Origin of the sequence: Kyrpidia sp. (assembly GCF_023512215.1) — a bacterium.
Lineage (GTDB): Bacteria > Bacillota > Bacilli > Kyrpidiales > Kyrpidiaceae > Kyrpidia > Kyrpidia spormannii.
The window spans coordinates 1-57,671 of the sequence record NZ_JAILZZ010000014.1 but is presented as its reverse complement, the minus strand read 5'-3'; the positions used below and the strand labels follow the sequence as shown (position 1 = coordinate 57,671).

57 protein-coding genes (1 of these 57 running past the window's edge) are annotated in these 57,671 nt (G+C 60.7%); 10 read left to right on the top strand and 47 right to left on the bottom strand.

Going from position 1 to position 57,671, the window contains the following annotated elements:
* Nucleotides 1-350, top strand: the 3' portion of a protein-coding gene (locus tag K6T64_RS07445) for a hypothetical protein (protein ID WP_288009329.1). Its footprint begins 109 nt before the window's first position; 350 of the gene's 459 nt are visible here — the last part of the coding sequence; the start codon falls outside the window, past its left edge; its stop codon occupies nt 348-350.
* Here the strand turns inward: K6T64_RS07445 and K6T64_RS07440 are convergent.
* From K6T64_RS07440 to K6T64_RS07360, 17 genes are all read right to left on the bottom strand, one after another.
* Nucleotides 326-649 carry a hypothetical protein gene (locus K6T64_RS07440; protein WP_288009327.1) on the bottom strand — a complete coding sequence of 108 codons (324 nt, stop codon included), beginning with the start codon at nt 647-649 and terminating at the stop codon, nt 326-328. The genes K6T64_RS07445 and K6T64_RS07440 overlap by 25 nt on opposite strands.
* A gap of 99 nt (nt 650-748) precedes the next feature.
* A complete protein-coding gene (gene rnc / locus K6T64_RS07435) occupies nt 749-1,444 on the bottom strand; it encodes a ribonuclease III (protein WP_100667871.1) in 696 nt (231 codons plus the stop codon).
* A gap of 25 nt (nt 1,445-1,469) precedes the next feature.
* Entirely contained in the window at nt 1,470-2,714 is a 1,245-nt protein-coding gene (gene fabF, locus K6T64_RS07430) for a beta-ketoacyl-ACP synthase II (RefSeq protein WP_288009323.1), read from the bottom strand.
* Between the two features lie 62 nt (nt 2,715-2,776).
* A complete protein-coding gene (locus K6T64_RS07425; RefSeq protein ID WP_100667873.1) occupies nt 2,777-3,013 on the bottom strand; it encodes an acyl carrier protein in 237 nt (78 codons plus the stop codon).
* A 26-nt stretch (nt 3,014-3,039) separates the two neighbouring features.
* Nucleotides 3,040-3,792, bottom strand: a complete 753-nt coding sequence (gene fabG, locus K6T64_RS07420; protein ID WP_170085714.1) for a 3-oxoacyl-[acyl-carrier-protein] reductase — start codon at nt 3,790-3,792, stop codon at nt 3,040-3,042.
* Complete coding sequence (gene fabD, locus K6T64_RS07415) at nt 3,789-4,733, bottom strand: ACP S-malonyltransferase (RefSeq protein WP_483306133.1); 945 nt, start codon at nt 4,731-4,733, stop codon at nt 3,789-3,791. Before fabD ends, fabG begins: the two co-directional genes overlap by 4 nt.
* A gap of 2 nt (nt 4,734-4,735) precedes the next feature.
* Entirely contained in the window at nt 4,736-5,773 is a 1,038-nt protein-coding gene (gene plsX / locus K6T64_RS07410; RefSeq protein WP_170085716.1) for a phosphate acyltransferase PlsX, read from the bottom strand.
* Nucleotides 5,757-6,353: a transcription factor FapR gene (gene fapR, locus K6T64_RS07405; RefSeq protein WP_100669354.1), complete on the bottom strand. Its 597-nt coding sequence runs from the start codon at nt 6,351-6,353 to the stop codon at nt 5,757-5,759. The genes plsX and fapR overlap by 17 nt, the downstream gene beginning before the upstream one ends.
* A gap of 266 nt (nt 6,354-6,619) precedes the next feature.
* A complete protein-coding gene (gene rpmF / locus K6T64_RS07400) occupies nt 6,620-6,796 on the bottom strand; it encodes a 50S ribosomal protein L32 (RefSeq protein ID WP_100667877.1) in 177 nt (58 codons plus the stop codon).
* A gap of 12 nt (nt 6,797-6,808) precedes the next feature.
* Complete coding sequence (locus K6T64_RS07395; RefSeq protein ID WP_288009318.1) at nt 6,809-7,348, bottom strand: YceD family protein; 540 nt, start codon at nt 7,346-7,348, stop codon at nt 6,809-6,811.
* Between the two features lie 54 nt (nt 7,349-7,402).
* Nucleotides 7,403-8,467 (bottom strand): SepM family pheromone-processing serine protease, encoded by a 1,065-nt coding sequence (locus tag K6T64_RS07390; protein WP_288009317.1) that lies wholly within the window; start codon nt 8,465-8,467, stop codon nt 7,403-7,405.
* A gap of 4 nt (nt 8,468-8,471) precedes the next feature.
* On the bottom strand, nt 8,472-9,275 hold the full coding sequence (locus tag K6T64_RS07385) for a patatin-like phospholipase family protein (protein WP_288009316.1): 804 nt from the start codon (nt 9,273-9,275) through the stop codon (nt 8,472-8,474).
* 89 nt (nt 9,276-9,364) lie between these two features.
* On the bottom strand, nt 9,365-9,844 hold the full coding sequence (coaD, locus tag K6T64_RS07380) for a pantetheine-phosphate adenylyltransferase (RefSeq protein WP_170085719.1): 480 nt from the start codon (nt 9,842-9,844) through the stop codon (nt 9,365-9,367).
* Nucleotides 9,841-10,428, bottom strand: coding sequence for a 16S rRNA (guanine(966)-N(2))-methyltransferase RsmD (gene rsmD, locus K6T64_RS07375; RefSeq protein ID WP_288009313.1), 588 nt, complete (start codon nt 10,426-10,428; stop codon nt 9,841-9,843). Before rsmD ends, coaD begins: the two co-directional genes overlap by 4 nt.
* Nucleotides 10,429-10,888: 460 nt before the next feature.
* Complete coding sequence (locus K6T64_RS07370) at nt 10,889-12,964, bottom strand: ATP-dependent DNA helicase RecG (RefSeq protein ID WP_288009312.1); 2,076 nt, start codon at nt 12,962-12,964, stop codon at nt 10,889-10,891.
* The gene (locus tag K6T64_RS07365; protein ID WP_288009311.1) at nt 12,964-14,646 is read right to left on the bottom strand and encodes a DAK2 domain-containing protein; all 1,683 of its coding nucleotides are present in this window, start codon (nt 14,644-14,646) and stop codon (nt 12,964-12,966) included. Before K6T64_RS07365 ends, K6T64_RS07370 begins: the two co-directional genes overlap by 1 nt.
* A gap of 12 nt (nt 14,647-14,658) precedes the next feature.
* Nucleotides 14,659-15,024 carry an Asp23/Gls24 family envelope stress response protein gene (locus K6T64_RS07360; protein ID WP_100667884.1) on the bottom strand — a complete coding sequence of 122 codons (366 nt, stop codon included), beginning with the start codon at nt 15,022-15,024 and terminating at the stop codon, nt 14,659-14,661.
* Nucleotides 15,025-15,272: 248 nt separating this feature from the next.
* On the opposite strand from K6T64_RS07360, the gene rpmB reads away from it, so the two are divergent.
* Complete coding sequence (gene rpmB / locus K6T64_RS07355) at nt 15,273-15,464, top strand: 50S ribosomal protein L28 (RefSeq protein WP_100669356.1); 192 nt, start codon at nt 15,273-15,275, stop codon at nt 15,462-15,464.
* 32 nt (nt 15,465-15,496) lie between these two features.
* Here the strand turns inward: rpmB and spoVM are convergent, their stop codons facing one another.
* From spoVM to K6T64_RS07270, 17 genes are all read right to left on the bottom strand, one after another.
* A complete protein-coding gene (gene spoVM / locus K6T64_RS07350) occupies nt 15,497-15,577 on the bottom strand; it encodes a stage V sporulation protein SpoVM (RefSeq protein ID WP_041303890.1) in 81 nt (26 codons plus the stop codon).
* Nucleotides 15,578-15,675: 98 nt separating this feature from the next.
* The gene (gene rpe, locus K6T64_RS07345; RefSeq protein ID WP_100667885.1) at nt 15,676-16,341 is read right to left on the bottom strand and encodes a ribulose-phosphate 3-epimerase; all 666 of its coding nucleotides are present in this window, start codon (nt 16,339-16,341) and stop codon (nt 15,676-15,678) included.
* Between the two features lie 45 nt (nt 16,342-16,386).
* Nucleotides 16,387-17,283: a ribosome small subunit-dependent GTPase A gene (rsgA, locus tag K6T64_RS07340; protein WP_100667886.1), complete on the bottom strand. Its 897-nt coding sequence runs from the start codon at nt 17,281-17,283 to the stop codon at nt 16,387-16,389.
* 22 nt (nt 17,284-17,305) lie between these two features.
* Nucleotides 17,306-19,240 carry a Stk1 family PASTA domain-containing Ser/Thr kinase gene (gene pknB, locus K6T64_RS07335; protein WP_288009309.1) on the bottom strand — a complete coding sequence of 645 codons (1,935 nt, stop codon included), beginning with the start codon at nt 19,238-19,240 and terminating at the stop codon, nt 17,306-17,308.
* Nucleotides 19,237-19,995, bottom strand: a complete 759-nt coding sequence (locus tag K6T64_RS07330) for a Stp1/IreP family PP2C-type Ser/Thr phosphatase (protein ID WP_013075427.1) — start codon at nt 19,993-19,995, stop codon at nt 19,237-19,239. Before K6T64_RS07330 ends, pknB begins: the two co-directional genes overlap by 4 nt.
* A 24-nt stretch (nt 19,996-20,019) precedes the next feature.
* Complete coding sequence (rlmN, locus tag K6T64_RS07325) at nt 20,020-21,102, bottom strand: dual-specificity RNA methyltransferase RlmN (RefSeq protein WP_100667888.1); 1,083 nt, start codon at nt 21,100-21,102, stop codon at nt 20,020-20,022.
* Entirely contained in the window at nt 21,095-22,600 is a 1,506-nt protein-coding gene (rsmB, locus tag K6T64_RS07320) for a 16S rRNA (cytosine(967)-C(5))-methyltransferase RsmB (RefSeq protein WP_288009308.1), read from the bottom strand. The genes rlmN and rsmB overlap by 8 nt, the downstream gene beginning before the upstream one ends.
* Nucleotides 22,552-23,490 carry a methionyl-tRNA formyltransferase gene (fmt, locus tag K6T64_RS07315; RefSeq protein ID WP_288009306.1) on the bottom strand — a complete coding sequence of 313 codons (939 nt, stop codon included), beginning with the start codon at nt 23,488-23,490 and terminating at the stop codon, nt 22,552-22,554. Before fmt ends, rsmB begins: the two co-directional genes overlap by 49 nt.
* Nucleotides 23,487-23,954, bottom strand: a complete 468-nt coding sequence (gene def / locus K6T64_RS07310) for a peptide deformylase (RefSeq protein WP_100667890.1) — start codon at nt 23,952-23,954, stop codon at nt 23,487-23,489. The genes fmt and def overlap by 4 nt, the downstream gene beginning before the upstream one ends.
* Before the next feature lie 59 nt (nt 23,955-24,013).
* Nucleotides 24,014-26,458, bottom strand: coding sequence for a primosomal protein N' (gene priA / locus K6T64_RS07305; RefSeq protein ID WP_288009304.1), 2,445 nt, complete (start codon nt 26,456-26,458; stop codon nt 24,014-24,016).
* Nucleotides 26,455-27,666, bottom strand: coding sequence for a bifunctional phosphopantothenoylcysteine decarboxylase/phosphopantothenate--cysteine ligase CoaBC (gene coaBC, locus K6T64_RS07300; RefSeq protein ID WP_170085727.1), 1,212 nt, complete (start codon nt 27,664-27,666; stop codon nt 26,455-26,457). The genes priA and coaBC overlap by 4 nt, the downstream gene beginning before the upstream one ends.
* Before the next feature lie 54 nt (nt 27,667-27,720).
* Nucleotides 27,721-27,915: a DNA-directed RNA polymerase subunit omega gene (gene rpoZ / locus K6T64_RS07295; protein WP_013075420.1), complete on the bottom strand. Its 195-nt coding sequence runs from the start codon at nt 27,913-27,915 to the stop codon at nt 27,721-27,723.
* Nucleotides 27,869-28,552 (bottom strand): guanylate kinase, encoded by a 684-nt coding sequence (gene gmk, locus K6T64_RS07290; RefSeq protein ID WP_100667893.1) that lies wholly within the window; start codon nt 28,550-28,552, stop codon nt 27,869-27,871. Before gmk ends, rpoZ begins: the two co-directional genes overlap by 47 nt.
* Before the next feature lie 10 nt (nt 28,553-28,562).
* Entirely contained in the window at nt 28,563-28,829 is a 267-nt protein-coding gene (gene remA, locus K6T64_RS07285) for an extracellular matrix/biofilm regulator RemA (RefSeq protein ID WP_100667894.1), read from the bottom strand.
* A gap of 31 nt (nt 28,830-28,860) precedes the next feature.
* On the bottom strand, nt 28,861-29,739 hold the full coding sequence (locus tag K6T64_RS07280) for a YicC/YloC family endoribonuclease (RefSeq protein WP_288009299.1): 879 nt from the start codon (nt 29,737-29,739) through the stop codon (nt 28,861-28,863).
* A 272-nt stretch (nt 29,740-30,011) separates the two neighbouring features.
* Nucleotides 30,012-30,845, bottom strand: a complete 834-nt coding sequence (gene dapF, locus K6T64_RS07275; RefSeq protein ID WP_288009298.1) for a diaminopimelate epimerase — start codon at nt 30,843-30,845, stop codon at nt 30,012-30,014.
* 12 nt (nt 30,846-30,857) lie between these two features.
* Nucleotides 30,858-33,584: a calcium-translocating P-type ATPase, SERCA-type gene (locus K6T64_RS07270; RefSeq protein ID WP_288009297.1), complete on the bottom strand. Its 2,727-nt coding sequence runs from the start codon at nt 33,582-33,584 to the stop codon at nt 30,858-30,860.
* A 143-nt stretch (nt 33,585-33,727) separates the two neighbouring features.
* Here K6T64_RS07270 and K6T64_RS07265 point away from each other — a divergent pair, with 143 nt between their 5' ends.
* Genes K6T64_RS07265 through K6T64_RS07250 form a run of 4 tightly spaced genes read left to right on the top strand, consistent with a single transcriptional unit; the run spans nt 33,728 to nt 38,352 of the window.
* Nucleotides 33,728-35,527, top strand: a complete 1,800-nt coding sequence (locus tag K6T64_RS07265) for an Rqc2 family fibronectin-binding protein (protein ID WP_288009295.1) — start codon at nt 33,728-33,730, stop codon at nt 35,525-35,527.
* Nucleotides 35,528-35,546: 19 nt separating this feature from the next.
* Entirely contained in the window at nt 35,547-36,695 is a 1,149-nt protein-coding gene (locus K6T64_RS07260; RefSeq protein WP_288009293.1) for an ABC transporter ATP-binding protein, read from the top strand.
* A gap of 5 nt (nt 36,696-36,700) precedes the next feature.
* Nucleotides 36,701-37,516, top strand: a complete 816-nt coding sequence (locus K6T64_RS07255) for an ABC transporter permease (protein ID WP_288009291.1) — start codon at nt 36,701-36,703, stop codon at nt 37,514-37,516.
* Nucleotides 37,517-37,521: 5 nt separating this feature from the next.
* The gene (locus tag K6T64_RS07250; protein WP_288009290.1) at nt 37,522-38,352 is read left to right on the top strand and encodes an ABC transporter permease; all 831 of its coding nucleotides are present in this window, start codon (nt 37,522-37,524) and stop codon (nt 38,350-38,352) included.
* A 46-nt stretch (nt 38,353-38,398) separates the two neighbouring features.
* Here K6T64_RS07250 and K6T64_RS07245 read toward each other — a convergent pair whose 3' ends face one another.
* The 7 genes from K6T64_RS07245 to K6T64_RS07215 form a co-directional block, all read right to left on the bottom strand.
* Nucleotides 38,399-39,424, bottom strand: coding sequence for a hypothetical protein (locus K6T64_RS07245; protein WP_288009288.1), 1,026 nt, complete (start codon nt 39,422-39,424; stop codon nt 38,399-38,401).
* Between the two features lie 95 nt (nt 39,425-39,519).
* Entirely contained in the window at nt 39,520-40,836 is a 1,317-nt protein-coding gene (locus K6T64_RS07240) for a thymidine phosphorylase (protein WP_288009287.1), read from the bottom strand.
* A gap of 55 nt (nt 40,837-40,891) precedes the next feature.
* Entirely contained in the window at nt 40,892-41,302 is a 411-nt protein-coding gene (gene cdd, locus K6T64_RS07235; protein ID WP_288009286.1) for a cytidine deaminase, read from the bottom strand.
* Nucleotides 41,303-41,372: 70 nt separating this feature from the next.
* Complete coding sequence (locus K6T64_RS07230) at nt 41,373-41,717, bottom strand: hypothetical protein (RefSeq protein WP_288009284.1); 345 nt, start codon at nt 41,715-41,717, stop codon at nt 41,373-41,375.
* A 195-nt stretch (nt 41,718-41,912) separates the two neighbouring features.
* Nucleotides 41,913-42,878 (bottom strand): DMT family transporter, encoded by a 966-nt coding sequence (locus K6T64_RS07225; protein ID WP_288009282.1) that lies wholly within the window; start codon nt 42,876-42,878, stop codon nt 41,913-41,915.
* A 148-nt stretch (nt 42,879-43,026) separates the two neighbouring features.
* Entirely contained in the window at nt 43,027-43,869 is an 843-nt protein-coding gene (locus K6T64_RS07220; RefSeq protein WP_288009281.1) for a DUF134 domain-containing protein, read from the bottom strand.
* Between the two features lie 356 nt (nt 43,870-44,225).
* Nucleotides 44,226-44,660, bottom strand: coding sequence for an OsmC family protein (locus K6T64_RS07215; protein ID WP_288009279.1), 435 nt, complete (start codon nt 44,658-44,660; stop codon nt 44,226-44,228).
* A 208-nt stretch (nt 44,661-44,868) separates the two neighbouring features.
* Between K6T64_RS07215 and K6T64_RS07210 the strand changes: the two genes are divergently transcribed.
* Entirely contained in the window at nt 44,869-45,753 is an 885-nt protein-coding gene (locus K6T64_RS07210; protein ID WP_288009277.1) for an ROK family protein, read from the top strand.
* 12 nt (nt 45,754-45,765) lie between these two features.
* Nucleotides 45,766-46,917 carry a radical SAM protein gene (locus K6T64_RS07205; RefSeq protein WP_288009276.1) on the top strand — a complete coding sequence of 384 codons (1,152 nt, stop codon included), beginning with the start codon at nt 45,766-45,768 and terminating at the stop codon, nt 46,915-46,917.
* A gap of 302 nt (nt 46,918-47,219) precedes the next feature.
* On the opposite strand, the gene K6T64_RS07200 is transcribed toward K6T64_RS07205, so the two are convergent.
* The 4 genes from K6T64_RS07200 to K6T64_RS07185 form a co-directional block, all read right to left on the bottom strand.
* Nucleotides 47,220-48,131, bottom strand: coding sequence for a glycine betaine ABC transporter substrate-binding protein (locus tag K6T64_RS07200; protein ID WP_288009275.1), 912 nt, complete (start codon nt 48,129-48,131; stop codon nt 47,220-47,222).
* 86 nt (nt 48,132-48,217) lie between these two features.
* Nucleotides 48,218-49,069, bottom strand: coding sequence for an ABC transporter permease (locus K6T64_RS07195; protein ID WP_288009273.1), 852 nt, complete (start codon nt 49,067-49,069; stop codon nt 48,218-48,220).
* The gene (locus tag K6T64_RS07190) at nt 49,038-50,198 is read right to left on the bottom strand and encodes a quaternary amine ABC transporter ATP-binding protein (RefSeq protein WP_288009271.1); all 1,161 of its coding nucleotides are present in this window, start codon (nt 50,196-50,198) and stop codon (nt 49,038-49,040) included. The genes K6T64_RS07195 and K6T64_RS07190 overlap by 32 nt, the downstream gene beginning before the upstream one ends.
* A gap of 318 nt (nt 50,199-50,516) precedes the next feature.
* Nucleotides 50,517-51,080, bottom strand: coding sequence for a beta-class carbonic anhydrase (locus K6T64_RS07185; protein WP_288009270.1), 564 nt, complete (start codon nt 51,078-51,080; stop codon nt 50,517-50,519).
* A 166-nt stretch (nt 51,081-51,246) separates the two neighbouring features.
* On the opposite strand from K6T64_RS07185, the gene K6T64_RS07180 reads away from it, so the two are divergent.
* Both K6T64_RS07180 and odhB read left to right on the top strand, forming a co-directional pair.
* Nucleotides 51,247-54,072, top strand: coding sequence for a 2-oxoglutarate dehydrogenase E1 component (locus K6T64_RS07180; protein WP_288009268.1), 2,826 nt, complete (start codon nt 51,247-51,249; stop codon nt 54,070-54,072).
* Between the two features lie 21 nt (nt 54,073-54,093).
* Nucleotides 54,094-55,401 carry a 2-oxoglutarate dehydrogenase complex dihydrolipoyllysine-residue succinyltransferase gene (gene odhB / locus K6T64_RS07175; RefSeq protein ID WP_288009266.1) on the top strand — a complete coding sequence of 436 codons (1,308 nt, stop codon included), beginning with the start codon at nt 54,094-54,096 and terminating at the stop codon, nt 55,399-55,401.
* Between the two features lie 19 nt (nt 55,402-55,420).
* On the opposite strand, the gene K6T64_RS07170 is transcribed toward odhB, so the two are convergent.
* On the bottom strand, nt 55,421-56,644 hold the full coding sequence (locus tag K6T64_RS07170; RefSeq protein ID WP_232796574.1) for a sugar ABC transporter permease: 1,224 nt from the start codon (nt 56,642-56,644) through the stop codon (nt 55,421-55,423).
* Nucleotides 56,641-57,671, bottom strand: a 1,031-nt coding sequence (locus K6T64_RS07165; RefSeq protein WP_288009265.1) for an ATP-binding cassette domain-containing protein, incomplete at its 5' end; no start/stop codon positions are given. The genes K6T64_RS07170 and K6T64_RS07165, both read right to left, overlap by 4 nt.

The window sequence follows — 57,671 nt, the reverse complement described above, 5'->3', positions numbered from 1 at the left end:
AAATCCTCGGCCACGCCCCGTGGAACGCGGAGGTTGCCGAGTTGGTCAGCCGAATCGCCCACTCCTGTCACAAGATTGATCCGGCGGCCCAGATTCGCTTCCCGCCTGGATACATTGTCCGAATCGTCTTTGATGGAGCGGTTGAAATAGGCATGCCACACCCGGTCAGAGAATTGTGGATCGTCGTGCCGAGGGCGGAACCGGGAGCCGGCCGGGTGATCGCCTTCGACCCGGATCATCGAATGACCGTTTACCGGCCGGAGTCTGCTCTAGAGCCATTTCGCCGGTGGATCCACCGCCACACGGGGCGGAGTGGGGAGCCGGTTCACCGGTCGGGATCCCCGCCCTGAACCGGGACTCGCCGATAAGCCGAGGACAAAAAACGTTCGTGAAGGGCATACTCGGCCATCCCCAACACGATGACCGCAGGAATTGCCCGCCAGATCGGAGTTCGTCCGCCGGCGCGGATCGCTCGATACATGAAAGGCAAGCCCATGGAAAGACTCGGGGCATTGCCGAACCGGGTCAGGAGTATGCGGTCCGCCGCCACTCCGATCACCGAGAGAAACAATCCCACGGCCACGGGCCGCGCCGTCCCCCAAAACCGCAGCACAGCCGGAAAAAGAAACATTTTTAAGAGACCGTTCATCCGCCCACCTCCTGTCGCCGACACCCATAGTGTGAGACGGCAGCAGTTCGCCCATACTGGCGGGCGGGGCAACCGGGGGCTCTCCGGCCCGGGTGAGGATTAAGACGGAAGGACGGTCAATTTCATGAGCGCCTCCCGGGCAGCGTGCTGTTCGGCTTCTTTCTTGGAGCGTCCAGACCCCTCCCCGTAGGCTTGTCCACCGATCCACACCTGCGCCACAAACTCCCGGTGATGGGCAGGGCCCCGTTCATCCGTGATCCGGTACGTCAGTGGCCCCAAACCCACTTTTTGCACGTGCTCCTGTAGCATCGTTTTGTAATCATCCAGAATCGGGGCCTGCTCACGCTGCAAGGCCGGGAACATCATGCGCAGCAAAAACTCCCGGGCAGCCTCCAACCCTTGGTCGAGGAAAATCGCCCCGATCAGCGCCTCGTAGACGTCTGCCAATAAAGACGGTCTGCGCCGCCCCCCGGACATCTCCTCCCCCCGGCCGAGGCGGATATATTGATCCAGCCCCAGGGCCGTGGCAAACCGCACCAAGGAGGGCTCACAGACGATGGCGGCCCGCATCCGTGTCAGTTCTCCTTCCGGAAACCGAGGGTAAGCCCGGAAAAGAAACTCGCTGACCAGCAGTTCCAAAACGGCGTCCCCGAGAAACTCCAATCGCTCGTTGTCTTCCACATCGCCCCGGTGTTCGTTTCGGTAACTGGAGTGCGTGAACGCTTGACGGAGGAGTGATGCGTTGCGGAAAGTGATCCCGAGGCGCGCCTCCAACTCATCCCATTTTGTCGCCACAGTATCCCACCTGTTCCGAGCAAAGCTAGGCCTCTGGCATCCTCCGCACCACAATGCACGCGTTGTGGCCGCCGAAACCGAATGAATTGGAGAGAACCACATTCACCTTGGCCTCTCGATATACATTCGGGACATAATCCAGATCGCACTCAGGATCAGGGGTCTCATAGTTGATCGTCGGCGGGATTTTGCCCTCCTGAAGGGTTAACAAGGAGGCAATGGCTTCCACCGCCCCGGCCGCTCCCAACATGTGGCCAACCATCGATTTGATCGAGCTGACAGCGACCCGATAGGCATGATCACCGAACACCCGCTTAATGGCGATGGTCTCGAATTTGTCGTTCAAATCAGTACCCGTACCGTGGGCATTGATATAATCGACATCCTCGGGCTGAAGCCCCGCATCTTTCAGAGCGGCGGCCATGGCCCGGGCGGCACCGTCTCCTTCCGGAGCCGGTTGCGTCACATGGAAGGCATCCCCGCTCATCCCATAGCCGACTATTTCACCATAAATCCTGGCTCCCCGCTTTTGGGCATGCTCCAAGGCCTCCAGAATGAGGATCCCCGCGCCCTCACTCATGACAAAGCCATCCCGGTGCAATTCAAAAGGACGGACTGCCTTTTCGGGCTCATCGTTCCGGGTCGACATGGCCTTGGCCGACGAGAATCCCGCCAGGGCCATGGGATGGATGGTCGCCTCCGTGCCGCCGGCGATCATCACGTCCGCCGCCCCATACTGGATCATTCGGGTCGCATCCCCCACCGCGTGGGTGCCTGTGGCACAGGCGGAAATCGGGGCGCTGTTGGGCCCCTTCGCCCCAAACTGGATCGAGACCTGCCCGGACGCCATGTCGGCGATCATCATCGGAATCAGAAAAGGACTGACCCGACGAGGGCCCTTTTCCAATAGAATCTGATGCTGTTCCATTAATGTGTGCAATCCGCCGATTCCGGATCCTATGTACACGCCCACTCGTTCCGGATCCGTATCGGCCATGGACAATCCCGCGTCCTCGAGAGCCATCTTCGCGGCCGCCACAGCAAACTGGGCAAACCGGTCCATCCGCCGCGCTTCTTTTCGATCCATAAAGGTCTCCGGATCGAAGTTCTCCACCATTCCCGCAATCTGGGTCGGGAATTCGGAAACGTCAAACCGGTCAATTCGCCGAATGCCCGAACGCCCCGCAAGAAGATGAGACCAAAACTCGGAAACGGAATTGCCGATAGGCGTCAATACTCCGACGCCTGTCACCACCACCCGACGCTTCACGGCCTACCCCCCCGGCACGTAACATAAAAGTCCCGCAACAACGTACGGGACTCTCTATTGTTTTACCCTTGATGCGAATCAATATACCGGACCACTTCAGCCACAGTCGAAATCTTTTCCGCATCTTCATCGGAAATCTCCATGCCGAATTCGTCTTCCAACTCCATGACCAATTCCACAATGTCCAGGGAATCGGCACCCAGGTCGTCTTTAAACGACGCTTCCATCGTCACTTTGTCTTCATCGACGCCCAGGCGGTCCACGATAATCCGCTTGACGCGGTCGAACGTATCAGACATTTCGTCACCTCCCTTCACAGAGTATACTACATGGCCATGCCACCGTCGACGTGAAGTACATGCCCCGTAATATACCCCGCCGCCTCAGAACTGAGGAAAGTCACTGCTTCAGCCACCTCCTCGGGACGCCCCAGGCGCCCCAGGGGGATCTGGTCGTGAAGGGCCTGCACCGCTTCTTCTGTCATGGCCGCCGTCATATCCGTCTCAATCAACCCTGGCGCCACGGCGTTAACGGTTATCCCCCGGGAAGCGAATTCCCGGGCAGCCGTTTTGGTCAATCCAATCAATCCAGCCTTGGCCGCCGAATAGTTGGCCTGGCCGGGGTTACCCATCACACCGGCCACCGACGTGATGTTGACAATCCTCCCGTAGCGCTGCTTCATCATGGGTCGGGCTGCGGCGCGAATACAGTGAAAAGCGCCCTTGAGATTGGTGTTCATCACCGCATCCCAATCGTCGTCCTTCATGCGCAGGATCAACATGTCCCGGGTAATCCCGGCGTTGTTCACGAGAATGTCCAGACGCCCAAAAGCCTGAAGGACCTCCCGCACCAATCCGTCAGCCTGGGCCGGGTCCGAAACGTCTCCGCCAAAAGCCCGGGCCCGTCCCCCGGCTTCTTCGATCCGCCGAACCACCTCAGCGGCGGCCTCTTCCCGATGGACGTAGTTTACCGCCACAGCCGTCCCCCGGGCGGCCAATGCCAAACACACAGCTCGGCCAATCCCCCGGGAGCCTCCTGTGACCAGGGCAACCCTTCCTCCTTGTGGCGCATCGGTCACGATTCTTTCACCGCCTCCCAGCGATTCCACAAAGCCTCCAAACTATCCGGATCCTCCGCCGCGAGGATCTCGACCTTTCGATCCACTTTTCGAACCAACCCGGATACAACCCGACCTGGACCGACCTCCGCCACCTGGGTCACACCCATGGCGAGCATCGCCCTCACTCCGTCTTCCCACAACACCGGACCCGCCACCTGGCGAACCAGCGCCTCGCGAATCTCATCCGCCTTGCGCCTCGGTTTTGCGTCGACATTGCTCACCACAGGGCAGATCGCATCCCGCAGGGGTACACGGGCCAAATCCTCGGCTAACCGCTGGGCCGCAGGCTTCATCAAAGAACTGTGAAAAGGCCCACTGACTTCCAGGGGAAGCACTCTCTTCGCCCCCCGCTCCAAAAGTCTCTTGCCGGCCTCCTGCACCGCCTCGGTCCTTCCGGAAATGACCAATTGGCCCGGGCAGTTGACATTGGCCAACTCCACCGGTCCAACCTCCCGGCTGACCTCCGCACAGACCTGGTTCACCGTCTCCCGGTCGGCCTGAAGAACCGCCGCCATCGTCCCCCCACCCGCCGGGACCGCCTCTTGCATGTACTGGCCCCGCCGGTGTACCACCCGCACCGCATCGGCAAAATCCAGCGCCCCTGCCGCCACCAGGGCGCTATACTCTCCCAGACTGTGCCCCGCCGCCACGTCAGGCCGCACACCCCGAGCCTCGAGAACCCGCCACATGGCCACACTCGCCGTCAAGATCGCCGGCTGGGTGTAAGCTGTCTGCCGCAACTTCTCCTCGGGCCCATAGAAACAAAGGTCCGATAGCGAAAAGCCCAACGCCGCATCCGCTTCCTGAAACGTTTTCTTCGCTTCCTCGTATGTATCATACACCGCTTTGCCCATCCCGACCTTCTGAGCGCCCTGCCCCGGAAACACCCACGCCCACATCCTCATCCCTCCTCCCGCGCTCGGCGCGTTCCTTCGTTATCTGCACTGGCAAATGCCGTCTCCTTCAACCGCTTCTGCATGAGGTCGGTGACGTGTTCCGATACAAACTTTCGAGTCTGGCCGATCGCCACCTCGAAAGCCCGGCCATTGGAGGCTCCGTGTACCTTCACCACCAACCCGCGCAAACCGAGCAAGGGCGCTCCCCCGTACTCCCGGTAATCCATCCGCCGGCGGAACTCCTTCAACCCGCGGTGCATCAAAACCGCCGCCAACTTTCCCGCCCCGGATGTGGTAAACATTTCCTTCAATTGCACAAATACCCCGAGTCCCACACCCTCCAGGGTTTTCAAGAGAACGTTACCCACGAAGCCGTCACACACCACGACGTCGCACGCTTCAGCAAAAACGTCCCGGGCCTCGACATTGCCGATAAAATGAAACGGCGACCGGGACAACAGGGGGTAGGTTTCCTTGACGAGGCGATTTCCTTTCCCCGCCTCGGTCCCGACATTGAGCAAACCGATACTCGGGCGACGAATTCCCAACACTTTTTCCGCATAGACATTCCCCATCACAGCGTACTGAACGAGGTGGCTCGGCTCCGGGTCCATATTCGCCCCCACATCCAGTACCAATACGCCCTTTCCCCGCACCGTCGGCAAGATCGGCGCCAGAGCCGGTCGGGCGACACCCTGCAACCGGCCGACAATCAGCAAACCGGCCGTCATCAGGGCGCCGGTGTTTCCCGCCGACAACATCGCGTCACAAGAGCCTTCTTTCACCAACCGGGCCGCAGTGACGATGGAAGAGCGCGCTTTGCGGCGGACCGCCCGAACCGGCTCGTCCTCCGGGGAGATTACCTCCTCGGCGTGAAGAAAGGACACGTTCTCCGGAGCGTCCGTTAAAAGCGGTCGAACCTGTTCCTCCCGTCCGACGACGACCAGTTCTAAATCCGGGTACCGGCGTGCGGCGGCTACAGTTCCCTCCACTGCCGCCGTAGGCCCCTGATCGCCGCCCATGGCATCAATGGCTATCTTCACCGCTACCGGCCACTCCTTCCCGTTCCCCGCGGGGCTGAACCACCAGAAATCGCCCTTCAAACACCCGATCTTCCCCCGAACGGGTCCATACGTCCACCTGGGCGAGATCGCGTTTTTTCTGTCTCACCACGGCTTTAGCAACCAACCGTTCCCCTAGATAAGCTGGGCGAATAAACCGCACGTCTGCCGCCGCCGTCAACGCCACCGGAGCGTCGATCACCGCCACGGCCAAAGAGTTCGCCTGGGCAAAAAGATGATGTCCCCGAGCGATACGCGTCCGGTAAAAGACGTGATCTTCTCCAACTTCAAAGATGGAAATCGCCATTCGGTTCAGTTCGAGTTCGATCAATTCGCCGATCAACTCACCGGTATCCAGGGAACGCGGTCCTTCCAGCCGTTTTCTTGCCACTGCCCGGATCCTTTCCCGGACTTCGGGAATCCCGAGGGCCATGCGGTCCAATCGGATCGTCTGCACGCTCACCCCGAACCGCGCGGCAATCTCCTCATCTGTGAGAAAAGGGTTGCCCTCCAGCAGCGCTTGCAACGCCGTCTGCCTTTCCCTTCGATTGCGAACAGCCACGGCGTTTCCCTCCCACTGACCGATCCCCCGCCGGGGACCCCGGACCACGGCATTTAGTACCAGATACTAAAAACAGTATACATGAAGAGAGGATTTTCGTGCAATGCTGAGAACAACCGGTGGTCCAGGGTCACCGGGACTTGGCGTCGGCAAAGGGAAAGGACCATAAAACGGCCCGAGGCCGCTGATCTGCTTCCATCAACAGCCTCGGGTTTCCACGCCGACCCAAGCCCCCCGCTCCACCCGGATCGTTGGCGTTGCAGCCATTACTTCCCTTCCACCACCTGTCGCCCTTTATAATAACCGCAAGTCGGGCAAACCCGATGGGACAACTTCGGCTCGCCACACTGCGGGCAAGGGATCATTCCCGGCACCAACAGTTTATAATGCGTCCGACGCAAACGTTTACGCCTTTTCGACGTTTTTCGAAACGGAACAGCCACGCTTCCACCTCCTCATCCGGAACCACCGGAGGACCCGGATATCCCCTTCCATAATTCCCCTAGTTTCTCCCAACGCGGGTCTGTCGCCCGGTCCGAGCAACCACAGGGTCCCTCGTTCAGATTGGCCCCACATTCCGGACATAGCCCGCGACACTGCGGGCGACACAACGGCCGCCAGGGCAGGGCCAGAATCAAGGCCTGCTCGACATAAGGCGCGAGGTCGACCTCATCCGATTCAATGGGGGTCATGTCATCCTCTTGATCCCACTCGCCGGCTGGCGTCGGTAGCCGCACGAAGCGCTCGTGAAAGGGTGTTTCGAGAGGTTCCCAAAACTCCGCCAAACATCGGGAACACCGGTAGGCCACGCGCGTTTTCAGGGTTCCATCCACTTGGAATACGCCAGGGGAAATCTCCCGGGCCTCGAGCTCGACCTGCACGGGTTCCACCGCCGCAACTGAGCGATCCCGACGGGCCACCTCATCCACTGAAACACGGCCGCTTACCGCCATCCCTTCGGGGCGTCCCCGAAGGTCGTGCAACATCAGCTTCATCGGGATCACCTCGTGTGCAACCGCACTGAATTATAACGATGGGGCCGGCTTTTGTCAACGGTTAGAACTTGACGGCTTAACCGAAAGCGACTGCAAGAACTTGACGGCCTCAGCCAACGTGTGGACCGGAACAATTCGCATCTTGGCACCGATCCGCCGAGCTTCTGCCTCGGCGTCTCGCTGATTGTGGTCCTGGGGCAGAGTGTCGGCGGGAACGAAAAAGACCTCCGCTCCCGCCCGTTCAGCGGCCACCACTTTGTGTTCGACCCCTCCAATTTGACCGACTCGGCCATCGACGTCGATCGTCCCGGTTCCTGCAATAATATGCCCTTTTGTCAAGTCCCCGGGCATAAGCTGATTCAGAATTTCAAGGGCGAACATCAGGCCCGCCGAAGGTCCACCGATATTCCCGGTCTGAAAATCCACCCGCACAGGCGATTCCACCTTCTGTACAGTGACCACCTGAACTCCGAGGCCCGTCTGGGGGGCATCCTGCCCTGTGCTGCCCGGTAGCTGGATCAAAGGGACTGTCAACTCCAGAGTAGCGTTGTCCCGCTTGACGGTGAGGCGGACCGTCTGGCCCGGAGAACGACTTTTTATGTCCCGCACTAATTGGTCTTGGTTCGCCACCACCTGGCCATCCACAGCGGTAATCACGTCCCCTTGGTGGAGGATACCCTGGGCTGCGGAATTGGGAAGAATCCCGCGCACTTCAACTCCCTTCTGCACCACCTGGACGGGTTTGCCGAGATACCGGAGGGCGGCGACCACCGCGCTATTTTGAGACCCCTCCATCATCTGTTTCATCAACGCTTCATAATCGGCATCATTCAAACCAAAGGTCGCCCGGTTTTTCGGCTCAATTTCGCTCCCGGTCACCAAACCGTAGGCGAGGAGATAGACATTGCTCACCGGCAGCGAGTATACGGTGGTCAGTAGCAGCTTTCCCCGCTCGTCCTTGTGGCCTCCTTGCACGGTGACAACAGGCTCCACCGGGTCGGCGGATCCCGGCATAAACAAGTAATAGGGCAGCGGGACCAAGGCGAGCACCACCAGCACCGCCAGAGCCAACACCCATCCCTTGTAGTTTTTCCACAACCTGCGGAAGACCCGCCTCATACGGTCACGCCCCCTCCGCCGTCGATCCGTCCTCCCCGCCCGCGCTGCCTATCAGCTCCCGAATCCGGGGGATCATTTGGAGAGCCGCCTCCCGCCCCCGTTCGATCATCACCTCAGCTTGGCTGAATGCCGTGGAACCGATCGCGCCCAGATCCGGTTGAATAACGACATCCGCCTCGGGAAGGCGGACGTCCACAATCTGTCGTTCCATGATGTCGATACTTTGAAGAATGACGTCGAAAATATGGCGGACAGGCCCGGTTTGGCCTTTTCCCACGTCCACGGCTACCACCACATCCGCCCCCATTTCCCTGGCGGTACGCACCGGCACCCGTTCAATCACTCCTCCATCCACCAACAGGCGCCCTTCGGATACCACCGGAACAAAGATTCCGGGAATCGAAATGCTTGCGCGAACGGCCCGAAAGGCTGGGCCTTTCCGAAATACCACCCTTTTGCCCGCCTCCAGATCCGTCGCCACCACCCATAACGGCGGCGACATCTGCTCCAAAGCCATCCCCTTGGTTAGAAACCGGATCACCTCCGTGATTTTATCCCCCAAAACCAGTCCCATCTTTGGGACGGCCGGGTCCACCCACGATCGGCGCGGGAGTGAACACGCCAGCTTTCCGAGATCCCCAGGCCCGATCCCCGAGGCGTACAAAGAACCGACCAAAGCGCCCATACTGGTCCCCGCCATCAGATCGATGGGAATCCGATGCTCCTCCAGCACTTGCAATACTCCGATATGAGCGAACCCCCGGGCACTCCCCGCCCCCAGGGCCAGCCCGATCCTGGGTCTTCCCACGGTCCGGTTCTCCCTTCTCGAACGATCCCACCAAAACGGCCGATCATCCTCTTTTCATGATATGACAGGCCCGACTCCACACATACCGTCTAACGCCGGTATTTGGCCCGGAGCGCCTCCTCTACGTGGGGCGGCACCAGGCCGGACACATCGCCGCCGTACTTCGCGATTTCTTTCACAATACTTGAACTGAGATAAGAGTAATTGGTGCTTGTCGGCATAAAAAATGTTTCCGCCCAAGGCCACAACTTACGGTTCATGGTGGCATTTTGCAGCTCGAACTCAAAATCGGAAACAGCTCGAAGTCCCCGAATCACCACCCTGGCACCCCTTTGTTTGAGGTAATCGACCAAAAGGCCCATGAAGGTCTCCACCCGCACGTTATCGAATCCCTCGACAGACCGTTCGATCAATTGCTTTCTTTCTTCAACCGCGAATAGAGCACTTTTGTGTGGATTTTCTAACACTGCAACCACGACGGCGTCAAATATCTGGGCGCCGCGTTCAATGATGTCCAAGTGCCCCATGGTGATCGGATCAAAACTTCCCGGATAAATGGCTGTGATCATTCTGTCGACTCCTTTCGATAAAACGTCAGGGCGGTATCGCCATAGGTCGATCGCTTCCAATGGTGCCACATCCCGATCTTATCTGGAACCGCCGTTTGTGCGGAAGTCTCCACCACGGCCACAGCCCCCGCTTCCACCAAGCCCAGGCGGTCCAACTCCCCAAGTAGATCCACCGCCCCGGCCATTTTGTATGGGGGATCAAAAAACACCCAGCGAAACGCTATCGCCTGGCCCGAAACTCCTCCAGCCGGCAAAAGGGCATTCAACCTGTGCAAGGCGACCCGAACGTCCATCGGCAAAACCCGGCAACGCGCATCCAACCCAAGGCGTTTCAGGTTGCCCCGTAAAACCCGGAGGGCCGCCGGGGATTTTTCGATGAAAACGGCCCGTTCCGCCCCCCGGCTCAGGGCCTCGATGCCAAGAGCTCCGGTACCGGCGAAGGCATCCAGCGCCCATCCCCCGTCCAGGCTGCCGCCCAGGATACTGAACATCGCTTCTTTGACCCGATCGGCGGTGGGACGCGTCCCCCGGCCCGGCACGCCAGCCAATGGGCGGCCACCCAGCTCTCCGGCGACGACCCGCATGTGACTCACCTCCACCGCCCTGTTGCAAAGAGTGTACCACATTTGACGTGCCCAACATGTATAAACGCTCGCAAACCTGTCCATGATGATAACCGGCGGCTGTCAACCGACGCCGCAAACCGTGGAGCAGCAGGGTGTCCCCATATGCTCTCCTCCGGTTTCTCCTCTCCCGTGTCGTCTGGCGAAGGCCATGCGACAACCCCCTCGTTGACCCGGACGGGGGGGATTTTTTATGAAATAAACAATCGATCCCTGGGCAACCTATGCACGAGGTGATCCGCATGCCGTTGTCATACACCGAGGGAATGGTGATCGGAGCTATCTTTTTCGTCCTTGTCCTCGCTTTTGTCATTTTTTTCACTTTAGAGATGCCGCCGGTCTCTTCATCCCGGAGACAATCCCGAATGGACGAACCGGAGCCACCCCGACGGCCGGAATCTTAAATCACCCCGCGTACACCTTAGTGGACCCCTTCACCGACCGCTAGGGGGGCCAGTCCCGCCCGCAGGGAGGCAAACTCCGGCAAAAGCCAAAATTCTCGGCTCTGCACAAGATGGTGGGCATGGTGTTTGGCCCGGCGCATCCAGATTTCATCTCGAATCGGGTCGAAAAGTGCGAAATCTGGCCAACCGCTCTGGGCCAGACCCGCCCACTCCCCCGGCCCCCGCAGCTCCAGATCTTTCTTGGCCAATAAATATCCATCATTCACCGCTTGAAAGGCCTCGATCCGCTGACGAGCGATGTCCGTCAGGGGCCCCGTTAGGACAAAACATACCGCATCCTGCCCCGACCGGCCGATTCGTCCGCGCAACTGATGCAACTGGCTAAGGCCAAATCGTTCAGCGTGATAAATCACCATCATCGTGGCCTCGGGAACGTCGACGCCCACCTCCACGACGGTTGTCGCCACCAAAGCCTGTACAGCGCCCTCCGCAAAAGCCCGCATCACCCGTTCTTTTTCACCGGAAGACATGCGCCCGTGCAACAAGCCGACAGCAAACCCCGCCAATTGTTCCCGAAACCAGTCAAACAGAGAAAGGACATCTTTTTTCGATTCCGGCTGTTCCCCGGGTCTTCCGATCGCCGGAGCCACCACGTATGCCCGCTCACCCCGACTCAATCGCCGACGCAGTTCAAGGACGACCTCTTCTTCCCGGTCCAGCGGCAGCCACCGAGTGACGCGCCGGCCCAGGGTTTCAGCGCGGGCAGGCAAAAAGGATACGTCGACATCGCCAAAAAGGGCCATGGCCAAAGTGCGCGGAATCGGCGTTGCCGACATCGACAACAGGTGGATCGATTCGTTTGGCCGCAGCAGGGCCATCCGCTGCACGACCCCAAATCGCTGTTGTTCATCACACACGGCTGCCCGAAGAGCGGAGTACGGGACATCGCCGAGCACCGCGTGGGTTCCCACGAGGATCCCCGGGCGGCCGGCGGAAATATCGGCAAAATATCGGGTGCGTTCGGCGCGGCCGGTCCCTCCTGTTAACAGCCAAACTGGAAAAGAAAAGCCCGCGAACCAACGAGACAAAATGCGGGCGTGTTGCTCAGCGAGAATTTCGGTGGGAGCCAACAATACCCCTTGTCCGCCGCTCATCGCCGCCGCAAAGAGAACGGCAGCCGCGATCACGGTCTTCCCGGAACCGACGTCGCCGAGGATGAGCCGGCGCATGGGGGCATGTCCGGCGATCTCCTCCGCCACCTCCCGCAACACCCGCCGCTGCCCTTCCGTGGGAGAAAACGGAAGAGCCGCCAAAAAGGCTTCCCACTCCCTCCGGGTCAATCTGAGGGCCGGGGCCCGTCGGCTTTTTTGTCTCCACCGGGCGTACTGGAGCGGAAGCTGAAACCTGAGGCATTCTTCATATACCAATCTTTCCCGGGCCCGACCAAGTCTCTCCCAGTCCCGGGGAAAGTGAATCTCCCGCAGGGCCTCGGCTTTGTCCATGAGCCCCAGCTTCGCCCTCCAGCGCCACGGCAAAGGATCGACGAGATGGGGCTCAGCTTCTTTCAAGGCTGACGCGATCCACGTACGCAGCCACTTGGCATGGAGATCCCCGCTCGTTTGGTACACGGGCACAATCCGGCCCGCATGGGCAGAATGATGAGGGCCGCCCTCGGATACCGGCTCCATATGTTCCACCACCAGGCTGCGCCGGGCGGCCTGCCACCGGCCCACTAACCGCCATCGCTGATAACGGGTCAACCGCTCAAGGACATAGGCCTGACGAAACCAAACCGCGTGAATGCGAATTCCTTGAACGTCCATCGGCACGGCCACCGCCGGGACCCGCCCACCTCTGCTCACCCGGGGCTTCCCCGCCACAGTCCCCTCCACCGCCACCCGGCGGCCGTCTTCCCACTCTCCAGGACGGCGAAGACGGAGATCCTCATAACGAAAGGGATAATGATAAAGGAGATCGCCAATTGACCGAATCCCCAAACTCTCCAAAGCCCTGGCCCTCCGGGGGCCGACGCCAGGCAAGAACGTGACCGGCCGGGCGAGCGGATCCTGCGAAGCGCGGGGATCCTTCTCCATCACTCCACACCCACCACAGCGTCGTAAGTCGTTTCATCTCCCCGAAGCCATTCAAAAGAGAGGCCCGGAAACTTGACGGACACCTGTTCTCGGACCGCCCGCTCCTCCTGAGCACTCACCCGCCTTCCCCAGATCACCGTGACCAATTCGGCCTCTTCAGCCCCGAGGCGCTCAATCAAACCAAGGAGAACGGGAGAAATGGTTTCACCCACCGCCACCACTTGGCCGTCCACCATTCCCTCATAAAGGCCGGACCGCGCACCTGGTGGCAAGGACCCAGAATCAGAAACTTTCCGGATGAATCCCGAACGCACCCTGGCCATGGCCTCCTTCATCCGGCGTTCATTCTCGTCCAATGGGCGGGTGGGCTCGAACACACAGGCGGCCGCCAACCCCTCCGGAACACTGCCGGCTCGAATCACCCGAAGCATCCCGGACCCCAGTGTCCGCAAGGCCCGTTTGACATCTGCCTCCGACCGGCTCTGACAAACCAAAACCGCCGTCTCCGCACTCCCGGTCTCTTGTACAACCCGAGATAACACAGACACCGCCCCGGATCTCCCGCCCACTTCCGAGAGAACGACAGCGGGAACGCCCGCCCCTTCAAACAAACGAGCCGCCCCTTCGTCGTCCACCGCTGCAACCAGAGAACGCCGGGGAACCGAAGATCCCGGCTGCGGAATGGCTGGGGCAACTTCCAGGGATTTGGTCTTCACTTGCATTTGCATATTGTCAATCTTGATCCGATCGAGGGGGCCAAAGGACAAACAATGCTCCAAGACCGTCCCCGGGTGGAAACTATGAATGTGTACCTTGACCCACTCGTCCACCTGGACGACGAGCAAGGAGTCCCCGAGCCCGCACAACGACTGTTCGAGCCGGGCGGTCATCGATTCCCCTTGCCCGGCGACATGGATCAAACACTCGGTGCAATAGCCGTAACCGCCGACGCTTTCACCCCGCCGGCATTCGATTGAGGGGGCTTCGTCCATCGAGGCGGAGGATACTGCCATGCCATCTTCCCGCCGTCGCTCGGCTACAACCGCGATGTCCGCCTCCCACGGCAACGATATTCCGGCGAGCGTTTCGACAAAAGCATCGAGTATCACGGCAAAACCGAGGGCCCCGGAATCCACCACCCCCGGTTGGCGGCGCCCCGAAGGATCCGGGGCTCCCCCCTCAAGCACCGATTCCGCTGCGGCAACAGCCGCCCGGGCGGCTGCCTCCCAGCCCTCGCCAGATCCCTTTATCCAAGCCCGAGCCGTATCCCGGGCAATGCTGAGCATCGTACCTTCAACCGGTTTCTCCACTGCCCGATAGGCAGCTTCCGCCCCGCGATTCCATGCCTCACTCCACCTGGTGAGGGACAGCTCCACTTCCCCTCGGAGGCTACCAGCCAAACCTAGAAAAAACTGCGAAAGAATGACGCCGGAGTTTCCCCTCGCACCGAAGATCAACCCTTTGGCGAATCGAGTGAGCACTTCAGCCGCTCCCGAGGCAGGATGTTCAGCCAACGCCCGGAGCCCAGCATCAAACGTCAACGATAAGTTTGTCCCCGTGTCCGCATCGGGAACGGGAAAGACATTCAGGCGGTTGATGGTCGGTCCTGCCTCACTCAATCGCCGCCCCGCCGCCTCCAATGCCTGGACGAGCGTCTGCCCGTCCAATCGCCTGTCCTCCAACCCAACGCCCTCCTACTTCTCTTCCGGCACCCGAACGCCCTGAACGTACACGTTGATGCGATCCGGGGTGATTCCGAGGGTATCCTGCAAGGTGTAGCGCACCTTTTCGATCACATTGTGGGCTACTTCGGAAATTTTCATGCCGTAAACGACAATGATGTGGAGATCCACCACGGTTTTGTCATCCCGAACCTGTACCTCCACGCCCCGACCAGGGTTGTCCCGTCCCAAAAACTCTGTCAGGCTGTCTTTGACCTGGCGCCGGGAGGCCATCCCCGCCAACCCGTAACACTCCATGGCTGCGGTCCCTGCAATCGTGGCAATGACGTCTTCGACAATGAAAATCTTCCCAATCGCGGTCTGCAGTTCTTTCGGCATCTCCGATCGTTCCCCCTCGCACCCCGGAATCCGGGCGTGACGGTGTGACTTCCCTTGCATTTTACTACAATCGGGCGACCTCGGAAAAGGGACGGAGGGCGATCGCCCCCTCTTCCGGAGGCTGAAGGGAAAATTCCGGAGTTCGGCCCCCCCGAGTACCTTGATCGAACATCGACCCTGTGGTAGCATAGGAAAGTCGACATGCCGTGAGCGGCCGCGGATCCATCGACTGGACGGGGGTGAAACGGATGGCCAAGCGTTGTGAAATCTGTGGACGGGGGCCGGCAACCGGGCACGCGGTGAGCCACTCCCATATACTCACGAAACGCCGCTGGATGCCCAACATCCACAAGATTAGGGCGGAGGTCGGCGGCAGCGTTCGCCGCATTCGGGTCTGTTCCCGTTGCCTGAAGGCCGGAAAAGTCAAAAGGGCTCTTTGAAACAAAAAAGCACCGAGGAGGTGCTTTTTTGTTTAGTCTTTGTGAAAGGCGTTCAGAATCGCTTTTACGATCTCCCCAAGGAAACGAGGCAGTTTGATGGTATAAAAGCGCACAAAAACCCCTCCTCCGCCTCCGGTATCCGTACTCGGACCTGGCCCTTCTTTCAATCGCGTTGCGGTCCCATTGCTCTTTATGTATATTCCTTCTCGGGCTAAATGTGTGCAATCGCCTCCAGGATATCGCCCAACGCTTTTTTTCGGTCCGCCCGCCCAAACACCGCTGAGCCGGCCACCAGCACATCGGCCCCCGCTTTCACCGCCTTGGGAGCGGTTGAAGGATCGATCCCCCCATCCACCTCGACGCAGAGGTCGTCCCGATCCCCTGCCCATTCTCGCAAGAGAGGGATTTTCTCCACCGTTCGGGGAAGGAACGCCTGTCCTCCAAACCCGGGGTTGACCGTCATGACCAAAACCAACTCCACATCCTCCAACACCCAGCGCACCATCTCGGGCGGCGTGGCCGGGTTGAGAGCGACCCCAGGTTTCACCCCTGTCGCCCGGATACTCTGGATCGTTCGGTGTAGATGTGGACAAGCTTCAACGTGGACTGTGATTCGGTCCGCCCCGGCCCGGGCAAAATCCTCAATATAGCGATCCGGATTGGCAATCATCAAATGCACATCCAAGGGCAAATCGGTAACCCTGCGGAGACTCGCCACCACCGGCGGCCCGATCGTAATATTTGGAACAAACTGCCCGTCCATCACGTCCACATGAATCCAATTCGCTCCCGCTTGGGTCACCGATTCCACTTCTTCGGCTAATCGGGCAAAATCCGCCGACAAGATCGACGGCGCCATCATCACCGATCGTCTCATCGTCCTTGCCTCCTTTCACAATCCCCCGTTCACGCAGGGTCATCGTCAGCGGTATCGCTCTTCCCGAGCTTCGCGCAGCTCTTTCAGCCATTCCCGATAATGGTCGTAACGCAAAGGATCGATCCGCCCCTCGGCCAGGGCCGCGGGGACCGCGCACCCTTCCTCTTCTTCGTGCAGGCAGCCTCGGTATCGACAGTCTCTGCCCACCTCAACCAGTTCCGGGAATCCCTTCGGCAGCCTTTCAGGCTCCAAATCCTTGTCGAAGGCCAAAACCCCGAACCCCGGAGTATCGACGACATAAGTATTCTCTTCCAGTCGGAGGAGCTCCACCTGCCGAGTGGTGTGGCGACCCCTTCCCAGACGCCGGCTGACGTCGCCCACGGCCCGATTCAACCCGGGACGCAGAGCGTTAATCAAACTGGATTTGCCCACTCCGGACTGACCGGCGAGGACGCTCACCTTTCCCCGCAACCAGGTGCGTAGGGCATCGATACCCTCCCCGGTCAGGGAGGACGCGAACAGGGTCGGGTACCCCAACCGCCCGTATACCGACACCTCCCTTTCAAAATCGGACCGGTCCTGAAGGAGGTCCGCTTTACTCCAGCACAGCAAAGCGGGGATGTTTTGCAACTCCACAGACACGAGCAGGCGGTCGAGCAGGTGGCGATTCAGATCGGGTTCCCGGATGGAAAAGACCAGTACAGCCAGGTCCACGTTCGCCACTGGGGGGCGGACCAAGACGTTTGTCCGAGACAGCACGTCCTCCACCACGCCCTCGGAGGGCCCGGACAAACGGACCCGCACCGCATCTCCGACCACGGGATGAATCCCCCGCTTCTTCAGGACACCCCGGGCGCGGCAGCGCACCGTTCGCCCTTCGAGATCTACGTCGTAGAATCCGGCCACCACCCGGACAATCCGGCCCTGTGCCCCTTCCGGCACGCCGCTCTCCCCCCTCTTCCTGCTACGTTCCATTGTAAGGGATCACTTTTTCGCCCTGTTGCTGTCCATCCACGTACCACTTGATATCCGCGCCCGTATCTGGGCTGAGAACCACCTGCACCGGATACACTTTACTCACCGATGTCGTCTCCGAGACCACCGTTTGATTGGCCCCTCGGGCGTCCGTGACCACAATCTTCACCTGAACGGGCGAATGACCGGCCGGGATGGCCACCACCACCGGAAACACCGCGGTTTTCGCATCTTGGGGATAACCGCTGGAAACCCACAAATCCACCGCCCGGCCCTTGGGGACCTGGTCTCCGGGCTTGTAAGGCGCCTGCTGAATCACCACGCCGCTCGGCGCTTTATAATCGGGCTGGGTTTGGACTTTGCCCACGGTCAACCCGGCTGCCGTCAACTGCTGCCGGGCATCTTGTTCCGTGCTGCCCACCACATTTGGCACGGTCACCAATTGGGGCCCCTGGCTGACCACGAGTTGTACTTGGTCCTTCCCGGGGACCACCGCCACTTCTTCCCGGGGATATTGCCGGATCACCGTGTCTTTCGGCTGGTCGCTGTACTCATAATTCACCGCGATCTGAGAATCCGGAATCCCGTTTTGTTTAAGCAGTTGTTTCGCCTGGGAGAGCGGCATGTTTTCCACCGCCGGCATAGCCACGGTTTCCTGGCCGATGCTCACCCACAAGGTAATGGAGCGGTTCGCTTTCACCGTAATTCCAGCATCGGGATCTTGTTTGAACACCGCTCCAGGAGGCACCGCATTGCTCGGCATGTCCACCCGTTGGATGTTATTTTGAGAAAATCCGCTTTGTGTGAGTTGGGTCACCGCATCGGCGTAAGGTTTCCCCACAACATTCGGCATGGTGACGTCGGGCACCCGCATCCAGGTTGTAAATGCGTAATACGCCCCAACCCCCAGCACCGCCATGACGAGAAGCACCGCCAGCGTCCACAATGCCGCCCGTTTCACATAGAACCAGCCTCGACGCCGGGGCTTGGCCGCCTCGTCCGCCGCCTTTCGATCAGCATTGTTCTCGGCGCCGGACACCGGTGTGTACAATCGCGTCTCCTCGGACTGACCGTCGCCGTGCTGGGGAACGAATTTCGGGACATCCCTCAGTTCGAGGACGACATCGAGATCCTCCGCCATTTCTTTAACTGAATCATACCGATCCAGCGGATTTTTGGCCATGGCGCGCAGAATCACGTTCTCCATACTTTGGGGAATTCCGGGATTGAGCTGGCGAGGCTCCACCAAGGGTTCCCGCACGTGCTTCAAGGCCACACTGATGGGCGAATCCCCGGAAAAAGGCAGATGGCCGGTGACCATCTCGTATAACACGACCCCCAGGGAATAAATGTCTGATTTAATATCAGTCATCTCTCCCCGGGCTTGTTCGGGTGAAAAATAATGCACAGACCCGATCACCGATCCCGCATAGGTAATCGTGTTGGCCGTGATTGCCCGGGCGATGCCGAAATCGGTCACTTTGACAACCCGGGCATCGGTGATCAAAATATTATGGGGTTTGATGTCTCGATGGACGATGCCGCGATCGTGGGCATGGGCCAGGGCCGCGCACACCTGTCTTCCGATCTCCACCACTTCTTCCACCGGCAGGGGGCCCCGCTGTTGGATCCACTCTTTAAGGGTATGACCTTCGACGTACTCCATGACGATAAAATGATCGTCCCCGTCAGTTCCTACGTCGAAGATATTCACGATATTCGGATGGGATAATGAAGCGGCCGCCTGAGCCTCCCGGCGAAAACGGCGGATAAAATCCGCATCGTCGCCGAATTGGCTGCGCAATACCTTGACAGCCACCCGGCGCCCGAGGACGGTGTCCAGTGCCCGGTACACCACCGACATACCGCCTCCGCCCACCGCCTGTTCAATCTGATATCGACCACCCAGCAAGCGTCCGATCAAAGGCGATCCCCCCGCTCCCCGGGCGCCCCATGCTCCACCGCCACCACCGTAATGTTGTCGGGTCCGCCCCTTCCCAGGGCCGCTTCGATCAAACGATCGAGCCGCCCTTCAAGCGGGACCGTCCCGACCCGCATCGTCTCCAGAATCTCGCCCTCTTCCACCATATTGGACAGCCCATCGGAGCAAAGGAGCAAGATGCCGCCCGCTTCCCAGGAAACCCGGGCGATATCCACTTCAACCCGGGGTTCCATGCCCAGGGCCCGGGTCAACACGTTGCGCCTCGGGTGAACCCGGCTTTCTGCCTCGCTCAATTCCCCGCTTTTGCGCAACTCGTTCACCAAAGAGTGATCATCGGTCAACTGGCGGATAGCTGCCCCGGCGATCAGGTAGGCCCGACTGTCACCGATGTGACCCACCCAGATCTCCCGCTCGTCAAACAGGGCGGCCACCACAGTGGTGCCCATACCCGCCAAGTCTGTGGCGGAAGGATCGTGGGACCGCTCGTAAACCACCCGGTTCGCCTCCCGGATGGCCTCGAGTAAACGTTGCCCCGCCGGACCGGTCGAGCTGTGGAGTTGGCGGCCGATCACGTCGATGGCCAACTGGCTCGCCACCTCCCCTGCCCGGTGGCCGCCCATGCCATCGGCTAGGAGGGCCGCTTTTAAAGGTTCTAAATCCATGTGGATGGCATACCCATCCTGATTGATCGAGCGCACCAAGCCCACGTGGGACCTGGCCGCGACTTCCACCTGCATACGGACACCTCTTCCCGCTTTCCCCTACGCCTCCGTCAACTCATAACCCGCCCGCAACTGCCCACAGGCCGCCGCGATATCCGCACCCATCTCTCGGCGCACGGTGCAAGAAATCCCGTGCCGCTCCAACCGCTCGCGAAACGCTTCCACCTGCCGGCGCGGGGTCCGGTCGAACCGGCGCTCCGGTACGTAATTGACCGGAATGAGGTTCACATGACACGGCAAACCCCTGAGCCGATCCGCCAATTCATCCGCCTGATCCAGTCGATCGTTGATTCCACCGATGAGGGCATACTCAAAGGTCAGGCGTCTCCCGGTCTTTTCCCAATACTCCCGGCAGGCCTCCAACAAGACGGCGATGGGGTAGGCGCGGTTGATGGGCATCAGGCGACTGCGCACCTCGTCATTCGGGGCGTGCAGCGATACCGCCAAAGTGATCTGAAGGCGCTCCTCCGCCAACTTCCGGATGGCGGGCACCATGCCACTCGTGGAGACGGTAATATGTCGCTGCCCGATGCGCAGTCCCTCATCGGCGGTGATCAAACGGATAAAGCGAAGGGTGGCCCCATAATTCTCCAGAGGTTCTCCCGACCCCATCACCACCACGGAGGAGACCCGCTGCCCCTCCTGATCGAGCATGCGCTGGCACGCGAGAACCTGTTCCACCATCTCCCCGGCTTCCAAGTTCCGAACCAGCCCGCCCAAAGTCGATGCGCAGAACTGACAACCCATATGACAGCCTACCTGAGAGGAAACACACACGCTATTGCCATAAGAATGGCGCATGAGCACCGTTTCCACCGTCGCCCCGTCGAATAGGCGAAAAAGGAATTTTGTCGTCCCATCCTTTTTCGACACCTGACGGGTCAGTTCCTCCATGGTCACGAGCCGGGCCCTCTCCCGAATCACATTTCGCAGGGCCTTGGGTAGATTGGTCATCGCATCCACGCTCGTCACGCGCTTTTTATACATCCAATCGAACAGTTGCGCGGCCCGGTACCCCGGCTCACCCTGTTCTTCAAGCCACGTCCGGAGCTCAGCCAGCGTCAGACCATACAAGTGAATCCACGGCTCTCGGCCTTTGCTCTGGGTGTTCTGTTCAGTCACGGCGGATCCCCCTTTGTGCCCCCGAGGGTTTTCGGCGGAGTCGAGCATAATAGAAACCGTCCCCTCCAAAATGAAACGGAAGAATCTGGCGACCAAACCGAGTGGAAAACGTCATTTGGCCGAGGGGGTCCGGCCAGAGGGCTGCCGGGTCTTCGAGATCAAAGTCCGCTCCCTCGGGCCCTGCCAGAAAAGCCTCCACGACCCCATCATTTTCTGCTTCACAGACGGTACAGGTCGCGTAGACCAATATTCCGTCCGGCCGCACGGCCCTGGCTGCGGCCGCCAGCAACTCGCCCTGCAGTTTGACCAGGTCCTGAATGTCTTCGGGGCGCCGGCGCCATTTTAACTCCGGCCGCCGTCGCAAAACCCCGAGGCCGCTACAGGGAGCATCCACCAAGGCGGCGTCAAAAATCCCGAGGGACGGGGCATCTCTCCCATCGGCACACACCGGATGAACGTTTGGCAATCCCAGGCGTCGGGCGGTCTGCTCGATCAAAGGGATTTTATGAGGATGGATATCCACTGCGGTAACCCGCCCGGTGCCCTTCATCCACTCGGCTAGATGCGCAGATTTTCCCCCGGGGGCGGCACACAGGTCCAGAACCTCCCCCCCGGGCTCGGGTTGCAATGTCCAGGCGGCCAGGGTGGCGCTCTCATCCTGCACGCTGCAAGCACCGGACTGAAAGGTGGACAGACGGGAAACGTCCACCCCGCTGACCCGCAGGACTCCGGGGATCACCGGCGACGGCCGCCCTTCCCCCCCTGCTTCCCTGACCGACTCCATAACCTCAGCGACGGATGAGCGCCAAAGGTTTACCCGAAGGGCGAGAGGCGGCGGTTCGTTGTTGCTTTGACAAAGGGCGATCGTCGCTTCTGGGCCGAGCCACGACCACCAGCGTTCCACCATCCACGTCGGATGGGAGGTGCGCCGAGCCACCTCTTCCGGGTTCCCAGGATCTTCCCAGGATCCTGCGGCCCGGGGTTGGGGAGGCGTTTCCTGTTGGCGCTCCAAGGCTCGCAACACACCGTTCACATAACTCGCGGCCCGGGGCTGAGTGCCTTTGACCAATTCGACTGCATCGTGCACCACGGCGTGAGGGGCACAGTGGCGCAGTTTATATAACTGATAGACCGCCATTCGCAGCGTGACCCGGACGACGGCATCAAGGCGAGTAATGGGGATTCGGGACTTGGCATTGATCTGTTCATCTAACCATTGCTGCCACCGCAACGTGCCCTGAACAATCTCCGTAGCCAGGGCGCTGTCCCTCCGGTCCGCACCCAGGCGGTTTAACACCTGCCTTAAAGCGATGTGGCTGTAGGCCCGCCGCTCTTCCACAAGAAGCAGGACTTCAAAAGCCCCCCGCCGGGCGGGTGATACTGCCCCTGCCCTTCCCGAAACCCGGCGCTGCAGGTCTCGCACAGAATTCGTCGCCCGGGCATCCGGGCTCACGTCCCCAGGGACTCCCCAGTTTCGATGCGCCTTCCCCGCGCCCACGCTTCCGCCTCCATCCGATTCTTGCCTTCGGGCTGAACCTGGTGCAGCCACAGGGCTCCCGCCCCTGCTGCCACCAACACTCCGCTCCGGTCCACAGCTAGGATCTCACCGGGTGTGCCGAAACCCCCGGTCCGCGCCTCAACGGTCGTCCGCCAAATTTTCAACACCTTGCCCCGGTGGAGGGTATAACCACCCGACCACGGGCGCAGAGCCCGAATTCGGTTGTGGATCGCCAGGGCCGCTTGCGACCAGTCGATCTTCTCGTCCTCCCGGCAAAGGGGAGGTGCATAAGTGGCCAAAGATTCGTCCTGTTCCCGGGGTTCGATTTCCCCGGCCAACCATCTCGGCAGCACGTTCACCAGGAGCCGCGCCCCCAAGTCGGCCAGGCGCTCGGTCAATGTGCCGGCGTCATCCTCCTCGCCCACCGCCAGTTCTTCCTGATAGACAATCGGCCCCGCGTCCAAAGCTTGTACCATTTTCATGATGGTGATGCCCGTCCGGTCCTGTCCGTCCATCAAGCACCGCTGTATCGGCGCAGCCCCGCGGTATTTGGGCAGCAGGGACGCGTGGATGTTCAAACATCCCCGGGGTGGCAGGTCGAGCAGTTCTTGAGGAAGGATCCGCCCATAGGCGGCGGTCACCGCCACCTCTGGGGCCAGGTCCCGAACCCGCCTTAAAAACTCCTCGTCTTTCACCCGTTCGGGTTGCCAAACGGGGAGACCCAGTTCCTCGGCGGCGCGCTTGACCGCCGGCGGCGAGGGGACCTGACGGCGCCCCACCGGGCGGTCTGGGCGGGTCACCACCGCCCCCACGTTCCACCCCGCCTTGACCAACGCCCTCAGGGAGGGAACGGCAAACTCCGGCGTGCCCATGAACAATACGTTGGTCACGTTTCGACCCTCCGGATGGAACGCGGATCGGTCACCCGGTCGAGAAAAAGAATCCCGTCTAGGTGGTCGATTTCGTGGAGCAAACAGCGGGCCAGGAGTCCCTCGGCGTCCACCACGAGGGGTTCCCCGTTCCGATCCTGGGCCCGCACGATCACATGATGAGCCCGGGTGACATCCGCCTGGACGCCGGGGATACTCAAGCAACCCTCTGGCCCGGTCTGTTCGCCTTCCTCTAATACGACCTCCGGATTCACCAACCCGAGCAGGCCCTCGCCAATATCTGCGACGATGACCCGCTTCAGAATTCCCACTTGGGGAGCCGCCAGGCCGATTCCTTCGGCATCGTACATCGTGTCCGCCATGTCGTCGATCAGCCGCTGAATGTTCGGGGTGACCTTGCTGACCGGCTTAGCCTTTTCTCGCAGTATCGGATCCCCTTGCAAACGGATGATTCGTATCGCCACTGAAACTCACTCCTTTAACGGCGCGACCCCAACCGGGATGCGCCCCCGCTACAAGACCGCTACAACAACATCTGGGCCGCCACGTCCACGCTTACCGATCCTTCGGGATCGCACAGTCCCGCCGATTCCCGCCACACTTCTCGAAACGCCTCCGCCACGTCCGACCATTGGCGATATTTCACCACCACCTGGTGGCGGTACAAACCCCGCAGGCGTCCCAGAGGGGCCGGGCCAGCCCGAAGCACCCGACCCGCCCCGGGGGGCATGACTTCTTTCAGCCGGCGTTCGATGCTGCCCGCCGCCCGGGCCGCTCGATCGGCCTCGGGGTGTCCTGTCCGCCAAACCGCGAGCTCCGAGAAAGGGGGGTAATCCCCGGCGCGCCGGCCGGCCAGCTCTCGGAGGTAGAACACCCGGGGCTGTTGGTCCGCCGCCGCCCGGATGGCGTAATGGTCCGGATTGTAGGTTTGGATGACCGTGATCCCCGGAGTGTCCCCCCGGCCGGACCGCCCCGCCACCTGGACGAGCAGTTGATAGGTGCGTTCCGCTGCACGAAAATCGGGCACATGCAGGGACGTATCGGCAGAAATGACGCCCACCAGTCCAACATTGGGAAAATCGAGACCTTTGGCGATCATTTGCGTCCCGAGGAGTATGTTCGCCTCTCCCCGGGCGAAACGACCCAAGAGCTCTTCATGGGCCCCTTTGCGCCGGGTCGTGTCCACATCCATTCGGACAATTTCGGCCGTGGGAAAGAGATGCCGCAGTTCTTCCTCCACCCTTTGGGTCCCAGTGCCAAAATACCGGATGTACGGCGACCCGCAGTTGGGGCACGTCTCCACGTAGGGAGTGGTATACCCACAGTAGTGGCACCGCAAATCTTCCCCGGACCGGTGGTACGTCAAAGAGATATCGCAGTGGGGACAGCGCATGACGTGACCACAAGCCCGGCACAACACGAAAGTGCTGTAGCCCCGGCGGTTCATAAGGATAACCGCCTGCTCGCCCCGGTCCAGCCGTTCCGCCATCTCCCGCTGGAGTCGACGGCTAAACATCGAGCGATTCCCCTCCCGAAGTTCCCGGCGCATGTCCACCACCACGCACTCCGGGAGGGGGCGCCCGCCCACCCGCTCTTTCAGCGAGGTCGACACGGCTCGTCCCCGTTCCACTAAATGAATCGCCTCCAGGGATGGCGTAGCACTGCCCAGCACCAACACGGCTCCGTGCTGGGCCGCCCGCTTCCAGGCCACCTCCCGGGTCACATAACGGGGGGACTCCTCTTGTTTATACGACACCTCGTGCTCTTCGTCCATGACGACCAGACCCAGGTGGTCCACCGGAGCAAAAATCGCCGACCGCGCCCCGACGGCCACGGACGCCTCCCCGCGCCGGAGCCGCATCCACTCGTCGTGGCGCTCCCCCGGGGACAAACGACTGTGCAAAACCGCCACCTGCTCCCCGAATCGACCCCGGAACCGCGCCACGGTCTGTGGGGTCAAAGCGATCTCCGGCACCAACACGATGGCCCGGCGCCCCCGGCGAAGCGCCTCTTCCATCGCCCGAAGGTACACCTCGGTCTTCCCGCTGCCCGTCACCCCGTACAATAACACCGGCCTATGATCCGGCGCCTCCATCTGGGTCACAATCGCTGCCAAGGCCCGGCGCTGATCTTCATTCAACTCCGGCCTCTCCCCGGTATCCCACCCCGGGTCGCGGCCCGATCCCGGGTCCCTCCGGATCGCCCGGGACTCCAACTGCACCAGGCCGCGCTTGACCAGTCCGCTCACCGCCTCCCGGCTGACACCGGACAACCGGGCCATCTCCCCGACGGGGAGAGGGTCGAGATCCCGGGAGAGCCACCAAGTCAAAAGCTCTGCTTGCCGAGGCGCCCGACCGCGCATCCTCTCAGCGGCCTCTTGGAGGGATTTCTTATCCAAGACAGGGACGGCCACCTGGACCGTTTTCGGTCCGACCACTTGGCCCTCGGTCCGTTCCACCCACCATCCCCTGGCAAGCCCCGTTCTCAGGGTGCCCAGGTCACCGCCCAAGGCCGCCAAGAGCTGCTCCCTGGACAGGGGCCTACGGGCCAAACGCCCCATCACCCCGCCGCCAACTCCGGCGATATGGGCCGCCTCTCCGGCTCCGGGTCCCGGTTCGTAATACCGGTTCACCTTTCCAAAGGCCCCGGGCGGCAACACCGTGCGGAAGGCCGCGGATCGGGTACATAGATACCGTTCGGAAAGCCACTCGGCGAGTTCGAGAAGATCCCGGGGCACCACCGGTTCCGTGTCCAGCACGTCCCGGATCGGCTTGAGTCCGGACAGGGACTCCGCGAGCTGCGGATCGGTCCGCTCCACGATAATTCCCATCACCGACCGCCGCCCGAAGGGGACCAACACCCGGGCACCCGGAAGCGCCCAAGACTTCAGGGATTCAGGCACCCGGTACGTAAACGTCCGGTCCACCGCCTGGACCCGGAGTTCTGTCAACACTTCAACGGCAATCACGATCCTGCCCCCACCTTGCCCCGGGTGTCCCGAATCACGTCCAAGAGGCGATCTGCCACCTCCCGTTTCGACAGCGGAGGAAGCGCCAAAGCGGTACCGTCCCGGCCGTAGATCGTCACAATATTCGTATCGACGGCAAACCCCGCCCCGGCCATGGAGACATCATTGGCGACGATGTAGTCGAGGCTCTTGCGTCTTAACTTTTCCAGAGCGTTTTTCTCTACATCTTCCGTTTCCGCGGCAAAACCGACGATCACCTGATCCGGTCGACGGTGCCTGGATACTTCCATCAGGATATCCGGGTTGCGGACCAACTCCACGGTGAGTGGCCCTTCCGTCTTTTTGACCTTCGAGGGATGAACCACCGCCGGCCGATAATCTGACACCGCCGCGGCCTTGATTAAAACATCATGCATCGGAAGGTTTGCAAGAACAGCGTCCCGCATCTCCAGGGCCGTCTCGACCCGGATGAGGCGAACCCCCTCCGGGGAGCGGAGCTCTCCCGGCCCTGCCACTAGGGTCACGGTTGCCCCCCGATCCCGGGCCGCTTCCGCCACGGCATAGCCCATTTTGCCGGTGGAGCGGTTGGACAGTATCCGGACGGGATCAAAGGGCTCCCAAGTGGCACCGGCAGTCACCAACACGCGGACGTCCGCAAAGTCCCGGCGGCGGTTTAAAACGGCCTCCACGACTTCGACGATCTCATCGGGTTCCGCCATGCGGCCCTTCCCGGTATACCCACAGGCCAGAGGGCCCTCCCCAGGGTCGACGATGACACAGCCCCGGGCCCGGAGACGGGCGATATTTTCTTGGACAGCAGGGTGGCCAAACATGTGAACGTTCATCGCCGGGGCGAAGATGACCGGAGACCTCGTGGCGAGCAGCGTGGTGGACAGCATGTCATCCGCCAGCCCCCAAGCGGCTTTTGCGAGAATGTCGGCTGTTGCCGGCGCCACCACGAACACATCCGCCAAATCCGCCAGGTGAATGTGCTGGATCACCGAAGGATCCGTCTCGTCGAATACGTCCACCGCCACGGGGTGTTTCGTAATGCTTTGGAACGTAAGGGGTGTGATGAACTTCGCGGCCCCTTCGGTTAGAATGACGTGAACCCTGGCGCCGGATTTCACGAGACGACTGCACAGGGCTGCCGACTTGTAAGCGGCGATGCCTCCAGTCACCCCAACGATGATCTCACGGTCTTTCACCCTGTTCCCCTCCCGAGAAAAAAGAACAACCCCATCGGTTGTTCCCTCGCCCCATTACTTGGACAGCACGCATTTTACCTTATCCGCGGCGATCTCAAACAACGCCACCGAGACGACTTTCCCGGAAGGAACTGACACAAGAGAACGCGCCCCTTCCTGGAGCCGCCTGGCACGGCGGGCTGCCGCCACCACCAGGGCGTATTTACTTTCTACCTTTGTCATCAGTTGATCGATGGATGGATACAGCATCTGCAATCCCCCTTTCAATCCACGATTCGTAAAATTTCCGGTTGCGCCGAACGCTGTGGTGTTCTGCGACGATAATCGATTGGATGCGGTGGCAGGCCAGTTCAACCTCGTCGTTAATGACCACGTAATCATACTCCCACAACTGTCGAATTTCGTCCGAAACCGCCCCAAAGCGCAGCCGGAAACTCTCGGCCGTCTCCGAACCCCGGCCAAGAATCCGATTTTTCAATTCCCGTACCGAAGGAGGGAGCAAAAACACAAACACCCCCCGGGGGAACTGCTCCTTGACCTTGCGAGCCCCCTGGATATCGATTTCTAAAAGCACATCGAGCCCCGCCCGCAGTTGGTCTTCCACGTATTGCCGCGGCGTGCCGTAGTAGTTCCCGTACACCTCGGCCCATTCCAGTAATTCGCCATCCCGAATCATGCGTTCGAATTCCTGCCGGGATCGGAAGAAATAGTTAACCCCTTCCTGCTCCCCTTGCCTGGGCGCCCGCGTAGTGACCGATACCGAATATTTCATCGCAGGCAGGTGTTCGCGCAATGCGGTGCAGACGGTTCCCTTGCCCGCACCCGAAGGACCCGACAGGACGACCAGGAGTCCCTCGGGCCGATCCATCGTCTTCCCCTGATCCATGGCCGTGGCGTTATTCCTCCTCTTCCGCCGCCGCATCCCTAGCCACTAAACGGTGGGCCACCGTTTCCGGCTGCACGGCAGACAGAATGATATGGTCGCTGTCGGTAATAATCACCGCCCGGGTTCGACGGCCGTAGGTGGCGTCAATCAGCATTCCCCGATCCCTGGCTTCCTGAATGATGCGCTTAATCGGGGCTGACTCAGGGCTGACGATGGATACAATCCGGTTGGCGGATACGATATTGCCAAACCCAATATTGATCAATCGAATACTCACTCCGCATTCCTCCCAGCCATACGAATCGGGGTCACTCGACGTTCTGCACCTGTTCCCGCAACTGTTCGAGAACCGTTTTCGCGTCCACCACCCGCAGGGCAATCTCGGCGCTACACGCTTTGGCCCCAATCGTATTGAACTCCCGAAACATCTCTTGCAATAAAAAATCTAACCGCCGCCCCACAGCTTCTCGGCTGCCCAAGGCCGCTTCGAATTGACCCAGGTGACTGGAGAGCCGGACGATCTCCTCCTCTATGCTCGCTCGATCGGCCAGCATCGCCACCTCCACCGCAATCCGTCCGGCATCCACAACCCCCGGGAGATTCCATTCTTGCATCTTCTCCTCCAAGCGCCGCCGATACTCCTTGGGGACCTCCGCGGCCAGCAGACCGATCTCTTCCACCAGTCGGCTGAGATGGGAGAAGCGGTGCCGGGCATCCTCTTCCAACCGCTCACCCTCCCGGCGCCGGGCTGTAGCCAGCATCCTCAGCGCGGCATCCAAGGCCCGTTTCACAACCGGGCGGGCCACCTCCGGATCGACGGCCGCCTCCTGGGGGCGAACCACCCCCGGTATCGCCAAAATATCCCGCAGGCTAATCCCGTCGGGAAAGCCTAAGTCCGCCGCCAGGGCATCTCCGGCTTTTTTCACCGCCCGGGCGAGGGCGATGTCGAGAATCGCCGGGTCCCCCACGGTTGGATCCGGTAGAACGGATATGTATACGTCAACCCGGCCCCGGGAGATCTCTCGGGCCACTGCCCGGCGGAGATCATCCTCCAGAGCGAGCCACTCGCGGGGCCCACGGATCGCGATCTCACGAAATCGGTGATTCACCGAACGAATCTCTACTCCCACCGTGTATCCGGCCCCTTGGCCGGTTCCCCGTCCATACCCGGTCATGCTTTTCAGCACATCGCCACCCCTTTTTCACACTCCATTCTACTTCAACCTGGGAACCACAGACAACAGGCCACCTCACTGCCGGCTTTGCAAAGCTATGCACGCATACGGCCCTTGACAAAATCCATCAGCTATGATCCACCGGATCTCAGGCTCCTGCGAGGAACGCGAAGCGGGAGGCTTTTCGATAAGGATCCCTTCACTTGGAAGGAACGCCATGAAAAAAGCCCGCGGCCAACATCCGCGGACCCCGTGCGGCGAACTTTTCGACCCATCTTGGCACCTTAGTCCGGCTGTCCAATTTCCCCCCGAAACACCTCTACCGCAGGCCCCGTCATGTACACCCGACCATCCTCAGCCCACTCGATCTTCAGCGTGCCGCCGGGCAAATGCACCTGAACCTTCCGGCCGGATCGACCTTCCAGCACCCCGGCCACCACGGCGGCACAGGCCCCGGTCCCACAAGCCAAAGTTTCTCCACATCCCCGCTCCCACACCCGCAGCCGAATCTCCCCAGGATCCAGAGTCTCGACGAATTCCACGTTCACTCGATTCGGGAACAGGGGGTTCGTCTCGACCTCCGACCCCACGCCTCGCACATCCGTGCCTTCCACATCATCCACGAAAATGACCGCATGGGGATTACCCATGGACACTGCCGTAAACGCCCATTCCCGCCCGGCCGCCTCCACCCTCCCCGAGGGAGTGCCGCCCTCGGCCAATGCCACGGGTATCCGGCCCGGCTCAAGAATCGGCTCGCCCATGTCCACGGTGACTTCTTCCACCCGGGAACCGTTGCCTCCGAGCACGATGCGCTGCAGTCCGGCCAACGTTTCCACCACGAGATCCCGGCGTCGGACCAATCCCCGTTCAAAGGCGTATTTCCCCACGCATCGCACGGCATTGCCGCACTGTTCCGCTTCAGACCCGTCGGCATTAAAAATTCGCATCTGCACATCTGCCCGGTCCGACGGAAGCACAAACACCAACCCATCCGCGCCAATGCCGAAATGGCGGTCGCACCAATTCCGAGCCAGGGCCCCCGGATCCACCGGCAAGGCGTGACCTTCCACCACAACAAAATCGTTTCCAAGGCCATGCATCTTGACAAATTTCAACTGAGAAGCCTCCTATCCCCGGCTCGGGCTCAACCGGGACCGGGCGGGTCGGGACAGGCTGCGGAGGTTCAGGGCAAAGGTCGGAATCGCCGCCGCCACCAGAATGGTCACCCAGTCCGAAATTCCGAGGGGCACCGTCCGGAATACCGGTTGCAGGGCCGGCGTGTACAGGACCAGCACCATGAGCGCCACCGAGGACAGCACCGCCGCCACCAACCACGGATTTCCAAAGATATTCCTCGAAAAAATACCTTGATCCACGCTGCGACAGTCGAAGACGTGAACGAGCTGGGACATCACCAAGGTACAAAAAGCCATCGTTTGCGCTTTCGAGAGAGCATCCGGGGCCGACCGCCACTCCAGCCAAAACACCGCTAAGGCCGCCAGGCCGATGAACAAACCGCGGCTAATAATTTTAAAACCCAACCCCCCGGCAAATATACTCTCCTTCACATCCCGGGGCGGCCGTTCCATGAGATCTCCTTCCGGGGGATCCACCCCGAGGGCAATGGCCGGGAGGCCGTCGGTCACCAAATTCACCCACAGAATCTGGATCGGCACCAAGGGGAGGGGCAGACCCACCAGCATCGCCGTGAACAAGGTGACGATCTCCCCGACGTTGCAAGACAAAAGATAACGGACAAACTTGCGGATATTGTCGTAAATCCCCCGGCCTTCCTCCACCGCCGCTACAATAGTGGCGAAGTTATCATCGGCGAGGATCAACGACGAAGCCTCCTTGGCGACGTCCGTTCCCCCTCTCCCCATGGCCACACCGATATCCGCCGCCTTGATCGCCGGGGCGTCGTTGACCCCGTCCCCGGTCATCGCCACCACATGGCCCCGGGCTTGAAGGGCTTTCACAATGCGCAATTTGTGTTCGGGCGAAACCCGGGCATACACATAGATCCGATCCGCGCGCTCCGCCAATTGCTTGTCGGACATATTGTAAAGATCCGCCCCGCTGACCGTCAACCCATTCTTCGGGAGGATGCCCAGGCGCCGGGCGATGGCTTCGGCGGTGGCCTGATGGTCGCCGGTGATCATCACCGTCCGGATCCCCGCCCGGCGACAGATCTGAATCGCCTGGAAAACCTCTTCTCTCGGGGGATCGATCATGCCCGCCAGGCCGACAAACACCATCTCCGTCTCTTGTTGATTCTCCTCCCGCCGCACTTGAGCCTGTTGAAGGGGCCGATAGGCAAAGGCCAAGTTCCGCATAGCCGTCCCCGCCATCTCTGCGTTCATGGAGAGGATTTCCCGGCGATGGGCGGCCGTCAGGGCCGTCACCCGGCCGTTCCACAAAATAAAATCACAGCGGTCCAACAGGACATCCGGGGCCCCTTTGGCCATCAGCAGGTAAGATTCTTCCTCACCGGTCTGCCGGACCACCACCGACATCATTTTGCGATTGGAGTCAAAGGGGTTTTCCAGGACTTTTTCGTATTTTGCCGCAAGGACATCGCTCCAAATGTCCGCTTTGCCGGCGAGGACCAGAAGCGCCCCTTCGGTGGGATCCCCGTGAATCGTCCATCCCTCCGGCGCTTTGGGCTCCTCGATCAGCTCGGAATTATTGCATAGGACGGCGATTTCCAAAAGTTTCTTCAGATCCGGGTGGGTCTTTGGGTTCACCACGTGCTCGCCTTTAAAGAACTTCCCTTCTGGCGTGTACCCGACTCCGCTCACCGCCAGGCGGGTACCGCCGACCCACAGGCCCTGGACGGTCATCTTGTTTTGGGTGAGGGTTCCGGTTTTGTCCGAACAGATCACCGTGGCGCACCCCAGCGTCTCCACGGCCGGGAGTCGCCGCACGATGGCCCGGCGCCGAATCATGCGCTGGACCCCGAGGGCCAGGGCAATGGTGACGATGGCGGGGAGACCTTCGGGAATCACCGCTACAGCAAGGCTCACCCCGGCGAGAAACATGTTGTATACGTCATGTCCCCGGGAGATGCCGATGACCACCACCAAAGCCGTGACACCGAGCGCCACCCACACGAGAATTTTTCCGAGTTGGTCGAGACGGCGCTGCAGAGGCGTTTGGGTGTCTTCAGACTGCTGGATCAGATCGGCAATGAGCCCCATTTCCGTCTGCATGCCGGTGGCGATGACAACGGCCATGGCCTTGCCCCGGGTAACGAGGGTGCCCATGTAGGCCATGTTCTTGCGATCGCCCAGTGACAAGTGTTCTTCCTCCAGGGGCCCGAAAGTCTTTCGGACCGGAACCGATTCCCCGGTCAGGGATGACTCTTCGATCTCGAGGCCCTGACCCTGCAAGAGCCGCAGATCGGCGGGCACCCGGTCCCCGGCTTCGAGAAACACGATATCCCCTGGCACCAGGTCGGCGGCAGGGATGATCCACTTTTTCCCGCCCCTCAGCACATGGGCCGTGGGAGCCGTGAGCTCCCGCAGGGAGGCCAGGGATTTTTCCGCCCGAAATTCCTGAACAAAACCCAGGATTCCATTGACGATAATAATGGCGATGATGGCCACCGCATCGGTGTATTCTCCGAGCAACCCGGAAATCAGCGTGGCCGCCAAAAGCACCAAAACCATGAAATCCCGAAATTGATTGAGGAAAATCCCCAGAGGCGACAGTTTTTTCCCTTCTTCAATTCGATTCGGCCCGTACTCTCGAAGGCGGCGTCCAGCCTCCTCCTCATCCAGGCCCTCTGACGACGACCCCAGCAGAGCCAGCGCCGTTTCTCCGTCCACGGTGTGCCAATAGACTTTTTCCACATCGCCACCCCTTTTCCGTCCTCCAGGTCTGTCACCTAGACGATGTCTATGCCTTGTCAGGTCCGTCCATGACGGTGGGGGGATTTGACGGCAGCCCGAATAGATTCCTATACTGGTGCTGTTATCGATAGGAGGAGATGGCGGTGGCTGTGGACGGTCTGACCCTGGCGGGCATCCTGACTGAGATCCAGATTCTTGAAGACGGTCGCATCGAGCGCCTCTATCAACCGGAGGATCGGGATTTAGAGATTCGCATACGCCTGCCTGGGCGGTCGATCCGCCTCCGGATCAGCGCTGACGCCGGGGCGGCCCGTCTCCACACAGTGGAAGGCGAACGCCCGCCGTCCTCTGGTGATCCCTCCCCTTTCCTGGCCCTTGCCCGGCGCCGCCTCGAAGGCGGGCGCGTCCGGTACATCCGGCAGGTGGGCATGGAGCGGATCGTGCGGATCGGGGTCGAGAGTCGCAGTGACCTAGGCGACCCCGAGTGGTACGATGTGGTGGTGGAGATCATGGGCCGCCACAGCAATATCATCCTGGTGGCTCACGAAGATGACGAAATCCGGGGAGAGGAAGGGCCGGCCCGGGGCCGGGTGGTGGACGCGATTGTTCGCGTCAGCCCGGGGATAAGCCGACATCGGCTGGTGCTGCCCGGCCGCCCCTACATTCCGCCTCCGGAACAACATAAAATCGACCCTCGGGAGGAGACCTGGGAGGGATTTTTTCGCTGGGTGGGTTCCCGGGGGGCGAATTTGACCGCGAAAGATTTGATGGGCCGGTATCAAGGCATCGGGCCGGCGGCGGCCGAGGAGTGGATGCACCGGGCCCTAAAGCGGGCATCCGAGGACAATCGTGGAGCCTTCTCGCAAGCTCTTTGGGCGGCGATTTCCCAGAGTGCGGCAGAAGTGTCGGCGGGGCGATTCGCACCTTGCATCGCCTACGACGGAAACGGAACCCCCAAGGTGGTCTCCGGGATTTACCTGCATCATTGGGAATCGCGGGGGCGTGTGGTCCCTTTTGACACGGTGAACGCCGCGGTGGCGATTTTCTACGCGGATCGCATGGATAGGGCGGCTTCGGGGTTGGCCCAGTCCTTGACCACGGTCGTCCGAGGGGCGTTGAGTGCCCTGGAACATCGCATGGCCCGCTGGAATGAACAGTTGCAACAGGCGGCAGAGGCCGATCAATGGCGGCGGTACGGAGAGTTGGTGACCGCGTATTTGCACGTGGTGCCCCGGGGGGCCCGGGAAGTGACCCTGCCCGACCCGTACAGTGAAACGGGCGGCACCGTCACTGTACCCTTGGATCCCGGGCTTTCTCCGGCGGATAATGCTCAACAGTTCTTTCGGCGCTACCAAAAGCTCAAGCGGACCCGAGAGGTGGTGACAGACCATCTGGAACAGGCCCGTCGGGACGCGGAGTACCTGGAATCGGTTCTGGTCGCCTTGGAGCACGCGGATGAGCAAGAGTTGGAAGAGATTCAGGAAGAACTTCGTGGACAAGGATTTCTCCGGGCCCGGCGCCGCGGGGGGGCGAAGCCGCGGGAGAAACGGGATCAGGCTGGAAGTCCCATGCATTTTATCTCCTCCGAGGGCATCGATATTTTCGTCGGTAAAAACAACCGGCAGAATGACGAACTGACGACAAAGACCGCTCACAAACAGGACACATGGCTTCATGCCCAAAATATCCCCGGCTCCCATGTGGTGATTCGCAGCCGGGAGGTTCCCCCGAAAACCCTGGAGGAAGCCGCTCGTTTGGCGGCGTATTACAGCAAGGCCCGGCACGCGGGGACTGTGGCAGTGGATTATACCCTGGTCAAACACGTGTGGAAGCCCACCGGCGCCCGACCGGGGTTCGTGCTGTACGACCACCAGAAAACGGTGTTTGTACCCCCGGATCCCGCCTTGGCCGAACGGCTGCGGGCGGATCGAGTCCCGAGGTGATGAGAGAGGAGGCGGGAGCGTGGCGCTCATTGAAGTCCGCCACTTGGTCAAGGAATTCCGCCGGCCGGCGCCGACCCAAGGACGGTTCAAGACGTTGCGCCGGCTGGTGCGACCGGTGTTCACGATCCACCGGGCGGTGAACGATCTGAGCTTTGCCATCGAAAAAGGCGAGTTGGTGGGTTTTCTCGGCCCCAACGGCGCCGGGAAGTCCACGACGATCAAAATGCTCACGGGCATTCTCATGCCCACCTCCGGGGAAATCGCGGTGGGAGGATTGCATCCCGCCCGGGACCGCCGCAAACACGCCCGGCAAATCGGTGTGTTGTTTGGGCAGAAAACCCAGCTTTGGTGGGATATTCCGACCATTGAGAGCCTCAAAACGCTCCGGGCGATCTACGGGGTGCCCGATGGAGTGTGGAACAGAAACATGGAATTGTTTCGGGAACTTTTGGCCTTAGACGAGTTTGAACAGGTTCCGGTGCGCCAGCTCAGCCTCGGCCAGCGGATGCGGGCGGACCTCGCCGCCGCCTTGCTTCACGACCCGCAGATTTTGTTCTTGGATGAGCCCACCATCGGGGTGGACGTGCTCGCCAAAGAAAGGCTCCGCACCTTCATTCGCACCATCAACCGGGAACGGAAGGTGACGGTCATCCTGACCACCCACGACATGGGGGACATTGAAAAGCTCTGTTCCCGTGTGCTCATCATCGACCGGGGATCGCTGCTATACGACGGGGAGACCGAAGCCCTGCGGGAGCAGTTCGGGGGTTACCGCACTTTGGCGGTGTATCCGGAGGAAGTAACTGGATCGACCCGTGGACCCGGATGGCTCGATCTGTTTGACGACGAATGGCGGGGGGCCTTTGGAGTTGTGAGAATCGAATGGGATGCCCACCGGGTGCTCTTTCGTTTCAATCCGCGCCAAACCTCGGTGGGAGATCTCATCGCCGCCGTGGCCGAACGGATGCCCGTTCGAGACCTCTTGGTGGAAGACGTCCCCATCGAAGACATTGTCCGGTCGATTTACCTTCAAGGAGAACAGATGCGAAAGGGAGAACTGTCGGTGGCCGTCGCCGCGGCGGCTATGGACTCTCAAAGCCCCCGAGCGAGCGCCGAGGCCGGGGCCGGTCCCGAGATCAATCGTGGGCCCCGGCGTGAGACGGGGTGACCGGGATGTCCAGAGAGAGTCTCGCCCTGCCAGGCGTGTTTATCCGCCAGGCGTTCTTAAAATGGACCGCGTACCGCACGGCGTTTTGGGTGGATGTGTTCAGCCGGCTGCTTCAGATTTATGTGATGTACACCGTGTGGAGCTTGCTGTACAAAGAAAAGCCCTCAGCCTTTGGTGCGCTGTCATTCGAACAGGTTTTCGGATACGCCGTGGTGGGGATTTTGCTTGGGGCAATTCTGAGCCTCGACGAAGGACCCCACATTCGCATCGCCGAACGGGTGCGCACCGGAATGATCGCCGTGGAGTTGATGAAACCGATCTCTTTTGTCCGTTTGGTGGCCTTGGAGTCCTTCGGAGATTTGGCGATCCGCGTGGCCCTTTACGCAGCCATCCCATACCTTTTCGCCCTCATTGTTTTTCGCATTCCTGTGCCGCAGACGCCGGGCCAGGCGGCCTTGTTCCTGACCAGCCTGGTGCTCAGCACGGTGGTTCAGTTCTTTGCGCACTTTTTGTTCGGTCTGATCTCGTTTTATACCCTGGATCTGGTCGGGTTCCAGTTCGCGTACTGGGCCATGGTGCGATTTTTCTCCGGCCAGTGGATTCCGATCTATATGTATCCCGAAGCCCTCAAGCCCTTTTTATACGCCCTGCCGTTCCAGGCGATGTTTGCAACGCCCCAATCGATCTACGTCGGACAGTTGCACGGTTGGGCGGCGACCACGGCCATCCTCATCCAAGGGATTTGGGCCCTGGTGCTGGGAGGCGCGGCCCTCTGGGCATGGCGGCGTTTGCAGCGCCACGTCGTGATCCAGGGAGGATGAAGGAGGTGAGTGAGTCCATGGCACAGGTGTTTCGAGAGGTCGCAGGACTGGGGCGGGCTTGGAGAGCGATGCTCCGAGCGGCTTTCCTTTCCCGGGTGGCATACCGGGCTGACCTTTGGGTAGGGATCGTCGGCGTCTTCGTCCTCAACGGGGCGACCCTGGGGACCACCTGGGTCTTATTAAAACGGTTCGACCGCCTCGGCGGCTGGGGATTTTACGACATCCTGTTTTTATATAACCTTTGGCTCATTGGCCACGGACTTCGGGTTATCCTGTTCCGCCATGTGGGTCAGTTGGAAACCTACATCATCGAAGGCACTTTCGACCAGTTTCTCCTCCGCCCGGTGTCCCCGCTGCTTCAATTCCTCAGCCGGGAGGTTCATTATCTCGGTCTGGGGGACGTTTTGGTGTCTTCCACGGGAATTGCCCTGGCCTACCATCACTTGGGGATGCACTGGAGTGGGGGAACGTGGCTGTGGTTTTTGGTGGTCGCCGTCAGTGCCGCCGCCGTGGAACTCGGGCTCATCCTGCTCTTGGCCTCTACGGCGTTTTGGACCGGGCGTTCGACCCCTTTGGTTAACACCGCCACCCAGTTCAGCTTCGGGGTGGTTCAGCAGTACCCGATTCATATCTTCGGCCGCCCCCTTCAGGCCATCGTGACCATCTTTCTCCCTTTTGCCTTCATGAACTATTACCCATCTTTATACTTTCTGGGGAAGGCCCAGGGCTATGGAATCCTACCCATCATATCGCCCCTCGTGGCGCTGGTCCTTCTTGTGACCGCCAGCATCGTGTGGCGACGGGGGCTCAAAGTGTACACGAGCACCGGATCGTGAGCGCCTGGGGCCGGCCATTGGCCGACCCGGGCGCCACCCATCTATGCTACGCGAAAGCTTTCTTCAGTTCCGCCGCCGCCTCTTCCGGGCGAATCATGGTCAGACACTCCTCGTGAAGCATCTTGAAATAGTTCACCTCATTGGTCCCCAAAGCGGACAACAGGGTCCTCGGCACCACCCGGACCTGCAGTCGGTAATGCTCCCGGTCTTCTTCCATGCCGGAGAACAGCGTCAAGTTAAAGCCCGGGAATCCTTTTTCTGCAAAATATCCGAACACCGTTTGCAGGCCTTCCGCCAAATCCCGCCACCGCTCTGGTACGAGTTCCTCGACCTGAGCAGCATCTTCCGCGACCCCCACCACTTCGATCAGCCCCCGGGGCGCATAGGCGATGAGCCAGTCCACTTTCCCCCTCCGACCCAAGTAGCGTTCGGCCTTTTCTTTTTCCACCGCCACGAGGCTCGGCCAATACGATACTTGATGGGTTTTGTAAAACTGTGCGCTGGCCTGGAGGAGCGTGTCGTGATAATTGGTGGGCTCATGTCCCGCAACGATCTGATAATGCGGGTGAATGATGCTAGCCCCGGCCACAGGCATGTAGTTCCAGTTCAGAGAGAAATATCGCTTGGTTCCCGGGTAGGCACGGCTGAGGGCCCGGGCATAGTCACCCGCGGTCAGAAAACCGTCCATGAGATAATCGGCGGTCAACTCCGACATCCGGACATAGTGTTGATTTGAAAATACGGCAACGGCGCTGTTTTCATCATAGGGGAAAATATTGGGGAACAACACCGACTCCCCCCGGGTGAAGCGCCCCTCCGGAGACACCTCGGGCAGATACTTCGGTGTCACTTCCATCACTCGGGGTCGACAAAAGGGGCAGGTTTGGGCTGTTTGTTCCGCCATCTCCGTCATATCTGGAGGCGGCGGCATATGTACCGGATAGTCGAGAATCCGGGTGCGAATCCCAGTCAGTGGGTCTTTCCGGATCTGGGTGGTCCGCCGAGTGATCTCCCAGTTCTTCGTCGGATCTTGAAACACCGTCACGCTATCTTCCGACAAAAATTCGATCACTATAGTCACCTCTCGTGGAATGAGGATTTTTGCATCCTACGGACAGTATACAAAAGTGTGCAGGCGACCGGCCAGAGGCTGCCTCGATTCGGCCATCACGATCCGAGGCAGATGCGATCGAGAATCACCGGACGCCGGGGCACAGGATCCCGAGACAGGATGATCGCCGAACGAACCTCCCGCTCTGCAAGGTCCAGATCCTGGCGAGACCGGGCGTGGATGACGGCCAGAGGCTCCCCGCCCTGAAGCCGGTCCCCCACTTTTCCGCCCAGCACCACACCGACAGAGAGATCCACTACATCTTCCTTTCGCCGGCGTCCCGCACCAAGACTTTGCACCAAGCGTCCCAACCGTTTGGGATCGATATCCTGGATGTAGCCGCCCGCCGCGGCCGTCACCACCCGCACATAGGCGGCCTTGGGAAGGAAGCGGCGGGGATCTTCCGCCACCCGACCGTCTCCGCCCTGGGCTTCGATCCAGCGGCGAAACATCTCCAGGGCTTCCCCCCGGTCCAATTTCACTTCCAGAAGTCGCCGGGCCTCAGCCGCGTCCACTTCCACCCCCGCCATCCGCACCATCTCCGCCCCGATTGCCACAGACAGTTCGCGCAACTCGCCCCTAGCTTTTCCTTGCAGCACTTCCACCGCCTCGATCACCTCAAGGGCATTGCCGATCGCCAATCCCAAAGGCTGATTCATATCGGTCAGAAACGCCGTCACTTCCCGCCCCATCCGAATGCCCAGGCGAACCATCCGTTCCGAAAGGTCCCGGGCACTCGGTTCGTCAGGTAAAAGGGCGCCCCGACCCACCTTCACGTCCAAGACAATCTTGTCCGCCCCTCCGGCGATCTTTTTGCTCATCACAGAACTGGCGATCAGGGCCGGCGATTCCACCGTCGCCGTCACGTCCCGGAGGGCGTACAATTTTTGATCCGCCGGCGTCAGTTCCCGGGACTGAGCCGTCAGCGCCAGGCCGATGCGCCGCACCTGGGTGACGAATTCATCCGGAGTGAGGTGGGTCCGAAAGCCCGGGATCGACTCCAGTTTATCGATCGTCCCTCCGGTGTACCCGAGTCCCCGGCCGGACATCTTCGCCACGGCGACTCCCGCAGACGCCACCAGGGGCAACAAAACGAGCGTCGTGGTGTCGGCGACGCCACCCGTGCTGTGCTTGTCCAGTTTCACCCCAGGGACCGAAGACAGGTCCACAACCCCGCCGCTCCGGACCATCGCCCGGGTCAGCGCCGCCGTTTCCCTTTCATTCATGCCCTGAAAGTACACCGCCATCAGGAAGGCGGCCATCTGGTAATCCGGAACAACGCCCCGGACATACCCCTGGACCAATTCATCGATCTCTTCGTCACCCAGCTCCTCGCCATCCCGCTTCCTGCGGATGAGATCGGGCACATGCATACGCACCCCTCCGTTCCGGGCTACCTGGGACCGGTAGGATCGCCACCTTGACTTTTTAATCCTGTATGCGGTCTGTATCGAGAAAAAAACCGTTGGGCAACAGATCCGCCGGCGTATGCTTCGCCACCTCGGAACCGTCTTGGTTGGCGAGCAGAATTCTGGCGTTCGGGGCCAGCTCCCATATCACTTGGCGACACGCGCCACACGGCGAAATCGGGCGCACAGTGGATCCGGCCACCGCCAGGGCAACAATATCCTCAGCCCCCTCGGTGTACGCCTTGAACAAGGCGACTCGTTCGGCGCACATGGACAAGCCGTACACCGAAAGTTCGATGTTCGCCCCGATAAACACTCGGCCGTCTGACGCCAGCGCGGCGGCGCCGACGGCAAAACCGGAGTAGTCGGCCCTTGCGCGACTTGCGGCACTGCTGGCTTGCTCCACCAGGTCGCGGTCCACTTCGGTCATCCTCGTCCCTCCAGGGTGGTTCTGACACCATTGTAGCGCACCGAGGCCACGAACATAGTGAGCCGCAGGCCTATTTCACGTTGGAGCCGCGGAGATAGAAAATTTCCTCATCGTGTTCAAAAAGTTTGACCTTAACGTAGCCAAGTTGACGCTCGATACTGTCCAACCGGTGCTCCATTCGATCCAACCGCTCTTCCACCCGATCCAACCGCTCTTCCACCCGGTCTAAACGCTCTTCCACCCGATCCAAGCGAGCCTCCACCTGGTCTAACCGCTCCTCAATGCGGTCCAAGCGCTGCCCGATTCCCTCAACCACCACGTAGACCCGCGAGATCTCCTTATTGGTGTTCTCCAGTACCGCCGTGATCCCTCGCGCAAACTCGCCGAGAATGCGGCGCAATGTTTGTTCATCCACCCAGGAATCCCCCGCTTTCGCCATTTCCTGGCCCAGGCACAAACAACGGAGAGGCATCGAACAACCTAGGCAGAAAACATGTGTTCCCTATCGATTTCATCATACCATAACCCGGCCCTTGAGACAACCGTCTGAAGAAATTTTTTGAACGGTCCCTACGATTCCGGGTCCACGGGTGGAGCCGAGAGACCCCCCTCAACCTTGTCCCGATCCGGCAGTCGGAGCCGAACCGGCATCCGCCCGAACCCGCTGGCGCCTCACCGCCCCGGCGACATTCACCATCACCACCCCGGCTACAGCAATCACCCCACCCAGGGTGCTCCACACCCCGGGCAGCTCTCCCAACCACACCCATCCGATGAGAATGGCGAGCAGCGGATTGAGATACAGTGAACTGGCCACCAGCCCTGCCGGTGCAGACTTTAAGGCGATCGCCCAGGCCACGTAGGCCACCGCCGCCGGGAACACCCCAATGTACACGCACACCCACGTGGCCGCCCCGGGGGCATGGGCCATCGCTTCCCCCAGCCCCGGGGCAAACCACAGCATGGGCAGCGTGCCGAACCAGGTGAACCACGCTGTCAAATCGATCGCCCCATAGCGCGCAAAAAGCGGCTTTTGCCCCACGAAAAAAATCGCCGTGGCCACGGCGGACAGAAGGATCAGCCAAGCCCCTGCCGTCACCCGATGCCCTCCGCCCGACCCCACGGTCATCAAGGCCACCCCACCAAACCCGACGAGCACTCCCAGCCAGCCTATGCCGTTCAAACGCTCTCCCAAAGCGATCACGGCGATCAGCGCCGTAAAGGCCGGCGCGGCGGCGATGAGTAAACTCGCGGTCCCCGCATCCACCGTCAGCTCACCAAAAGTCAGAGCGATATGATAAATCGAAATCCCCGTCCAACCCAAGGCCGCCACCGCAAGTAAATCCCGGCCTCTCGGCACCTGAACGCCCCTGACCAACGCGTATACGACAAACACCGCCGAAGCGCTGAGAAAGCGCAGCAGCACCACATGCCCGGGAGAATAGCCACTGAGCAGCGCCGCCCGGATACCCGCAAAGGCTGACGACCAAAATGCCAAGGTGACGACCACGGCCACCACCGCCGCCGAGTTGTGCCGGCGATGGACGGAGCGATAAGACATCGATGAATGAGACATGAACAAGTTCCTCTCACGATTTTATAAAATCAGGTCCTCCGTCGCCCCCGCCATACTCCTCCATCATACCAGTTTTGGTGCACCGCGGCACCCGATAAAAAAAGCCCTTCCGCCGCCATGCGGCAAAAGAGCCCCATCGCCCTCCCGCTCAGTGTTCGCAATCACACCCGCCGTGGTCATGGTGATGGCCGTGATGATGATGGATCCCATGGACGTGCGGGCCGGTCCCTTCAAGGACCTGCTCCACATCCACCGGCGTCAACTCCCGGTGCAGGTATTTTTGTATAGCTTCCTCCACCGTCCCGCGAACACCGGTATAGACCTCGATGGACTCCCGGGCCAGCTTGCTCACCGCACCGGCCCCGAGCCCCCCCACGATCACCGCATCCACACCCAGCCTGGCCAGAAATCCGACCAGTGCCCCGTGCTGATGGCCTTCGGTATCCACCACCCGCCGCTCCTTGACTGATTCTCCTTCAATGTCACAAATCGTAAAGGCCCGGGTCTGGCCAAAATGTCCGCCGACTCGATCCCCTTCCGTTGCGATCGCCAATCTCATCGTTCGCCTCTCCTTTTTTAATCCATAGTGACCGCCGCACCTTCGGCAGCGCGGCCGCCCACAAAATCCGCGTCCCGGCCCTGACCGCTGGTCGACACACCCGCAAGCCCGGGCGGGTCCACCACCGGGTAAAATCACGGCATAATTTCCACCGTGAATGCGAATCCCCTTTCCATGAAGGAGAGCATCCGCCACCTTCTCCCTCGCTGCCTTCACAATGCGCTGAAACGTCCCCCGGGAAACCCCCATTTGCTCGGCCGCATCGCCTTGTTCCAACTGTACCCAGTCCGCCAGGCGAAGGGCTTCCACCTCTTCAAGGGTTAGCGTCACTTCACCCGGTTCCGACGCTTGGTCCCCGGGCGCAGGCATTGGAGCAAAAAACGAAGCAAGGGGAACAAACCCAACCCGTCGGCATTTTTTCGGCCTCGGCATTTTTCACCTCCATTCATCATTTATTATGAGCATATGCACATTATAAGCGCAAAAACCAAAGGGCTCAAGACCCCCTCTGCTTCATTCATCGTTGCAATACGACGTAATAATGCTCGTGATCCCAAGTCGGTGATGAACACGACGTCGACCTCCGGGACTTCCCCCAATCCCTGTTCCGCGTCGGCAGGCACGTATTCCACATTCTTGACCATTGCCGCCGACTAGTGACTATCCTGAGAAGTGCGAAAGTGAGCACACTTCTGCTGGGGAACATGGATAAACAAAGCCGCCTCGACGGTGACCAAGGCGGCTGCTATGAATCAAGGCTTGATGTTCCCCCAAGTTGGACAAAACCATCAGCTTTCTACAGCCCGCGTCGGCACTCCCCGCAAGGTGTCCTTGACGGGGCATACCCGCTCGACGTGGGCGAGAAGTTCTCTCACCCGCTCCGGGGCCGACGGCGATTCGACGTGCACCTGATAGCGGATTTCTTGAAAACCCGGGCGAACATTCGGCTGCTTTTCCTGAAATCCGTCGGGATCCAGGTCCCCCTCGACCCGAATTTCCACTCCCCTGACCTCCACGCCGTGGTGAGGGGCCAAAGAAGTGATCAGGACATTCAGACATCCTCCCAGCGCCGCGAGAACCAACTCGACTGGATTCGGCCCGAGATCCGTTCCACCCAGCACAGCAGGCTCGTCGATCGTCACTTCATGACCGCGAATCCGGGCCGAAGATCGAACCCGATCCCCGGACCACGAGATATCAGCTACAAAGGTTTGTTTTGCCATATCTATCCCTCCAAAAATAGACCTTGATCCTACTATACACATATTAGTCCGATAGGACAAGTATAATTGATTTCTATTCCATAAACTGCAGCTAGGCGCAGGGATTTGGTTGCATGATGCATCACAAACCTTTACTGACGGCCCATCATCGCATACAGTGAGGATGAGAACAACAGGCAAAGTCAAGGGGCGGATGGAGGGACGAGCCTTGTTGGGAGCCATCGAAGCTGGGGGGACCAAATTCGTCTGTGGAATCGGGGACGATCGAGGCCGGATCGTGGACCAGATCACCATCCCGACGACAGTGCCGGAAGAAACCCTGGGTCGAGTAGCCGAGTATTTTCAGGACAAGGCCATTCGCGCCCTGGGGCTCGGGTGCTTCGGGCCCCTCGACCTCGATCCGGCCAGCCCGACTTACGGATCCCTCACCAGCACGCCGAAACTGGCGTGGCGAGGCTTCAACATCCTGGCCAACCTGCGGCGGCGCCTGGCTGTCCCCATCGCCATCGATACCGACGTCAACGCCGCCATCCTGGCTGAACACCGGTGGGGCGCGGCCCAAGGATTGCACACCGCCCTGTATCTCACCGTGGGGACCGGGATCGGGGGCGGTATCCTCGCCGAGGGTCAAATTCTTCACGGCATGATGCACCCCGAGGCCGGACATGTGATCGTTCGGAGGGCAGCCGGGGATAACTTTCCCGGCGTGTGTCCCGCCCACGGGGATTGTTTAGAAGGAATGGCGTCCGGCCCGGCCATCGAGAAGCGTTGGGGATCGAAAGGCCGCGATCTTCCTCTGGACCATCCGGCCTGGGATCTGGAGGCTGGCTACCTCGCCCAGGGACTTGTCACGTACATCTGCGTACTTTCTCCCCAACGGATCCTCCTCGGGGGCGGCGTGATGCAACAGGCCGATCTGTTCCCACGGATTCGCCACAAAGTCGGGGAGATGTTAAATGGATACATCCAGCGCCCCGAGATTGTCGCGAACATCGATGACTATATCGTCCCCCCGGGCCTGGGCACAAAATCCGGGTTGTGCGGCGGACTGGCCCTGGCCATGAAAGCCGCCGAAGCGCGAAAGGAAGGATGAGGAATGCCGCCGATGACCAGATTATCGTCCAAGGTCCGGGGAAACCGTCTCATGGTGTTGCAAGGGCCGTGGATTCTTCGCTTCGATCAAACCGGGCGGTTCCTTTCGGCCTCGGGACCCGGCCGGGCGGTGCGCCGGGGGCTCGACGACCGGTTGGTCCGCACACGGACCCTCCCCGTCCGAGGGTTGCTGGGCCGGAGATACGAAGTCCTCGAAGCCGGCGAGAAACCCGCATTTTACCGCCGGGTGTACAGCGCCGCTTTATCCTCTCTCGCATCGCTCCCCCGGGATGAGGCCCGGGTGTGGCAGGATCGACTCGTCCGCTGGACTCCCGAAGCTTTGACAACGGACCGGGAGGCCTTTGACGACGTATATCTACCCATCAGCATCCTCCCTCCGGATCAATACCACGCATTGGTCGTGCAGATCACCCACGGATGCTCCTACAACCGATGCCTCTTTTGTGACTTTTACCGGGACCGGCGGTTTCACGTCAAGACCCCCGAGGAGTTGGATCGGCACCTGGAGCGCCTCCGAGCGTTCATGGGGCGGCGCATCGAGGAGCGAAGCGGGATTTTTCTCGGGGATGGCAATGCCTTCGTGGTGCCGACAGCGCGGCTCATCGGGATGCTCGAACAGATCCGGCGGACCCTGGGAGACAATGTGGCCGGGGAATTTTACACCTTTATGGATACATTCACATTGGAGCACAAATCCCCCCAAGGGCTGCGGCGCATCTACGACCACGGCCTGCGCACCGTGTACACCGGACTCGAAACCGGGGCGGATCGACTCCGGGCATTTTTGCGCAAACCGGGAACGGCGCGGGAGGCGGTTCACGCCTTGAACGCCTTGAAAGAGGTCGGCTTCCGGCTCGGGGTGATCCTTCTCGTGGGCGCCGGAGGCCCCGCCTTTGCCGAGGAGCATCTGGACGGGACGCTGGAGGCCCTCCGCAACCTCCACCTCACATCCGAAGACGTGATTTTTCTCTCCCCTTTTATGGAGCCCGAGGACACCGATTACGAAAGCCAGGCCCGGGCCGCCGGCCTGACGACCTTCTCAGAGCCCGAGACAGCACGGGAACTCCATCGCTGGCAGCAGGCTCTCGCCGATCTTCCCGCCAGAATCACCCTCTACTCCATCAAGGAGCACCTCTACTTCTAACCCCTTTCCCGCCCATGGCTGGCAGACCGCCTGCACCTGCAGCAGAGGATGACGGAAATACAGACCTTGCACAGCCAGGCAAAGGCCCAATCGGAAGAGTTGGGCCACCTTTTGCCCCCGAGATCCCCTCCCTCCAGGGCCAGGGGACGCGGATGGACGTCCGCATCCCCTTGCTGGCCTAACCCCCCGGAAAAGAGAGCGCCAAGTGGAACCGGAAGAAAGGAAAATCCGCGTATTGTTGGTGGACGACAGCCCCGTCCTCTCGCAGGCGCCTGCTCGTTCGCCCTTCCGCAGACTCTCCATCACTGACCCAACCAGCCGTTTACCACACTCTGGTTCTCACCAATCCACTTCTTTGCCGCGGCCGCCGGATCCATCCCTTGATCAGCGATGTACGATTCCAGGGTGCCCAGCTGTTGATCCGTCATCTTAAAGTTTTTCAACCAGCCCGCGACTTGGGCATCTTTCGTTTGGAAGGACTTTGAAGCGAGCACGTGAATTTGCTCGGCACCCCCCATCGCTCCTTTGGGATCCTGGAGATACTTGAGCTGCCATTTGGTAAACATCCAGTGGGGACTCCAGGCGGTCACCACGATGGGCTGTTTCGCCTGGTAAGCCTTATCTAGCGCGCTGAGCATCGCCGCCTCACTGGAGGACTGCAATTTGAGAGACAATCCATACTGGGGGATCACCTTCTCCTGAACTGTCTTCATCTCCCCGGCCCCGGCGTCGATGCCCGTGATGACCCCGTTGAATTCGCTCTTGTGGACCTCTAAGTCCGCAATGCTGTTGACGTCCTGCACATAGGTCGGAACCGCCAGGCCGATTTTGGCGTCCCCTTGGTACCAAACCCCGTAATCATCCAGTTGATTTTTGTATTTATCCCAATAAGCTTGGTGAGTGTTTGGCAGCCAGGCGTCCAGAAATACATCCAGCTGGCCGTTCGCCAATCCGGCAAACAGGGGCCCCGCATCCGATTGTTTGAGATTAACCGCGTATCCTTTGTTCTCCAGAATAACTTTCCAGAGATTGGACACGGCGATATCCTCTGCCCAAGGCACGTATCCGATGGTCACGGTGCCCGCTTGTCCATTCCCTGCCCCCGAGTTTGGGGAAGAACTGGTATTGCCGCATGCGGCCACCCCCACGGCCAGGGCTGCAGCTGCCAAGACGCCGATCCACCGTTTGAACATTTTACTGGTTCGCTGATTCACCTTCTCATCCCTTTCACTTCAAAATCCCGAAACGCGACACCCGCGGCATCGGGGCCGAACAACCCCGTAACCCCGAACACCCCTCCTCACGCTGTGCGGCCCGGAGTCCTGCGCTTTGCGAAGGTCGCCGTCAGCCGGTCGAGGATCATCGCCAAAACCACCACCGACACCCCGTATTCAAAGCCGCTTCCGGTGTTGAGCTGTCCCAAAGCCCGGTTTACGCCGTCCCCGAGGCCGCCAGCCCCGATCAAGGACGCGATCACCACCATCGACAGAGACAACATAATGGTCTGGTTCACCCCCGCCATCATGGTGGGCAGGGCCAGGGGCAGCTGCACCTTAGTCAACATCTGCCCCCGGGAGGCGCCAAAGGCCTCTCCCGCCTCGATCAACCCGCCGGGAACTTGACGGATTCCCAAGTCTGTAAGCCGGATCGCCGGAGGCATGGCAAAAATCACCGTGGCAAACACGGCGGGCATGACGCCGATACCGAAGAAGGCCATGGCCGGCAGCAGATACACAAAAGAAGGCATCGTCTGCATGAAATCGAGAATGGGAAAAATCGCGGCGTGCACCCGGGCGTTGGCCGCCGACCAAATCCCTAGGGGGATTCCCACCAGCAAACTTAGAAGCGTAGCGATCAGAACCAGGCTCAGGGTCAACAAAAAGTCGCTCCACAGCCCGAGATTGAACACCAGCAGGAGCCCGATCGCGCTCCCCAGGGCCAACTTCCAGCCCTTTTGCCACCCGGCCGCCGCCCAGCCAATCCCCACCGCCACGATCATCACCAGCCACCACGGCAGCATTAGCAAGAATCCATCCAGGCCGTTTACCGCCGCCGTCACCACCCCGGCGATGACGGAAAAAAGCGGTCCCAGGGCGTGTTCCGCCCAGCTTACAGATGCATCAACCCAATGCGCCAGCGGAATCTTGGGCACGATTGCCACCCCCTTTAGCAGCCAGGGCTTCTAAAACCGCCCCGCGAACCACGATGCCCTTTAGCCGCCCTTCCAGGTCGGTCACCGCCACCGGGGTTCTTCCCGCCGCCAGGATCGGCAAAAGTTTTTCCACCGGAGTCTCTGGATCCACCCGTTCAAAATCCCTCGATACGATGGCCTCTAACCGCGTTTCCCCTTTCTCCGCCGCCGCAAAGGCATCATCGGCAGACACCAGACCCGCCAACCGGGCATCCCGCCCAACCACAAACAGACTCGAGATCCCCGCTTGACGCATCCGGTGCAACGCCACCCGCGGCCCATCCTTCAAGGTCACCACCGGTTCCGGGTGTTTCATGACGTCGGCGGCGGTGAGGATTTTGGCGATGTCCGCCCCCCGCACGAACCGGGCCACATACTCGTCCGCCGGCCGGCTGACCACCTCTTCCGGTGTGCCGATCTGCACGACTTCCCCGTCCCGCATCAGGGCGATGCGGTCCCCGAGTTTAAGAGCCTCGTTCAGATCGTGGGTGACGAATACGATCGTCTTTCCCATCTGCTGTTGGAGTTTCAGCAACTCGTCCTGCATCTCTTCGCGGATCAGCGGATCAAGCGCCGAGAAGGCTTCGTCCATGAGCAAAATGTCCGGATCGTTGCACAACGCCCGAGCCAGACCCACCCGCTGCTGCATACCACCGCTCAACTCATGGGGATAGTGATCTGCCCATCCGCCGAGCCCCACCAGCTCCAGCGCCTCCTGGGCCCGGCGGCGCCGCTCCCCTTTGGCCACCTTTTGGACCTCGAGACCGAAGGCGACGTTGGCCAGCACCGTGCGATGTGGAAACAGCGCAAACTGCTGAAAGACCATGGCCATGCGCCGCTGGCGAAGTCTTCGTAGACTGCGGTCATCCATCCTGGTGATCTCTTCTTCTCCCACCCAGATCCGCCCTGCCGTGGGCTCGATCAACCGGTTGATGCAGCGGAGCAGAGTGGATTTTCCGCTCCCGGACAGCCCCATGACCACAAAAATTTCTCCCGGGTAGACCTCGAGACTGACCCGGTTCACGGCGACGTTCTGACCGGTTTTTTGTCGGACCGCATCCCGTGTGTCCCCCCGATCGACCAAAGGCATCGCCCGTTGCGGATGCGGACCGAATACCTTGGTAACTTTAGACAAACGAAGGACCGGGGTCGGACCCTTCGACCGCAGGCGATTTACCCCATTGCCTATGCCCCCCTCTCCAGACCTGCCGTATCGATAAACGTACACGCTGGAAGTTGAACCAGCAGACACACAACTCCGTTCGACAGACGATATGCAGGCAACTTTATAATAACATTAAGTTGCTTTTTTAGCAATGAAAAAGGCAGTGCCTGTCAAGGCCTGCCACCTTTTCACCACGCCCAATTATTCTCGAAGGCGTCCCCGGGCAGCTCAAGGCTGAGCCGGTCACATGTTATACCCGTCGATGAGCACCTCGAGCTGGCCCGTCGTCGGGTCCACCACCAGACCGTGAACGGGGAGATCCCGGGGAATCAGCGGATGTTGGCGGATCATCTCCACACTGTGGGCCACGGCCTCTTCAACCCGGTCAAATCCCGTCAGCCAACCTTCAAGATCGATGCCCGCCCCCTTCAGCGTATCCAATCGTTCCGGGGGAATCCCCCGGGTCTGCGCCCGCTCCAAAACCAGTTCGGGCCGCAATCCGATCATGCCGCAATCGTGGTGCCCGATCACGAGAATTTCTTCCACGCCAAGCTGATACACGCCCACCATGATGCTCCGCATCGCCCCGCCAAAGGGATGAGAAATCAGCGCACCGGCCGTTTTGACAAACTTCGCGTCTCCATTGTGCAGGTTCATCGCCCGGGGCAACAATTCGACCAGCCGGGCGTCCATACAAGTGACCACCAGAACCTTTTTCTTGGGGTATTTTGATTGCGGGATCTCCGCATAGCTGCGGTTCTGGACGAATTCTCGATTGAATGCCAAGGTTTCTGCAAGGAACGACATAGATTCCCCTCCTTTGACTCCAAGTATATCTTGTCCGCATCCTCCGAGCCATGAAAGGGAGGCACACCTGTGACGCCGAGCACGCGCATGAGTGGACGGATCTGGTAAAATTTAAAGGCGAGAGGGCCAAGCCATTCATCGGAACTCTCGAAAGGAAGGGGTAGAGATGTCCAAAGTTCCAACCGCGCCTTCACCCGCCACCTGGGCGGATTTTTATGGACCCAATCTCGGGTATGTCCTGGAATGGTACGATCGCTACACCCGGGATCCGGATTCGGTGGACCCGGAAACCCGGGCGCTGTTCGATCGTTTGGGGCCACCCCCCGTCGGCGAGATCATTGCGCCCGGCGAAGCGAAGCGGACAGCGGCCGACCGCCCGACCATCGACCCCGGCGTGATCACCAAGCTGACCGCGGCGACCCGGCTGATCAGCAACATCCGGATCTACGGCCATCTGGAGGCACGAATCTACCCGCTGGGGGATGAACGCCCTGCCGTTCCTTTTCTTCGGCCGGAGGCTTACGGGATTACAGAGAACGACCTGTCCACCCTCCCCGCCTCCTGGGTCTTGCCCGAGGCTCCGGCAGATGCCCGCACAGCCCTGGATGTGGTACGAGCTCTGCGCCGCCGGTACACCGGGCCCATCGCCTACGAGTTCGCGCACGTCTTTCGCGAAGAAGAACGGCGCTGGCTCCAGGCCCAGGTCGAATCGGGTGCGTTCCTGGCCCCGAAGCCGCCGGAGGAGCAGAAGCGGCTACTTCGCCGCCTGATCGAGGTGGAGGAGTTCGAAACGTTTCTCCACAAGACCTTCGTGGGACAGAAGCGATTCTCCATTGAAGGTGTGGACATGTTGGTTCCCATGGTGGATGCCGTGATCCGGGGTGCAGCCCGGTTTGGCGCCCGCCAAGTGTTCATCGGCATGGCCCACCGGGGGCGGCTCAATGTCCTCGCCCACGTTCTCGATAAGCCCTACGCAAAAATCTTCGCCGAGTTTCACGCCTCGCCGAACAAAGACCTGGTCCCTTCAGAAGGTTCCATGGGGATCAATTACGGGTGGACCGGGGATGTGCGATATCATCTCGGAGCTCGGCATGAAGATGAGGCGGTGCATCTGCGCCTGACCCTGGCCAACAACCCCAGCCACCTGGAGTTCGTCAACCCCGTGGTAGAAGGATTTACGAGAGCCGCCCAGGAGGACAGAAGCCGGCCGGGGCTGCCCGGTCAGGATTTGGATGGCGCCTGGGCCCTGCTCATCCACGGGGACGCGGCCTTTCCCGGAGAAGGGGTGGTGGCGGAAACCCTCAACCTCTCGGGGCTCGCCGGGTACCGTACCGGAGGCACCCTTCACATCATCACGAATAATTTGCTCGGCTTCACCACAGAACGGGCGGACGATCGCTCCACCCGGTACGCCAGCGATCTCGCCAAGGGGTTCGAAATCCCGGTGGTGCACGTGAACGCCGACGAACCCGAAGCGTGTCTGGCGGCGGTGGAACTTGCCGTGGAATATCGGCGGCGATTTCACAAAGATTTTCTCATCGATCTGGTGGGGTATCGGCGTTGGGGACACAACGAAAGTGACGATCCCGCCATGACCCAACCGGTTCTCTACAGCAAAATCAACGCCCATCCCTCGGTGGGGAACCTGTATGGACACCGCCTGGCCGATGCCGGAACGATTCGATCGGAAGAGGCGAGGCAGATGAGGGAGGAGGTCCAGGAGCATTTGCGCCGGGCCTATGCCGAAGTCACCTCCGAGTCGGTGCATCCCGACATCCCGGATCCCGGGGGCGAGGATCCCGAACTCCCGGAGAATACCGGCGTCCCCGAGGAGCGACTCGCCATCATCAACGAGGCCCTCACCGCTTATCCGGAAGGATTCCGGGTCTATCCGAAAGTCGACCGGATTTTGAAGCGGCGGCAGAGCCATTTTCGGGAAGGAGGAGGGATCGATTGGGGGCACGCCGAGGCTCTGGCCCTGGGCAGCATCCTCCTGGACGGGGTGCCCATCCGGATCAGCGGCCAGGACACCCAGCGGGGCACCTTTGGCCATCGTTTAGCGGTGCTCCACGACCTGCAGACCGGGGAGCCCTTCGTGCCTTTGCAACATCTTCCGGAGTCTCGAGTCTCCTTTGCCATCTACAACAGCCCGCTGACGGAGACGGCTGTGATGGGATTTGAGTACGGGTACAGCGTACAGGCGCCGGAGACGTTGGTGATCTGGGAAGCGCAGTTTGGGGATTTTGCCAATGTCGGCCAGGTCATATTCGATCAGTTTCTGGCCTCGGGCCGGGCCAAATGGGGACAGACCTCGGGCATGGTGGTGCTTTTGCCCCACGGATATGAAGGACAGGGGCCGGAACACTCCAGCGCTCGGTTGGAGCGATTTCTCCAGTTATCCGCCGAACACAACTGGACCGTTGCCAACCCCACCACCTCGGCCCAGTATTTTCACCTTCTCCGGCTGCAGGCTTGGCGACTGCAACACGCCCCCCGGCCCCTGGTGGTGTTGACGCCAAAAAGTTTACTCCGCCATCCCCGGGCCGCTTCGGAAAAGGCGGAGTTCACCAGCGGGCGGTTTCAACCTGTCCTGGACGATCCCCGTCGGGACATAAGCCGGTCGGCCATCAAACGGGTGCTTTTGTGTTCAGGGAAAATATCTGTGGATTTGTTCGCCGCCCTGGAAAAAGACCCGGAGGCCGGCGGGTCCCTCGGGGTGGTACGGGTGGAACAGTTGTATCCTTTTCCCAAAGAAGAGTTGTCCCGGATTCTCGCCGGTTACCCCGGGGCCGAGGAAGTCGTGTGGGTCCAGGAAGAACCGCGCAATATGGGATCTTGGGCCTATGTGGCCCCCCGGATGCAGGCCCTTCTTCCGCCGGGACAGGCCCTGAAATATGTGGGGCGACCGGAGCGGTCGAGCCCGGCCGAAGGGCTTGCCGACGCTCACGGCGCGACCCAGGCGAAGATTGTTCAGCAGGCCTTGCAGCATTAAAGAAACAAGGAGGGGTTTTCTGTGGCAGACATCAAGGTACCCGAGCTCGGGGAGTCCATCGTCGAGGCCGCAATCCTGAGTTGGCGTAAAAATGAGGGCGATCCGGTGGCCAAGGGGGAAACGGTGGTTGAGTTAGAAACGGACAAAGTGAATGTAGAGGTGGCATCCGAGGAAGACGGCGTGTTGGAGGCGATTCTGAAACCGGCGGGAGAGACGGTCTCCGTCGGGGAAACCATCGCCCGGATCCGATCGGGTGCTGCCGGCCAGGCGGCTCAGCAAGTCCCGAACCAACCAGCCCGGGGCCAGGAGCCCACCCCTCTGGAAACCAAGCACTCTAACGCCGGGGAAAAGGGCCTGGCGGTGGAATCCCGCCCAGTCGAAGCCTCCCAGGGCAAAACCGGGCCCCAGACGGCGGATAATCCCTTACCCGCCGCCCTGGACCAGGCGACGGCCCCCTCCTCGGTCACGCCGCCGACCCCGAGGACCCCTTCCCAGCGCCGAAAGGCTCGTCAGGCTGATGGTCCCCAGGCCGCACCAGCAACTTCTGCGGCCCGGACAGAGGTTGTTCGAGAAGCCACGGCCCCTACGGCCCCCGTGGCCCCGGGCACGACGACCGCGTCCCCCTTGCGGCCGGATGAAGATCGGATTCCCATGACCCGCAGGCGCCAAACCATCGCCCGGCGACTCCTGGAGGCCAAACAGTCCACGGCTATGTTGACGACCTTTAATGAGATCGACATGTCCGCGGTCTTGGATCTCCGCCGTCGGCGAAAGGACCAGTTCAAAGAAGAGCACGGCGTGGGACTCGGATTTATGTCTTTTTTCACCAAGGCGGCGGTGGGCGCCCTCAAAGCTTTTCCCATGTTGAACGCGGAAATAGAGGGCAACGAGATCGTCGTGAAACACCATTACGACATCGGCATCGCCGTCGCCACCCCCGCCGGCTTGGTGGTGCCGGTGGTGCGGGACGCCGATCGCCTCACCTTTGCCGAGATCGAATCCCGGATCGCCGATCTGGCGAAGCGGGCCCGGGAAGGGACTCTGCACCCTCAAGAACTTCAGGGCGGCACGTTTACGATCACCAACGGCGGGGTGTTCGGGTCTCTCTTTTCCACCCCTATCCTCAACCCGCCCCAGGTGGGGATTCTCGGGATGCACGCCATTAAAGAGCGTCCCGTCGCCGTGGAGGGCCAGATTGTCCTGCGGCCGATGATGTACGTGGCCCTTTCCTACGATCACCGCATCGTCGACGGGGCCGAGGCGGTTCAGTTCCTGGTCAAGGTCAAAGAGATGGTGGAAGACCCGGAGACACTGTTGCTGGAAGGTTGACGGGAAACGGGGCCGGTGTTCACCGGCCCGTGCGTGCCCTTCGCCGGCGGGTGATGGTATCGATGGTCACGGCGATGAGGAGAATCGATCCTTCGATCACATATTTCACACTGGAAGGGGCGCTCAACAAGTCCATTCCGTTCTCGATACTCCCGATGACCAAAGCGCCGGCCAAGGCGTTGTACACGAAACCCCGCCCGCCAAACAAACTGGTGCCCCCAATGACCGCGGCGGCGATGGAATCAAGGAGAAGGTTCCCGCCGCCGGAGGCCGGCGAGGCGGAGCCCAGCCGGGATGCCCCGAGGATTCCGCCGATCGCCCCGAGAGTGGAGGCAAGGGTAAACACGGCAATCCGAACTGTTCCCAGCCGGATTCCGGCCCGGCGGGCCGCTTCGGGGTTACCGCCAAGGGCGTAGACGTGCCGACCAAAAGGTGTAGCTTGGGTGATAAATGTAAACAAAGCCACAAAGGCGACGAGGATCAGGCCGGACAGCGGCAGGCCCCGATACCCGTTTAACACCGCCACCGTCACCACGCACAGCGCGCCGACCACGGCGGCCCGAAGGGCGGTCTCCTTGGCCGAGGGCGCCGACAAGCCCCGGGATCGCCGCAGGGCCCGACCCCGAAAGACTCCCCAGGCGTAAGCGATGGTGACGAGAACGGCCAAGGCCCATCCCGCCCCCGAGGGGACATAGGAGGACGCGATGGAGAGCAGGGAGCCATTTTGCAGGGGCACCGTTCCCTCCTGTCCCAACATAGCTAGGAGAATGCCCTGATACCCCAGGGACCCGGCCAGAGTGACGATGAACGAGGGCACGCCGATCACCGTCACCCAAAACCCCTGAAACGCTCCAATGGCGGCCCCGCAGGCCACCGACGCCAACACGGCGGGCCAGGCCCCCCATCCTCCGTCCGCAGCCAGAACCAGGACGCCCGCCGCTACACCACTGACCGCCGCAATCGACAAATCGATTTCTCCGAGCAGGAGAATGAAGGTCTCCCCCACCGCCAACATCCCGATTTCTGCGATCTGCAAGACAAGGTTGGACAGATTACGGCCGGAGAGAAAATTCCCATTCACGGCTTGGAAAACGATCCAAATGACGATCAGCCCGATCACCACGGGTAACAGTCCCAGATCTCCCTCGGCCCAGCGGGCCCGCATGCGGTGCCATAAGGAGACATCGGAAGCCGCTTCCGATTCCAGTCGGGCGGCTGCCTGCAGCATCTGCTGCTCGTTCACTTCCCCGCCACCTCCACCGCCGCCCCGGTGATGGCGGCCACCACTTCCTCGGGCGACGTGTTTTCCTTGAGAAAAGTCGCCGCCGTCCTCCCGAGGCGCAAGACGACAATGCGATGGGCAATCTGAAACACATCATGCAAATTGTGAGAAATCACCATAACCCCCACGCCCTCCCCGGCGAGCCGCACAATCAGGTCCAACACCGCCCGGGTTTGGGCCACCCCCAAGGCGGCAGTCGGTTCATCGAGAAGGACGATGTTCGATCCCCACAACACCGCCCGGGCCACGGCCACCGTCTGCCGCTGTCCTCCCGAGAGCCGGGACACCGGGGTGGACAAAGGCGGAAGGCGAATCCCGAGCTTTTGCAACACCGGGATCGCCGCCTCCTCCATCTCCGCTTTCCTCAGGACATGCAATAGACGGGGGATCACCGGCCGCGTGCGCTCCCGGCCGAGAAACAGGTTTGAAACAATATCTAAATTGTCGCATAATGCTAAATCCTGATAGACCGTCTGAATCCCCAGGCGCTCCGCATCCGCTGGGCCGGACAAGGTCACCCGGCGACCGTCTACAAAGATTTTACCGCCGTCCGGTCGCTCAACCCCGGAGATGATCTTAACGGTGGTAGATTTACCCGCACCATTGTCGCCCACTAAGGCCACCACTTCGCCGGGCCAGCCGGCGCCCACGGCCGTGCCTGCCGGCATGGCGATATCGTAGCCCAGGTGCAGGCCGGGCTGGCTGCGATAGATCGACACTCCGCGCCAGTCGTAGAAGCCTCCCGTCACCTCAGCCATATGGTAGCGGCGGCGCAGGATCTCCAACAGACCCTCGAGGCCCCGGGCGGGGGCGCTGGGGCTGGCCTGTGGGGGCAGCCCGTAGCGTCGGCGCAGCGTCCTTTCCACGGCCGGTACCTCGGTGCTGCGCACCTCGGCCATAACCGGCAGGGAGACCAGCATCAGCGCCAGCAGGATCCAGAGCCTCACGGTCAGCATAAATCCAGTAGGGCCAGGGAAGGTTCCCGGCC

Bases quoted from the DNA above. Each gene is read 5' to 3' on its own strand.
- K6T64_RS07440 (WP_288009327.1), bottom strand. From the start codon at position 649: ATGAACGGTCTCTTAAAAATGTTTCTTTTTCCGGCTGTGCTGCGGTTT.
- K6T64_RS07425 (WP_100667873.1), bottom strand. From the start codon at position 3,013: ATGTCTGATACGTTCGACCGCGTCAAGCGGATTATCGTGGACCGCCTG.
- fabD (WP_483306133.1), bottom strand. From the start codon at position 4,733: ATGTGGGCGTGGGTGTTTCCGGGGCAGGGCGCTCAGAAGGTCGGGATG.
- K6T64_RS07395 (WP_288009318.1), bottom strand. From the start codon at position 7,348: ATGAAGCTGATGTTGCACGACCTTCGGGGACGCCCCGAAGGGATGGCG.
- K6T64_RS07390 (WP_288009317.1), bottom strand. From the start codon at position 8,467: ATGAGGCGGGTCTTCCGCAGGTTGTGGAAAAACTACAAGGGATGGGTG.
- coaD (WP_170085719.1), bottom strand. From the start codon at position 9,844: ATGATCACAGCCATTTATCCGGGAAGTTTTGATCCGATCACCATGGGG.
- rsmD (WP_288009313.1), bottom strand. From the start codon at position 10,428: ATGCGGGTCGTCGCCGGAGAGCTGGGTGGCCGCCCATTGGCTGGCGTG.
- K6T64_RS07370 (WP_288009312.1), bottom strand. From the start codon at position 12,964: ATGGAGAAGGATCCCCGCGCTTCGCAGGATCCGCTCGCCCGGCCGGTC.
- K6T64_RS07360 (WP_100667884.1), bottom strand. From the start codon at position 15,024: ATGCCGAAAGAACTGCAGACCGCGATTGGGAAGATTTTCATTGTCGAA.
- rpmB (WP_100669356.1), top strand. From the start codon at position 15,273: ATGGCCAAGCGTTGTGAAATCTGTGGACGGGGGCCGGCAACCGGGCAC.
- rpe (WP_100667885.1), bottom strand. From the start codon at position 16,341: ATGAGACGATCGGTGATGATGGCGCCGTCGATCTTGTCGGCGGATTTT.
- K6T64_RS07330 (WP_013075427.1), bottom strand. From the start codon at position 19,995: ATGCAGGTGGAAGTCGCGGCCAGGTCCCACGTGGGCTTGGTGCGCTCG.
- rpoZ (WP_013075420.1), bottom strand. From the start codon at position 27,915: ATGCTGTATCCATCCATCGATCAACTGATGACAAAGGTAGAAAGTAAA.
- gmk (WP_100667893.1), bottom strand. From the start codon at position 28,552: ATGGATCAGGGGAAGACGATGGATCGGCCCGAGGGACTCCTGGTCGTC.
- K6T64_RS07255 (WP_288009291.1), top strand. From the start codon at position 36,701: ATGTCCAGAGAGAGTCTCGCCCTGCCAGGCGTGTTTATCCGCCAGGCG.
- K6T64_RS07240 (WP_288009287.1), bottom strand. From the start codon at position 40,836: ATGCATGTGCCCGATCTCATCCGCAGGAAGCGGGATGGCGAGGAGCTG.
- cdd (WP_288009286.1), bottom strand. From the start codon at position 41,302: ATGACCGAAGTGGACCGCGACCTGGTGGAGCAAGCCAGCAGTGCCGCA.
- K6T64_RS07225 (WP_288009282.1), bottom strand. From the start codon at position 42,878: ATGTCTCATTCATCGATGTCTTATCGCTCCGTCCATCGCCGGCACAAC.
- K6T64_RS07220 (WP_288009281.1), bottom strand. From the start codon at position 43,869: ATGCCGAGGCCGAAAAAATGCCGACGGGTTGGGTTTGTTCCCCTTGCT.
- K6T64_RS07215 (WP_288009279.1), bottom strand. From the start codon at position 44,660: ATGGCAAAACAAACCTTTGTAGCTGATATCTCGTGGTCCGGGGATCGG.
- K6T64_RS07205 (WP_288009276.1), top strand. From the start codon at position 45,766: ATGACCAGATTATCGTCCAAGGTCCGGGGAAACCGTCTCATGGTGTTG.
- K6T64_RS07190 (WP_288009271.1), bottom strand. From the start codon at position 50,198: ATGCCTTTGGTCGATCGGGGGGACACACGGGATGCGGTCCGACAAAAA.
- K6T64_RS07185 (WP_288009270.1), bottom strand. From the start codon at position 51,080: ATGTCGTTCCTTGCAGAAACCTTGGCATTCAATCGAGAATTCGTCCAG.
- K6T64_RS07180 (WP_288009268.1), top strand. From the start codon at position 51,247: ATGTCCAAAGTTCCAACCGCGCCTTCACCCGCCACCTGGGCGGATTTT.